Source organism: Winogradskya humida, from assembly GCF_016862215.1.
Lineage (GTDB): Bacteria > Actinomycetota > Actinomycetes > Mycobacteriales > Micromonosporaceae > Actinoplanes > Actinoplanes humidus.
In genome coordinates, this window is sequence record NZ_BOMN01000028.1 from 1 (window position 1) to 55,673 (window position 55,673).

The 55,673-nt window shown below is 69.3% G+C and carries 57 protein-coding genes (1 of these 57 running past the window's edge); 30 read left to right on the forward strand and 27 right to left on the reverse strand.

Features of this window, described 5'->3' with window-relative positions; translation table 11 throughout:
- Positions 1–510 precede the first annotated feature (510 nt).
- Positions 511–2,667 carry a RecQ family ATP-dependent DNA helicase gene (locus tag Ahu01nite_RS11730; protein WP_203836508.1) on the reverse strand — a complete coding sequence of 719 codons (2,157 nt, stop codon included), beginning with the start codon at positions 2,665–2,667 and terminating at the stop codon, positions 511–513.
- A gap of 105 nt (positions 2,668–2,772) precedes the next feature.
- On the opposite strand from Ahu01nite_RS11730, the gene Ahu01nite_RS11735 reads away from it, so the two are divergent.
- Complete coding sequence (locus Ahu01nite_RS11735; RefSeq protein ID WP_203836509.1) at positions 2,773–2,913, forward strand: hypothetical protein; 141 nt, start codon at positions 2,773–2,775, stop codon at positions 2,911–2,913.
- Positions 2,914–2,961: 48 nt separating this feature from the next.
- Here Ahu01nite_RS11735 and Ahu01nite_RS11740 read toward each other — a convergent pair whose 3' ends face one another.
- Together Ahu01nite_RS11740 and Ahu01nite_RS11745 are read right to left on the reverse strand one after the other, a co-directional pair.
- On the reverse strand, positions 2,962–4,449 hold the full coding sequence (locus Ahu01nite_RS11740; RefSeq protein ID WP_239158787.1) for an MFS transporter: 1,488 nt from the start codon (positions 4,447–4,449) through the stop codon (positions 2,962–2,964).
- 489 nt (positions 4,450–4,938) lie between these two features.
- Entirely contained in the window at positions 4,939–5,664 is a 726-nt protein-coding gene (locus Ahu01nite_RS11745; protein ID WP_203836511.1) for an SDR family NAD(P)-dependent oxidoreductase, read from the reverse strand.
- A 116-nt stretch (positions 5,665–5,780) separates the two neighbouring features.
- On the opposite strand from Ahu01nite_RS11745, the gene Ahu01nite_RS11750 reads away from it, so the two are divergent.
- Together Ahu01nite_RS11750 and Ahu01nite_RS11755 are read left to right on the forward strand one after the other, a co-directional pair.
- Positions 5,781–7,037, forward strand: coding sequence for a TrkH family potassium uptake protein (locus Ahu01nite_RS11750; protein WP_438874768.1), 1,257 nt, complete (start codon positions 5,781–5,783; stop codon positions 7,035–7,037).
- A complete protein-coding gene (locus Ahu01nite_RS11755; protein ID WP_203836512.1) occupies positions 7,030–7,707 on the forward strand; it encodes a potassium channel family protein in 678 nt (225 codons plus the stop codon). The genes Ahu01nite_RS11750 and Ahu01nite_RS11755 overlap by 8 nt, the downstream gene beginning before the upstream one ends.
- On the opposite strand, the gene Ahu01nite_RS11760 is transcribed toward Ahu01nite_RS11755, so the two are convergent.
- The 9 genes from Ahu01nite_RS11760 to Ahu01nite_RS11800 all read right to left on the reverse strand — a co-directional run bounded on the left by Ahu01nite_RS11760 (position 7,700) and on the right by Ahu01nite_RS11800 (position 17,142).
- A complete protein-coding gene (locus Ahu01nite_RS11760; protein WP_203836513.1) occupies positions 7,700–9,211 on the reverse strand; it encodes a serine/threonine-protein kinase in 1,512 nt (503 codons plus the stop codon). The genes Ahu01nite_RS11755 and Ahu01nite_RS11760 overlap by 8 nt on opposite strands.
- Before the next feature lie 59 nt (positions 9,212–9,270).
- Positions 9,271–10,761, reverse strand: coding sequence for a fused MFS/spermidine synthase (locus tag Ahu01nite_RS11765; protein WP_203836514.1), 1,491 nt, complete (start codon positions 10,759–10,761; stop codon positions 9,271–9,273).
- Between the two features lie 28 nt (positions 10,762–10,789).
- Positions 10,790–11,800: a coiled-coil domain-containing protein gene (locus Ahu01nite_RS11770; protein WP_203836515.1), complete on the reverse strand. Its 1,011-nt coding sequence runs from the start codon at positions 11,798–11,800 to the stop codon at positions 10,790–10,792.
- A 64-nt stretch (positions 11,801–11,864) separates the two neighbouring features.
- A complete protein-coding gene (locus tag Ahu01nite_RS11775) occupies positions 11,865–12,614 on the reverse strand; it encodes an SDR family NAD(P)-dependent oxidoreductase (protein WP_203836516.1) in 750 nt (249 codons plus the stop codon).
- Positions 12,615–12,619: 5 nt separating this feature from the next.
- The gene (locus Ahu01nite_RS11780) at positions 12,620–13,423 is read right to left on the reverse strand and encodes an inositol monophosphatase family protein (RefSeq protein WP_239158788.1); all 804 of its coding nucleotides are present in this window, start codon (positions 13,421–13,423) and stop codon (positions 12,620–12,622) included.
- Entirely contained in the window at positions 13,416–13,871 is a 456-nt protein-coding gene (locus Ahu01nite_RS11785; protein ID WP_203836517.1) for a response regulator, read from the reverse strand. Before Ahu01nite_RS11785 ends, Ahu01nite_RS11780 begins: the two co-directional genes overlap by 8 nt.
- Positions 13,868–15,460, reverse strand: coding sequence for a sensor histidine kinase (locus Ahu01nite_RS11790; protein WP_203836518.1), 1,593 nt, complete (start codon positions 15,458–15,460; stop codon positions 13,868–13,870). The genes Ahu01nite_RS11785 and Ahu01nite_RS11790 overlap by 4 nt, the downstream gene beginning before the upstream one ends.
- Positions 15,457–16,647 (reverse strand): PP2C family protein-serine/threonine phosphatase, encoded by a 1,191-nt coding sequence (locus Ahu01nite_RS11795; protein ID WP_203836519.1) that lies wholly within the window; start codon positions 16,645–16,647, stop codon positions 15,457–15,459. The genes Ahu01nite_RS11790 and Ahu01nite_RS11795 overlap by 4 nt, the downstream gene beginning before the upstream one ends.
- Positions 16,648–16,794: 147 nt before the next feature.
- Positions 16,795–17,142 (reverse strand): hypothetical protein, encoded by a 348-nt coding sequence (locus Ahu01nite_RS11800; protein WP_203836520.1) that lies wholly within the window; start codon positions 17,140–17,142, stop codon positions 16,795–16,797.
- Positions 17,143–17,204: 62 nt separating this feature from the next.
- Here Ahu01nite_RS11800 and Ahu01nite_RS11805 point away from each other — a divergent pair, with 62 nt between their 5' ends.
- On the forward strand, positions 17,205–19,556 hold the full coding sequence (locus Ahu01nite_RS11805; RefSeq protein WP_203836521.1) for a M28 family peptidase: 2,352 nt from the start codon (positions 17,205–17,207) through the stop codon (positions 19,554–19,556).
- On the opposite strand, the gene Ahu01nite_RS11810 is transcribed toward Ahu01nite_RS11805, so the two are convergent.
- Positions 19,553–19,837 (reverse strand): Smr/MutS family protein, encoded by a 285-nt coding sequence (locus tag Ahu01nite_RS11810; protein WP_203836522.1) that lies wholly within the window; start codon positions 19,835–19,837, stop codon positions 19,553–19,555. The two genes, Ahu01nite_RS11805 and Ahu01nite_RS11810, sit on opposite strands and share 4 nt — an antisense overlap.
- A gap of 9 nt (positions 19,838–19,846) precedes the next feature.
- Positions 19,847–20,236: a tetratricopeptide repeat protein gene (locus Ahu01nite_RS11815; protein ID WP_203836523.1), complete on the reverse strand. Its 390-nt coding sequence runs from the start codon at positions 20,234–20,236 to the stop codon at positions 19,847–19,849.
- A 140-nt stretch (positions 20,237–20,376) separates the two neighbouring features.
- Between Ahu01nite_RS11815 and Ahu01nite_RS50330 the strand changes: the two genes are divergently transcribed.
- The 4 genes from Ahu01nite_RS50330 to Ahu01nite_RS11835 are packed head-to-tail and all read left to right on the forward strand — an operon-like array spanning position 20,377 to position 24,192.
- Positions 20,377–22,542: a hypothetical protein gene (locus Ahu01nite_RS50330; protein ID WP_239158789.1), complete on the forward strand. Its 2,166-nt coding sequence runs from the start codon at positions 20,377–20,379 to the stop codon at positions 22,540–22,542.
- Positions 22,543–22,567: 25 nt separating this feature from the next.
- Entirely contained in the window at positions 22,568–23,047 is a 480-nt protein-coding gene (locus tag Ahu01nite_RS11825; protein WP_203836524.1) for a DUF3592 domain-containing protein, read from the forward strand.
- A 45-nt stretch (positions 23,048–23,092) separates the two neighbouring features.
- Positions 23,093–23,410, forward strand: a complete 318-nt coding sequence (locus Ahu01nite_RS11830; protein WP_203836525.1) for a PadR family transcriptional regulator — start codon at positions 23,093–23,095, stop codon at positions 23,408–23,410.
- The gene (locus Ahu01nite_RS11835) at positions 23,407–24,192 is read left to right on the forward strand and encodes a permease prefix domain 1-containing protein (RefSeq protein WP_203836526.1); all 786 of its coding nucleotides are present in this window, start codon (positions 23,407–23,409) and stop codon (positions 24,190–24,192) included. Before Ahu01nite_RS11830 ends, Ahu01nite_RS11835 begins: the two co-directional genes overlap by 4 nt.
- Here the strand turns inward: Ahu01nite_RS11835 and Ahu01nite_RS11840 are convergent.
- The 3 genes from Ahu01nite_RS11840 to Ahu01nite_RS11850 form a co-directional block, all read right to left on the reverse strand.
- Entirely contained in the window at positions 24,116–25,165 is a 1,050-nt protein-coding gene (locus Ahu01nite_RS11840; RefSeq protein WP_203836527.1) for a zinc-binding dehydrogenase, read from the reverse strand. The two genes, Ahu01nite_RS11835 and Ahu01nite_RS11840, sit on opposite strands and share 77 nt — an antisense overlap.
- A 117-nt stretch (positions 25,166–25,282) precedes the next feature.
- On the reverse strand, positions 25,283–25,648 hold the full coding sequence (locus Ahu01nite_RS11845) for a MerR family transcriptional regulator (RefSeq protein ID WP_307794521.1): 366 nt from the start codon (positions 25,646–25,648) through the stop codon (positions 25,283–25,285).
- A 443-nt stretch (positions 25,649–26,091) separates the two neighbouring features.
- Entirely contained in the window at positions 26,092–26,406 is a 315-nt protein-coding gene (locus Ahu01nite_RS11850) for a hypothetical protein (protein WP_203836528.1), read from the reverse strand.
- A gap of 130 nt (positions 26,407–26,536) precedes the next feature.
- Between Ahu01nite_RS11850 and Ahu01nite_RS11855 the strand changes: the two genes are divergently transcribed.
- Together Ahu01nite_RS11855 and Ahu01nite_RS11860 are read left to right on the forward strand one after the other, a co-directional pair.
- Entirely contained in the window at positions 26,537–27,274 is a 738-nt protein-coding gene (locus Ahu01nite_RS11855) for a response regulator transcription factor (protein ID WP_203836529.1), read from the forward strand.
- A gap of 1 nt (position 27,275) precedes the next feature.
- On the forward strand, positions 27,276–28,865 hold the full coding sequence (locus tag Ahu01nite_RS11860; protein ID WP_203836530.1) for a sensor histidine kinase: 1,590 nt from the start codon (positions 27,276–27,278) through the stop codon (positions 28,863–28,865).
- On the opposite strand, the gene Ahu01nite_RS11865 is transcribed toward Ahu01nite_RS11860, so the two are convergent.
- A complete protein-coding gene (locus tag Ahu01nite_RS11865; RefSeq protein ID WP_203836531.1) occupies positions 28,812–29,216 on the reverse strand; it encodes a hypothetical protein in 405 nt (134 codons plus the stop codon). The two genes, Ahu01nite_RS11860 and Ahu01nite_RS11865, sit on opposite strands and share 54 nt — an antisense overlap.
- 277 nt (positions 29,217–29,493) lie before the next feature.
- Here Ahu01nite_RS11865 and Ahu01nite_RS11870 point away from each other — a divergent pair, with 277 nt between their 5' ends.
- From Ahu01nite_RS11870 to Ahu01nite_RS11880, 3 genes are all read left to right on the forward strand, one after another.
- Positions 29,494–30,555 carry a 3-deoxy-7-phosphoheptulonate synthase gene (locus Ahu01nite_RS11870; protein WP_203836532.1) on the forward strand — a complete coding sequence of 354 codons (1,062 nt, stop codon included), beginning with the start codon at positions 29,494–29,496 and terminating at the stop codon, positions 30,553–30,555.
- A gap of 103 nt (positions 30,556–30,658) precedes the next feature.
- A complete protein-coding gene (locus Ahu01nite_RS11875) occupies positions 30,659–32,803 on the forward strand; it encodes a glycosyltransferase family 39 protein (protein ID WP_203836533.1) in 2,145 nt (714 codons plus the stop codon).
- A gap of 187 nt (positions 32,804–32,990) precedes the next feature.
- On the forward strand, positions 32,991–34,226 hold the full coding sequence (locus Ahu01nite_RS11880; RefSeq protein ID WP_203836534.1) for a bifunctional glycosyltransferase family 2/GtrA family protein: 1,236 nt from the start codon (positions 32,991–32,993) through the stop codon (positions 34,224–34,226).
- Positions 34,227–34,369: 143 nt separating this feature from the next.
- Here the strand turns inward: Ahu01nite_RS11880 and Ahu01nite_RS11885 are convergent, their stop codons facing one another.
- Complete coding sequence (locus tag Ahu01nite_RS11885; RefSeq protein ID WP_203836535.1) at positions 34,370–35,245, reverse strand: LysR family transcriptional regulator; 876 nt, start codon at positions 35,243–35,245, stop codon at positions 34,370–34,372.
- 79 nt (positions 35,246–35,324) lie between these two features.
- Here Ahu01nite_RS11885 and Ahu01nite_RS11890 point away from each other — a divergent pair, with 79 nt between their 5' ends.
- Both Ahu01nite_RS11890 and Ahu01nite_RS11895 read left to right on the forward strand, forming a co-directional pair.
- Positions 35,325–36,077: a dienelactone hydrolase family protein gene (locus Ahu01nite_RS11890; RefSeq protein ID WP_203836536.1), complete on the forward strand. Its 753-nt coding sequence runs from the start codon at positions 35,325–35,327 to the stop codon at positions 36,075–36,077.
- Positions 36,078–36,175: 98 nt separating this feature from the next.
- A complete protein-coding gene (locus Ahu01nite_RS11895) occupies positions 36,176–36,472 on the forward strand; it encodes a DUF3040 domain-containing protein (RefSeq protein ID WP_203836537.1) in 297 nt (98 codons plus the stop codon).
- Positions 36,473–36,579: 107 nt separating this feature from the next.
- Here Ahu01nite_RS11895 and Ahu01nite_RS11900 read toward each other — a convergent pair whose 3' ends face one another.
- Genes Ahu01nite_RS11900 through Ahu01nite_RS11915 form a run of 4 tightly spaced genes read right to left on the reverse strand, consistent with a single transcriptional unit; the run spans position 36,580 to position 40,574 of the window.
- Positions 36,580–37,668 carry a DNA glycosylase AlkZ-like family protein gene (locus Ahu01nite_RS11900; RefSeq protein ID WP_239158790.1) on the reverse strand — a complete coding sequence of 363 codons (1,089 nt, stop codon included), beginning with the start codon at positions 37,666–37,668 and terminating at the stop codon, positions 36,580–36,582.
- Between the two features lie 18 nt (positions 37,669–37,686).
- Positions 37,687–38,292: a GNAT family N-acetyltransferase gene (locus Ahu01nite_RS11905; protein WP_203836538.1), complete on the reverse strand. Its 606-nt coding sequence runs from the start codon at positions 38,290–38,292 to the stop codon at positions 37,687–37,689.
- Positions 38,293–38,342: 50 nt separating this feature from the next.
- Positions 38,343–39,140, reverse strand: a complete 798-nt coding sequence (locus Ahu01nite_RS11910) for an IclR family transcriptional regulator domain-containing protein (protein WP_203836539.1) — start codon at positions 39,138–39,140, stop codon at positions 38,343–38,345.
- Between the two features lie 3 nt (positions 39,141–39,143).
- On the reverse strand, positions 39,144–40,574 hold the full coding sequence (locus tag Ahu01nite_RS11915; protein WP_203836540.1) for an amidohydrolase family protein: 1,431 nt from the start codon (positions 40,572–40,574) through the stop codon (positions 39,144–39,146).
- 142 nt (positions 40,575–40,716) lie between these two features.
- On the opposite strand from Ahu01nite_RS11915, the gene Ahu01nite_RS11920 reads away from it, so the two are divergent.
- Genes Ahu01nite_RS11920 through Ahu01nite_RS11935 form a run of 4 tightly spaced genes read left to right on the forward strand, consistent with a single transcriptional unit; the run spans position 40,717 to position 43,859 of the window.
- Positions 40,717–41,871 (forward strand): CaiB/BaiF CoA transferase family protein, encoded by a 1,155-nt coding sequence (locus Ahu01nite_RS11920; RefSeq protein ID WP_239158791.1) that lies wholly within the window; start codon positions 40,717–40,719, stop codon positions 41,869–41,871.
- A complete protein-coding gene (locus Ahu01nite_RS11925) occupies positions 41,853–42,629 on the forward strand; it encodes a citryl-CoA lyase (RefSeq protein ID WP_203836541.1) in 777 nt (258 codons plus the stop codon). The genes Ahu01nite_RS11920 and Ahu01nite_RS11925 overlap by 19 nt, the downstream gene beginning before the upstream one ends.
- 10 nt (positions 42,630–42,639) lie before the next feature.
- Entirely contained in the window at positions 42,640–43,503 is an 864-nt protein-coding gene (locus Ahu01nite_RS11930; RefSeq protein ID WP_203836542.1) for a DODA-type extradiol aromatic ring-opening family dioxygenase, read from the forward strand.
- Positions 43,500–43,859, forward strand: a complete 360-nt coding sequence (locus Ahu01nite_RS11935) for a hypothetical protein (RefSeq protein WP_203836543.1) — start codon at positions 43,500–43,502, stop codon at positions 43,857–43,859. Before Ahu01nite_RS11930 ends, Ahu01nite_RS11935 begins: the two co-directional genes overlap by 4 nt.
- 23 nt (positions 43,860–43,882) lie before the next feature.
- Here Ahu01nite_RS11935 and Ahu01nite_RS11940 read toward each other — a convergent pair whose 3' ends face one another.
- Complete coding sequence (locus Ahu01nite_RS11940) at positions 43,883–44,338, reverse strand: VOC family protein (RefSeq protein ID WP_203836544.1); 456 nt, start codon at positions 44,336–44,338, stop codon at positions 43,883–43,885.
- 62 nt (positions 44,339–44,400) lie between these two features.
- On the opposite strand from Ahu01nite_RS11940, the gene Ahu01nite_RS11945 reads away from it, so the two are divergent.
- From Ahu01nite_RS11945 to Ahu01nite_RS11955, 3 genes are all read left to right on the forward strand, one after another.
- Entirely contained in the window at positions 44,401–45,450 is a 1,050-nt protein-coding gene (locus tag Ahu01nite_RS11945) for a helix-turn-helix transcriptional regulator (RefSeq protein ID WP_203836545.1), read from the forward strand.
- Between the two features lie 79 nt (positions 45,451–45,529).
- Positions 45,530–46,105 (forward strand): class I SAM-dependent methyltransferase, encoded by a 576-nt coding sequence (locus tag Ahu01nite_RS11950; RefSeq protein WP_203836546.1) that lies wholly within the window; start codon positions 45,530–45,532, stop codon positions 46,103–46,105.
- A gap of 32 nt (positions 46,106–46,137) precedes the next feature.
- Positions 46,138–46,923 carry an AAC(3) family N-acetyltransferase gene (locus Ahu01nite_RS11955; protein WP_203836547.1) on the forward strand — a complete coding sequence of 262 codons (786 nt, stop codon included), beginning with the start codon at positions 46,138–46,140 and terminating at the stop codon, positions 46,921–46,923.
- A 1-nt stretch (position 46,924) separates the two neighbouring features.
- Here the strand turns inward: Ahu01nite_RS11955 and Ahu01nite_RS11960 are convergent, their stop codons facing one another.
- Positions 46,925–47,908 (reverse strand): hypothetical protein, encoded by a 984-nt coding sequence (locus tag Ahu01nite_RS11960; RefSeq protein ID WP_203836548.1) that lies wholly within the window; start codon positions 47,906–47,908, stop codon positions 46,925–46,927.
- A gap of 331 nt (positions 47,909–48,239) precedes the next feature.
- Between Ahu01nite_RS11960 and Ahu01nite_RS11965 the strand changes: the two genes are divergently transcribed.
- The 3 genes from Ahu01nite_RS11965 to Ahu01nite_RS11975 all read left to right on the forward strand — a co-directional run bounded on the left by Ahu01nite_RS11965 (position 48,240) and on the right by Ahu01nite_RS11975 (position 49,568).
- Complete coding sequence (locus Ahu01nite_RS11965; protein ID WP_203836549.1) at positions 48,240–48,932, forward strand: AbfB domain-containing protein; 693 nt, start codon at positions 48,240–48,242, stop codon at positions 48,930–48,932.
- A 62-nt stretch (positions 48,933–48,994) separates the two neighbouring features.
- On the forward strand, positions 48,995–49,354 hold the full coding sequence (locus Ahu01nite_RS11970) for a hypothetical protein (RefSeq protein ID WP_203836550.1): 360 nt from the start codon (positions 48,995–48,997) through the stop codon (positions 49,352–49,354).
- A gap of 61 nt (positions 49,355–49,415) precedes the next feature.
- Positions 49,416–49,568, forward strand: coding sequence for a hypothetical protein (locus Ahu01nite_RS11975; protein ID WP_203836551.1), 153 nt, complete (start codon positions 49,416–49,418; stop codon positions 49,566–49,568).
- Between the two features lie 67 nt (positions 49,569–49,635).
- On the opposite strand, the gene Ahu01nite_RS11980 is transcribed toward Ahu01nite_RS11975, so the two are convergent.
- Positions 49,636–50,205: a hypothetical protein gene (locus tag Ahu01nite_RS11980; RefSeq protein WP_203836552.1), complete on the reverse strand. Its 570-nt coding sequence runs from the start codon at positions 50,203–50,205 to the stop codon at positions 49,636–49,638.
- 45 nt (positions 50,206–50,250) lie between these two features.
- Positions 50,251–51,276, reverse strand: a complete 1,026-nt coding sequence (locus tag Ahu01nite_RS11985) for a LacI family DNA-binding transcriptional regulator (protein WP_203836553.1) — start codon at positions 51,274–51,276, stop codon at positions 50,251–50,253.
- Positions 51,277–51,454: 178 nt separating this feature from the next.
- Between Ahu01nite_RS11985 and Ahu01nite_RS11990 the strand changes: the two genes are divergently transcribed.
- The 5 genes in view from Ahu01nite_RS11990 to Ahu01nite_RS12010 are tightly spaced (at most 33 nt apart) and all read left to right on the forward strand, a layout consistent with a single transcriptional unit that may run on beyond the window.
- Entirely contained in the window at positions 51,455–52,714 is a 1,260-nt protein-coding gene (locus Ahu01nite_RS11990) for an ABC transporter substrate-binding protein (protein WP_203836554.1), read from the forward strand.
- A gap of 5 nt (positions 52,715–52,719) precedes the next feature.
- On the forward strand, positions 52,720–53,598 hold the full coding sequence (locus Ahu01nite_RS11995) for a carbohydrate ABC transporter permease (RefSeq protein WP_203836555.1): 879 nt from the start codon (positions 52,720–52,722) through the stop codon (positions 53,596–53,598).
- Positions 53,595–54,410, forward strand: a complete 816-nt coding sequence (locus tag Ahu01nite_RS12000; RefSeq protein WP_203836556.1) for a carbohydrate ABC transporter permease — start codon at positions 53,595–53,597, stop codon at positions 54,408–54,410. Before Ahu01nite_RS11995 ends, Ahu01nite_RS12000 begins: the two co-directional genes overlap by 4 nt.
- 33 nt (positions 54,411–54,443) lie before the next feature.
- A complete protein-coding gene (locus Ahu01nite_RS12005; protein ID WP_203836557.1) occupies positions 54,444–55,619 on the forward strand; it encodes a glycoside hydrolase 5 family protein in 1,176 nt (391 codons plus the stop codon).
- An 11-nt stretch (positions 55,620–55,630) separates the two neighbouring features.
- Positions 55,631–55,673: the start of an alpha-mannosidase gene (locus Ahu01nite_RS12010; RefSeq protein WP_203836558.1), read on the forward strand. Its footprint extends 2,981 nt past the window's final position; 43 of the gene's 3,024 nt are visible here — the first part of the coding sequence; the start codon lies at positions 55,631–55,633; the stop codon falls past the right edge of the window.

The window sequence follows — 55,673 nt, forward strand, 5'->3', positions numbered from 1 at the left end:
GCCGGGCCGGCGCGGGGCGGGGCGGGGCGGGGCAGGGCGAGCAGGGCGGGCCGGGGCAGGGCGGGCCGGGGCAGGGCGGGCCGGGGCGTGGCACACCGGTGCCGTAGTAATCGCCCGGAGCCGAAGCAGCACGCACCGGTGCCGTAACCGCCGCCCCGGAGCCGACCGGTTCAGGCCGACGCCGTTCTTGGTGCGCCGAGCGCCCCGGCCCCGCCGCCGCTTTCTGCGCGAAACCGCGCCAATCAACGCGCGCCGCGCCCGGGCCCGCACCGACAGGATCGCCCGGTCCTGACCCCGCAGCTCGTCCAGCAACGCACCCTGCACCTCGAGCCTCATCACCGAGAACAGCTGCGGGTATCGCTGCCGCCGGGAACCCGACCCGCCGGATCGCCGGGAAACTGCAGCTCGGCACGGGGCGCCCATGACCCCGTTCGCGGACCTCAGCGTGGCCGACCCGACCCTCGTCCACACCAGCAACACCGACTGGACCGCGGACGAAGGCGTGCAGGATCAGCCGGATACGGCCAGGGCGAGCGGCAGCACCCCCTGGGCGCCGGCTCGGCGGAGGGCTCGGCCGGCTATGGCCATGGTCCAGCCGGAGTCGACCAGGTCGTCCACGAGCAGGACTGGACCGTCCAGGTCGGTGAGGGCTTCGATGATGGTGGGGGGAATGGTGAAGGCGTTGTGGAGGGCCAGGACCCGTTGGGCGCTGTTGCCGCGGGGTTCGTTGTCGCCGATGTGGGTGGAGGTCAGGGTGCCCAGCATCGGGAGTCTGCCCACCGTGGCGATCCGGGCGGCGATGCTTTCGACGAGCTCGGGGCGGCGGTTGGAGCCGACCGCTACCACTGCTGCGGGGCGTTGCTCCCAGGCGTTGTCGCCGTGGGCCCAGGATTTGAGGACCTCGACGACCGCGCCGGCCAGCTCGTCCGAGAGGGGGCCGTCGGGGGAATCCGGGGCCACCAGGGGGCGCAGGCGGGAGCCCCAGCCCTGGTCGGAGAGGCGGCCGACAGCTCGGCCCGGGCGGATCTGGTCAGCGGGACCGATTTTGCCTTTGAGGTCGACGCCGACTGTTGACATGCCGCTGGGCCAAAGCTTTTTCGGAGCGATGTCGATGCCGGGGTGACCGAGGAAGACGTTGGCCGCAGCGAGCGACTCCGAGGAGACCTCAGCGTCGAAAATGGGCTCCGTGCAGGTGTCGCAGCGGCCGCAGGGTTTCGCTTCCGGGTCATCGAGGCAGCGGCGGAGGAACTCCATGCGGCAGGTCGACGTCTGCGCGTAATCGATCATGGTCTGCTGCTCGGCGCTGCGGGCCTCGGCGACGCGGCGCAGGCGGGCCGTGTCGTAGGTCCAGGGCTCGCCTGTCGAGAGCCAGCCGCCACGGGTTCGATGCACCGCCCCGTCCACGTCGAGGACCTTGAGCATCAGCTCGAGGCGGGCGCGGCGCAGGTCAACGATGGGCTCAAGCGCCGGGGTCGACAGGGGACGGTCCGGCGACAGGGCGTTCAGCACCGCACGCACCTGCTCCTCGGGCGGGAATGCGAGCGACGCGAAATAGCGCCAGATCGCGGCATCCTCAGCACCGGGCAGAAGCACGACCTCGGCGTGCTCAACCGCGCGGCCGGCCCGGCCCACCTGCTGGTAATAGGCGATGGGTGAAGGCGGCGCACCGAGGTGCACCACGAACCCCAGGTCTGGTTTGTCGAACCCCATACCCAGCGCCGATGTCGCGACCAGCGCTTTGATCTTGTTGTCCATCAGGTCATGCTCAGCGGCACGGCGGTCGGCGTCCTCCACCTGGCCCGTGTAGGAGGCGACCGGGAAGCCGCGGGACCTCAGGAACTCCGCCGTCTCGGTCGCGGCGGCCACCGTCAGCGTGTAGACGATGCCGGAGCCGGGGAGCCGGTCAAGATGATCCGCCAGCCAGGCCAGCCGATGCGAGGGGTCAGGCAGCTCGAGCACCGCGAGACGCAGCGAGTCTCGGTCGAGCGTGCCACGCAGCACCAGAGCGTCGCCGAGCTGATCTGCCACGTCGGCGGTCACCCGGGCGTTGGCGGTCGCGGTCGTGGCAAGCACCGGGGTACGCCCGGGGAGCCCAGCAAGGAACGTCCGCAGCCGCCGGTAGTCGGGGCGGAAGTCGTGCCCCCAGTCGGAGACGCAGTGCGCCTCGTCAACCACGAGCAGCCCGGTGCCCGCGGCCAGCCCGGGCAGCACGTTGTCGCGGAAGTCCGGATTGTTGAGCCGCTCGGGGCTGATCAACAGGACGTCGACCGTGCCGTTGCGGATCTCCTCGGTGATCTCGCTCCACTCGTCGAGGTTGGCAGAGTTGATCGTGCGCGCTCGGATGCCGGCACGCGCGGCCGCCTCGACCTGGTTACGCATGAGCGCCAGAAGCGGCGACACGATGACCGTCGGCCCGGCCGGGGGATCACCTGGCTCCGCGGCCATGCCATCGCGGAGCAGAGCCGTCGCGACGAAGTAAACGGCCGATTTGCCCCAGCCCGTGCGCTGCACACACAGCACCCGCCGACGGTCGATGACGAGCGCCTCGATCGCCCGCCACTGATCCTCACGCAGCACCGCGTGCTCACCGGCCAACCGGCGCAGAACTTCCTCGGCACACTCCCGGACCGCCGCCCGCTCGGCGTCGCTGACTGCCTCTCGTGTCATCTCCACGACCGCATGTCTACCAGCCCCGTCTGACAGGAAAAGAGTTATCCACAGTTGGGCTCGGGCCTTTCGGCGAGTTATCCACAGGCGGCAAGGTTGGCCTTGATGGGTCTTGTCGTCGGTGGCAGCGTGGACGCCATGAGGAAGTCGAACGCAAAGAAACTGCAGATCAAGCCCAACACCACGTTCTGGCTCACCGACCCGGCCCACCTGCCGCAACTCACCCCGGGTGACGACACCAGCTGACAGCCTGGCGGCGCCACCGGCCGCGAGCGGGGTGCTGCCGGCCGTCGGTCAACACTGTGATTCGGCATCAACCGACCAGGGGAGGGACGCCTCACCGGGGGCGGCGCCGTCGGAGAAACCAGTAGGGGCAGCACAGGCGGAGAGACCAGTGGTCTCACCACCGCCGGAGCGAACGGTGGGGGCAGCACCGCCAGAGCGATCGGCCGGGGCAGCAGCGTCGGAGCGAACGGTGGGAGTAGCACCGTCGACGAGAACGGCCGGGACGGCACCACCCGGGAGACAGGCCGGGGCAGCACCGTCGGGGAGACCGGCCGGGACGGCAGCGTCGGGGAGACCGGCCGGGACGGCAGCGGCGTGGAGGCGGGTCAGGAAGAGCGGCGTCAGCAGGATCAGGGCGCCGGCGGCACCGATGGCGGGGCGCAGGCCGATGTGGGTGGCGAGAACGCCCCACAACGCGGTCAGGGCGGCGATGGTCGCCTTGCTCGTGACGGACCAGGCCGAGAGGGTGCGGGCGACGTGGCTCATCGCGGTTTGCTCGAGGCGGTGGGCAGCGAAGACGGGGTTGAAGATCCCCATACAGGTGATGAGGCCGAACTCGATGAGCATGACGTAGAAGAGGCCGGCGAATCCGGCGGGGACGAAGGCCAGGAGGGGCGGCCAGCAGATTCGCAGTGTGCCGATGACCCGCATCACCCTGTGCGCGCCGAAGCGGGCGGTCAGGGGCCGGGACAGGTGGGAGCCGAGCAGACCGCCGAGGCAGGGCACACCGAAGGCCAGGCCGTATTGCCAGGGGGCCAGGCCGAGATCGCGGAGCAGGAGTACGGCGAGCAGCGGGGCGGTGGCCATGATGAGGCCGTTGACGAGGGTGGTGTTGAGGAAAAGCGGGCACAGGTGGGGGTGGGTGAGGATGTGACGCCAGCCCTCGAAGGTGGCTCCGGGACCCCGGCGGGCCGCTGGGCGCGGTGTAAGGGCCGGTTCGGGTTTGGCGATCGCGCGGATTGCGAAGGCTGAGAGTACGTAGCTGGTGGCGTCTGCGACGACGGTGGTCAGCGGGCCGAAGAGGCCGATCGCGGCACCGCCGGTGGGTGGGCCGAGAGCTGTGGCCGTCCAGGCCGTGGACTCGAAGCGGCCGCTTGCCCGGAGGAGGTCTTCGGGTCGGACCAGCGCCTTCAGACAGGCACCTGCGGCTGCGGTGAAAGTGATGTCCGCGGCTGCTACGACGATCGAGACGAGGACGAGATGGGTGAAGGTCAGCGCACCGAGGGCGTAGGCGGCGGGGAGTGACAGCAGGACCGCGGCTCGGAGTAGGTCCATGGTCACCATGACCGGGCGTTTGCGGCGGAATTCCATCCAGGGGCCGAGCGGTACTGCGATCAGGGCGCCTACGGCCAGACCGGCGGCGGAGAGGAGGGAGACCTGGGAGACGTCACTGTTCAGGACGAGGATGGCGATCAGCGGGAAGGCGTCCAGAGCCAGCCAGGTGCCAGCGGTGCTCGCGGCGAACGCTGTCCACAGCCAGCCGAAATCACGGCCCACATCCGCCCCCGAGGTTGCCGGGCCGCCAGCAAGGACGTGCGGCCGTTGATGCATCCAACCGCTGCGGGGATGTTCGGATCAAACAACGCCGGCGCCGGGGTGGTACAACCCCGGGTTGTACATCGCTGCCGGGGCCGGCCGCCAGTGACCGCACCGCCGAGAGACCGCGGCCGACTACCGCACGGCCCGGAGACAGCGGGCTGTACCGCCGAGAGACCGCATCCGACGACCGCACCGCCCGGAGACAGCGGGCCGCACCGCCGAGAGACCGTCCGACAACAGCACCGCCCGGAGACAGCGGGCCGCACCGCTCGGAAGCAGCGGCCGACAACAGCACCGCCCGGAAGCAGCGGGCCGCACCACCGAGAGACCGCAGCTAAAGACCCCTCCGCCCGAAGGTCAGCGGCCAGAGACCCAGCCGCACCCAGAGGTCAGCGGCCAAGAGCCTGCAGCCCCGGGGCAGCGGCCGTAGATCCTGCCGCCCGGAGGTCAGCGGCCGAGGACTGTGCCGCCGTTGACGTTGATGATTTGGCCGGTGACGAAGGTGCCGCCGGGGCCGGCGAGCCAGCGGACGGCTTCGGCGATGTCGGTGGGTTGGCCTGCTTTTTTGAGGAGGCTGGCGTTGACCCGGGATTCGTAGCCGGCTTCGGTCATGCGGCCGTTGAAGAATTCGCTGTCGGTGATGAAGCCGGGGGCGATGACGTTGGCGGTGATGCCTTCGGGGCCGAGTTGGGTGGCCAGGTCGAAGGCCCAGCCGTGGAGGGCTGCTTTGGCTGCGGAGTAGGGGCCTCCGCCGCCGCGTTGGGCGGCGATCGAGCTGACCAGGATGATGCGGGCTCCGGGGCGGCGGAGTTTGGGGCGTAGGGACTCGGTGAGGAGGACGGCGCTGGTGACGTTGGAGTCGAAGACCGCTCGCCAGCGGTTGGCGAGGTCGGTGAGGGTGGCGTCGTCGCCGGAGATGTAGGCGCCGGCGTTGTTGAAGAGGACGTCGACTTCGCGGTCGCCTACGGCGGCGGTGACTGCGGGGACCTGGGATGGGTCCGTGCAGTCGGCTGTGACGGCGGTGGCCTGGGGGCCGATCCATTTGACGGCGTCGGCAAGGACTGTGGGGCGGCGGCCGACGATGATGACGTCGTAGCCTTCACCTGCCAGCATGCCTGCCGTTGCCCGGCCGATTCCTGTTCCGCCCCCGCTGATCACTGCAAGCCTCGCCATGGCGCAAACTCTAAAGGACGAAGGGGGTAGGGGTGCGCGGTCGTTCGCCTTGGCAGTATCCGGCGCGGATCGTGCCGCTTGCGTTCCTCGGGGCGATTGCTGTCGGGACCGGGCTGATGATGTTGCCTGCGGCTCGGGCTGAGCCTGGTCATGCGCCGTTTGTGACCGCGTTGTTCACCGCTACGAGTGCTGTTTGTGTGACCGGGCTGTCGGTGGTTGACACGCCGACGTACTGGTCCGGGTTCGGGCTGGTGCTGCTGACGGTGCTGTCGCAGATCGGCGGGTTCGGGATTGTGGCGCTGGCGACGCTGCTGAGTCTGCTCGTGTCGCGGCGGCTGGGGTTGCGGAGCCGGTTGCTGGCGCAGGCGGAGAGCACGGGTCTGCTCGGCGGGAACATCGGGCGGGTGCTGATCCGGATCGCGTTGGTGATGTTCGTTTCCGAGGCGGCGATCAGCGTTGTTCTGACGTTGCGGTTCTGGCTGGCGTACGACTATCCGTTCGGGCGTGCCGTCTGGGAGGCGGTTTTTCACGCGGTGCAGGCGTTCAACAATGCGGGGTTCGCTCTGTACCCGGACAGTCTGGTGCGGTTCGTGGGCGACTGGTGGATCTGCGTACCGCTGGCGTTGGGGGTGCTCGGGGGTTCGATCGGTTTTCCCGTGCTCTTCGAGCTGGCGCGCGAGTGGCGTAAGCCCGGTGGCTGGTCGACGCATACCCGGCTGACCGTGTGGGGGACGCTGCTGCTCAGCGTGTTCGGGTTTCTGGTCTTCCTGTCGTTCGAGTGGAGCAATCCTGGCACCCTCGGGTCGCTGGGCACCTCGAGCAAGGTGCTGGCCGCGTTCACGCAGGATGTGATGACCCGGTCGGGTGGGTTCAACAGCATCAACCTCGGCGAGATGAACACCGAGACGATCGCTGTCACGAACGGGTTGATGTTCATCGGCGGGGGCAGCGCCAGCACCGCCGGTGGCATCAAGATGACGACGTTCCTGCTGCTCGCGTTTGTGATCTGGGCGGAGATCCGCGGGGAGCCCGATGTGGTCATCAAGAAGCGCCGCATCGCGGAGGAGACGCAGCGGCAGGCGCTGACGGTGGCGCTGCTGGGGGTCGCGCTCGTGGCGTCCGGGACACTGGCGTTGATCGCGTTCACGGACAATGTGCCGTTCGACCGGGCGTTGTTCGAGGTGACCTCGGCGTTCGCGACGGTGGGGCTGAGCACCGGGATCACCCCGTCCCTGCCGCCTTCGGCCCAGGTCGTGCTTGTGATTCTGATGTACGTCGGCCGGGTGGGCACGATCGCGGTCGGGACCGCCATCGCGTTGAACACCCGGCGCCGGTTGTACCGCTACCCGGAGGAGAGGCCCCTAGTTGGCTGACAAGACGGAGAACCAGACACCTGACAACGTGGTGGTCGTGGGGCTGGGCCGCTTCGGCGGGTCGGTTGCGGAGTCGCTGGTGAACCTCGGGCATGAGGTGCTCGGCATCGACTCGGATCCGCGGATCGTGCAGGACTGGTCCGATCGGCTCACGCATGTCGTCGAGGCCGATGCCACGGACACGGACGCGTTGCGTCAGCTCGGTGTGCAGGAGTTCTCGCGGGCGGTGGTCGGGATCGGCACCAACTTGGAGACCAGTGTGCTGACCGTGCTGACCCTGAGCGAGGTCGGGGTGGGCGAGATCTGGGCGAAGGCGACCAGCGTGAAGCACGGCCAGATTCTTTCCCGGGTGGGGGCACGACATGTCGTCTATCCCGAGACGGAGATGGGCGCGCGGGTCGCGCACCTGATCACCGGGCGGATGCTGGACTACATCGAGTTCGATGACGGCTTCGCGATCGCCAAGGTGCGGGCGCCGCAGGAGGCGCTCGGCAGGTCACTGACCGAGATCGGCCTGCGCAGCAAGTGGGGGGTGACGGTGGTCGGGATCAAGATGCCGGGGCAGGAATTCACGTACGCCCGCCCGGAGACCGTCGTCCCCGATGGCTGCCTGCTGATCGTGGCCGGCGACACGTCCAAAGTGGAGAAGTTCGCCGGGGTAACTAAATAGCGACCGCGAAGCCGCTTCTGCCCCGGGCGGGCGGGGCCGAGTGCGCAGGCGCGGACTTCTTCCGCGGCTTCTTCTCTGATGAAGTCGGTGAAGTCGGTGAAGTCGGCGAAGTCGGTGAAGTCGGCGAAGCAGGGAGAGCCGGGGCCACGACGGCGCCGAGGAGCTCCACCTGGCACTGGTGGCCGTTGAGGGTGAAGGTCAGCGGCAACGGGTTCGTGGTGCGGTAACTGCCGTTGATGGTCACGGTCGCAGAGCCGGTCGGAATCAGTTTCCGGGTGCTCTTCGGCCGGATGACAACCCGGCGCCCCTTCTGCGCGATCCGTTTGGTGGCACCGGTGAGCCGCTGCCCGCCGGTGAATGCGAACACCAGCCGCCAGCCGGTGAGCACGTGCTCCCCCGTGTTGATCACGGTGACCTGCGCGCCGAAGTCCGTACCGGTGTCGCGCTGGACGCGATAGCGCACCTTGCACCCCGCGCCGCCGTGTGGAACACCCGTGCCGGCGGCTGCTGCCTGAGCGGTACCGACATCTTCGTTCTCCTGGCTCGAGGTCCAGGCCAGGCCGAGCGAGGCGAGCAGGACGACCGTCACCACCGCCGCGTGCATCCGGTGGCGGGCGGCGATGACAGCCGCGCAGAGCCGGGCGCCGAGACCGGGCCGGGCAGGCGGGCGGGGCCGGGAAGGCAACGGCTTGGCACGCGCACCGGCGACGGCGGCGAGGGCCGCGGCGAGGGCGTCCGCGGTGGGCCGCCCGGCGGGTTCCTTACTGAGGCATTGCAGGCACAGAGAAGCAACGATCAAAGGCATGCCGGGCAGCGACGGTACGGGCTCCGGGTCCGCATAAAGATGAGCGCGCAACGCCTCGGCGGTGGTCCCCGCCGGCCACGGCAGCCGCCCGGTGAGGCAGCGGTAGAGGAGCAGCCCGAGCGCGTACACGTCGGCCGGGGGTGCGACCTGGCCGCCGCCGAGCCGTTCCGGCGCGAGATAGGCCGGGGTGCCCAGCAGGCTTCCGTCGGGGGCGGCGTCGCGTTGCCCGGCCGCCGCGGAGATGCCGAAGTCGACAACCTTCGCGCCGGAGCCGGTGAGCATGACGTTGGCGGGGGTGACGTCGCGGTGGACGATGCCCCGGTGGTGTGCGGCGGCCAACGCCGACGCGACCTCGGCCACGATCGTCACCGCCGCGCGCCACGGGAGCGCCCCCTCCCGGCGCAGGCGGGCGGAGACGGGTTCGCCGTCGTTGAGTTCCATGACGACGTACGGGACGGCGAGTTTCTCGTCGAAGCCGAAGTCGAAGACGCTGGTGATGTTCGGGTGGCAGAGCCGGGCCGCGGCGAGGGCCTCCTGGCGCAGCCGGGAACGGAACCGCCGATCGGCGGCGAGCTCCCGGGACAGCACCTTGACCGCGACCGGGCGCCCGAGAATCTCGTCGTGGCCGCGCCAGACGACGGACATGCCGCCCGTGCCCAGCCGCTCGAGAAGACGGTACCGGCCGCCGATCACGCCCATGTGCCGATTGTTGCCCGCGGGACGCCCCGGTCAGGGGAGGTCCGAGAAACTCACCGAAATCAGCCCGCGAGCAGTTGATCAACCGGTGCGTAGTCGTCGGTCAGCACCCGGGCGTCGTCGATGAACGCGTCGAGCGCGGTTCCGGACACCAGTTCGACAGGTTCGTCGACCAGGTCGAGATGGTTGCGGATCTCGTCGAGCGGCAGCGGTGCCCCGGCCGCCACGATCACGAAGTTGGCGCCCGTCTCCCCGGCGAGGGCAGCCTTGGGCGCGATCAGGGCCACGTGCGGGAAGACGGCGGCGACGGTGGCCAGCTCGGCGCGGATGAAGCGGTCCGGTGGGTAGTCGATGACGTTCTGCGCGTACAGGCCGGTGGGGCGCAGGACGCGGGAGATGTCGGCGGCCATCTCGCGGGTCGCCAGGTGCCACGGGACGACGAGGTGGCCGAACGCGTCGCCGACGATCACGTCGTAGGAGTCGGTCGGCTGGGCGGCCAGCCCGGTGCGTGCGTCGCCGACGCGTACCCGAAGGTCGGGTCCGGTTTTGAGCCCGAGTTCGCGTTTGTCCAGGTCGACCAGGGCACCGTCAAGCTCCACCACCAGTTGCTTGCTGCCCGGGCGGGTCGCGGCGACGTATTCCGGCACGGTGAAACCACCGCCACCCAGGTGCAGGGCGTCGAGGGGTGCGGCGGCGCTCTTCTGCACGTCGATGAGGGCGCCGAGCCACTGGACGTACGCGAACTCGAGGTGCTCCGGGTCGCTCAGGTCGACGTACGAGTGCCGAGCCGAATTGAGCAGCAGCGTCCGCCCACCCGCGACGTTCTTGTCGGTCTCGACCCGCGCACAGTGATAAGCGGTTTCGATGTCGCACGGCGTGGGCGCCGTGGCTCCCAGCCCCGCCCCGACGAGCCCGACGGTCACCAGCACAGCTCGGGTACGCGGCTTGCCCGGCAACGACGCCCGCAACCACCAGCCGAGCGCGAACCCCCCGGCGGCGAGCAACCCGGCCAGAGTCAGCACGATCCAGCTGCTCGGCATCGCGGCGACGAAGATGAACCCGGTGCCCAGCGTGGCGGTGATGCCACCGAGCGTACCGATGCTGGAGAGCCGCCCGACCACCGAACCGGTCCGGCTCAGATCGCTGAGCTGGAGTTTCACCACCATCGGGCTGATCGTGGAGAGCAGCAGCATGGGCACGAACGTCGCCATGCCGGCGAGCAGCAGGACCGCCGGGGCGGCACCGCCACGCAGGATCTCGCCGCCCCACCGGACCAGCGGCAGGGTGAGCGCCGTCGCGATCGCGGCGAGCAGCAGCGCCGGGGCGAGCAGGGCCCGCGGGTCGAGTTTGTCGGCGAGCCGGCCGCCGAGCCAGGTGCCGTAGGCGATGGCCCCGAGCGACACGCCGATGACCGAGCTGCTCACCTGCAGGGTAACGCCGACGTACGGGCCGACCAGGCGCAGGGCGACGATCTCGAGAACGAGACCGGCGCCGCTGGCGAGGAAGACGAGGGCGGTGGCCAGGCCGGACGGGAGGGCCCGCGGGTTTTCCATCGGCGGATGGTACCGGCGGAGGCTGAAATTACAGGATCGACAGGTGGACGTGGTTCGTATGGACCACCGACGGGCCACCGGACGCACTGTAGGAGCGCCAGCCCGTGCTGGGCATCCAGATCTGGCGGTACCAGATCACGTACATCACGCCGAGCCGGTCGGCGTTCTTCACGAAGTACGCCGCCAGGTTGTTGCCGTACGTCTTGTCGCCCCCGGTCGCGGCGACGTTCTCGAAGCCGCCCGCCGCCGCCGAGAAGTCGCAGGCACGGCCCTTGGGGTGTTCGCCGGAGGCCCGCTCGCTGAAGCAGGACGTGTAGCGCTTGAAGCCGGCGGCCTGCGCCTGCTGGTACGCGTTCAGCAGCCGCGGGGTGATGCACCCGGACGTGGTGGGGTCGTTGACGGTGCAGCCTTCCTTGGGCCACGAGCCGTCGGAGTTGCGTGGCGCGGCCTTGGCGGACGGTGAGTCGGCGTTGACGAAGCCGCCGGCGGCCGCACCCCCGCCGACCGCGGCGAGCGCCGCCTCGGCCTGCTGCTTCTTCTTGGCCATCACCGTGACCTGCTTCTGCTGCTCCTTGATTTCGAGGCCGATCGCGGTGGTCGCCTTCTCCGCCGTGGTGACCGCGTTGTGGTATTCGCTCAGCGCGCTCGCGTCGACCTGCGCCATCTGGTCGAGGCGCATGACCCGTTCCATGAAGGTGTCGGGCGAGCTCGCGTTGAGCAGCAGGGTCATCGTGTTGAGCCGGCCCTGGCGGTAGGAGCGGTTGGCGATCTCGCCGACCCGGCCCTCGAGCGTGGCCTCCTTGGCGGTGGCCTGCTTGAGCACGTCTTTGAGCTGGGTCTGCCGCTTCTTGCTGGCCTCGAGCTTCTGCTTCGCCTCGACGTGGCCCTTCGCCGCCGACTCCAGCGCGGCGCGCAGAGCCTTGCTACCGCCCTCATCGTTCGGCGCGGCGTGCGCGGGCGGTGCCGCCACGAGCAGCACGAGGGCAGCCGCGAGCACGGCCGGGCACAGTTTGAGCAGGCGCAGGAGTGTCGCCGCCACGATCTACCTCCAAGGTCTCAAGCGGCGTGACTCTACCCCGCCGGAGGCCCCCGGGTCAGGTCGCTCAGGTCGCGTTATATCCACCATCGACGAAGAGTGTCTGGCCGGTAACAGCCGCGGCAGCAGAACTCGCTAGATAGACGGCAGAACCGGCGAAATCCTCCGGCAGCCCGTTTCGTCCGATCATCGCCCGGCGTTCGTGCGCCGCAACCTTTGCCGGATCCGCGAAGACTGGCTCGGTCAGCGGCGTGTGCACCACCCCGGGGGCGATCGCGTTCACGGTCACACCGCGCCCGGACCACGCCTCGGCCTGCGAGCGGGTCAGGCCCACGAGGCCCGCTTTCGCGGCGCCATAAGCACCACTGTTTCCGTACGCCCGGAACGCCTGCTGCGACACGACATTGATGATCCGCCCCCACCCACGGGCCGCCATCGCGGGACCGAGCCGCTGCCCGAGCAGGAAGGGAGCGGTGAGGTTCGCGGCCAGCGTGACGTCCCAGTCGTCATCGGTGAGCTCGTCCAGGGGCGGCCGCAGATTGACCGCCGCCGAGTTGACGAGGATGTCCACATCGGAGCGCTCGGCGACCCTGGCAACGTCGGCACGGTCGGCAAGGTCAGCCGAAAGAGTCTCGACCTCGATGCCGGACATGTCACCGGCGGCAGCGGCGAGCCGGGAAGGCGTGCGCGCCACGAGGATCACCCGCGCACCGGCCCGGCCCAGCGCGGTGGCCATCGCGAGACCGATGCCGGAACTACCGCCGGTCACCATTGCAGTGCGACCGGCAAGACCGAACAGGTCATCAAGGTACGACATGGGCCTTATGAAAGCAGAGTGCCGCGAACCGTGTTCCAGATTTCCTCGTTGGGCGCGACGAGCAGCCCCCGCGTGCTGTCGGTCGGCAGGTAGGGCGAACCGTCCAGGTGCAGAACCGTGCCACCGGCCTCGCGGACGATCAGCGAACCCGGCACGTGGTCCCAGGGCAGGATCCGCCAGAAGACCGCGAACTGCTGCTCGTCGGTGACCACGGCGGGGTACTCGTACCCGGCGCAGTGGTGGCCGCCGGTGACCTTCGCGAACTTCGGGGCGTTGAGATCCACGACGGCGTGCTCGGCCGGCAGGTAGTTGCGGGAGACCGTGCCGCTCAGGGCCGCGGCGGCGGGCGAGTCGGTGCGGGTCTTGAGGCGTACGCCGTCCCGAAAGGCCCCGGCCCCCGCCTCCGCGATCGTCATCCGGTCGCTGGGCACGTCGAGGATCCACGCGGCGGCCGGTTCACCCTCGCGCAGCAGCGCCACCATGACCGCGAACGGGCTCTTACCGGCCGCGAAGTTGTTCGTCCCGTCGACCGGGTCCACGATCCAGACCGCGCCCTGCTCGCCCACCCGCTCGAGCACCGACTTGTCGGCAGCGACCGCTTCCTCGCCGACCACGATCGAGCCGGGCAGCAGGGCGGTCAGCCCCGCGGTGAGGGCGCGCTCCGACTCCTGGTCGGCGATGGTCACCAGGTCGCCGGGGGCCTTCTGGTGGATCTCGGACTTTGCCAGGTGCTGCCAGCGGGGCAGGACGATGGTCGCCGCGACCTCGCGGACCAGGTCGGTGACCTTGTCCAGCACGTCGTCACGCACGCGGCGGCAGCTTCACGACGCTGACGAAGAACTCGTCGATCTGCCGGATGACCGAGATGAAGCGCTCGAAGTCCACCGGCTTGGTGACGTAGGCGTTCGCGTGCAGCTGGTAGCTGCGCAGGATGTCCTCGTCCGCCGCGGAGGTGGTGAGCACCACGACGGGGATGCGGCAGAGGTCGTCGTCCTTCTTGACCTCCTCGAGCACCTCCCGGCCGTCGCGGCGGGGCAGGTTGAGGTCGAGCAGGATCAGGTCGGGGCGCGTGGCGTTGGCGTACTGACCTTCGCGGCGCAGGTAGGCGAGCGCCTCGGCGCCGTCGGAGACGACCGTGAGCCGGTTGCGGACCTTGTGCTCCTCGAACGCTTCCTGCGTCATGAGCACGTCACCCGGGTCGTCCTCGACGAGCAGCACCTCGATCGGCGTGCCGTCCTGTCGTACCGCTCCGGTCATAGTGCGCCCTCTTTCACTTTCTCTTGCACCGGCACGCCCGCCAGCACCGGCAGCGTGAACCAGATCGACGTGCCCTCGGCGACCTCGAGGTCGAGCCAGATCCGCCCGCCATGGTATTCGACGATCTTCTTGACGATGGCGAGACCGATTCCGGTGCCCTCATACGCGTCCCGCGCATGCAGCCGCTGGAAGATCACGAAGACCTTGTCGGCGAACTCCGCCTCGATCCCGATCCCGTTGTCGCGGACGTTGATCCGCCATTCCTCGCCGTCCCGCTCGCCGGTCACGGTGATCTTCGGCGGCACGTCGGGGCGCTTGAATTTCAGCGAGTTGCCGAGCAGGTTGACGAAGAGCGTCGTGAGCAGCGGCTCCTCGCCCTCGACCGTGGGCAGGTCGGCCCAGCTGATCTCGGCATCCTCGCCGGCGCGGATCTCCAGCTGCGATTTGACCTCGGCCAGCACCTTGTCGAGGTCGACGTCGGTGAAGCCGGAGGTGAGCCGGCCGATCCGGGAGAACGCCAGCAGGTCGTTGATCAGGCGCTGCATGCGCTGCGCGCCGTCGACCGCGAAGGCGATGTACTGGTCGGCGCGCTCGTCGAGCTGGCCGGAGTAGCGACGCTGCAGCAGCTGGGTGAAGCTCGCCACCTTGCGCAGCGGCTCCTGCAGGTCGTGCGATGCCACGTAGGCGAACTGCTCGAGGTCACGGTTGGAGCGGGTCAGCTCCTCCGTCTGCAGTTTGAGCTGCTCGTTGATCCATTCGACCTGCTGGCGCGCCTCGCGCACCTCGGTGAGCTCGGCGGCGATCTGCTTGCGCATGCCGTCCACGTCGTCGGCCAGGCCACGCAGCTCCGGCGAGCCATGAGCGTCGATGTGCTTGTCGTAGTCGCCCTCGGCGACCTCGCGCACCTGCGTGGCGAGCTTCGTGACCGGACGGCTGACCAGGCGGTCGAGCGTGAGCATCAGGGCGGCGCCGGCCAGCACGATGATGCCCGCGGCGGCGATCTGCAGTGCCACCATCTGCTGGCTGGTGCTCTTGGCCGCGGCAGCGGACTGCGAGCGGATCACCGAGATGTCGTCCTGCATCGTGTTGATGGCGCCACGCAGCGCGTCGAACTCGGTCGTGGTGGACGCGTCGATGAGTTCCTGACCGGCGTCCGGCCCCTGGGTGCGCACGGCGTTGAGAATCGGGTCGGCGACGTCGGTGTGCCAGGCCTGCGCCCGGCGCTGCACCTCGGCCAGGTCGGCTCGGACCGTGTCCTCGAGCGGGCCGGAGCGCAGGAGCCCGTCGATTTGGGCGATCTGCTGCTTCTCGGAGACGATCCCCGCGTTGTACGGCTTCAGATTCGAGGTCTTGCCACTGATCGCAAACCCACGGATGCCGGTCTCCTGGTCGACCATCGCCGTGTTGAGCCGTTCACCGGCGGCGCGCATCGGGCTGGCCCGGTTGACCACGTCGTCGAGCTGGCGGTTGCTGCTCGCGGCGGTGAACGCGGCGACCACACCGAGAGCGCCCAGGACGAGGGCGACGCCGATGCAGAGCGCAAGGATCCGCCGGCGCAGCGTCCAGGTGCTGATCTTGAGGAGGGTCACCGCCCACCACCGCTGGAGATCAGCAGCATGGCCACGTCGTCGGCGAGCGGGCCGCCGTTGCCCTGCTCCGCCCGGCCGACCAGCCAGGCGGGCAGCGCGGCGAGCGGCACGTCCTTGGCGGCCGGCTCGGCGAGCAGGCCGCAGAGCCCTTCGACGTCGAGCCGCTCGTTGCCGACGCCGGTGTGTCCCTCGATAAGTCCGTCGGTATACATCAGCAGGGACCAGTCATCGCCGGTGAACTCCACGTCGGTCGCGGGGGTGGGGGTCGGCCGGACGCCGAGCACGATGCCCGTGCGGGCGGTCACCGGGACGGCCTTGCCACCCGACAACAGCACCGGCGGCGGGTGACCGGCGAGGCGTACGGTCGCCCGGCTGCCGTGCAGGTCGATGGAGACCATGGCAACCGTGGCGAACACCTCTCTTGCCCGGCGCTCGGTCATCAGAACCATTTCCAGCGCGCCGAGAACCCGATCCTCCTCGACACCGGCGAGCACGAGGGCACGCCAGGCGACCCGGAGCTCGACACCCAGGGCGGCCTCGTCGACGCTGTGGCCGCAGACGTCACCGACGATCACGTGCAGTTTGTCGTCGCCGATCTGGACAACGTCGAAGAAGTCGCCGCCCAGCAGACCCATGGCCCGGCCGGAGCGGTAGAAGGTGTGCACGGCCACGGCATCGGTGCGCATCAGCGGCTGGGGCAGCAGACCACGCTCGAGGCGGGCCGACTCCGCCTGACGCAGCTCGATCTCGCGCAGGCGCTGGGTGTTCTCGTCGGCCCGCTTGCGCTCGACGGAGTAGCGCAGTGCCCGGGCCAGCAGGACGCCGTCGACCTGACCCTTGACCAGGTAGTCCTGGGCTCCCTCGGCGACCGCGACGACGCCGAGATGCTCGTCGGAGCGCCCGGTGAGCACCACGACGGCCGCGTTGTCGGCCACGGCGAGGAGCTTGCGCAGGCCGTCTATGCCCTCGGCGTCGGGCAGGCCGAGGTCGAGCAGCACGCAGTGGATGCCGGCGATCAGCGCCTGGGCGTCACGCAGGGTGGTCGCCACCTGCAGGTCGAAGGCGGCACCGGCCTCCTCGAGCAGCTCGCGGACCAGGAAGGCGTCGCCCTCGTCGTCCTCGACGAGGAGCACGCGCAGCCGTTCGGGCGCTTTCACCGCGGGGCGTGGCGGGGCAAGGTCGGTCACGACGTCACCCCGTCCCGCCACGGACCGGGGGTGGCACGCGGGCCGGTGGCGGCGCTGCTGAGACGGTTGATGGTGGGGCTCCTTCGGGAATGACCCGCTGATCGTCCACTACGCGCCCGGGCTGCACAACACCCGCCGTGGCGCACATCACGCAGGCGATCCATGCGCCGACTCCTCCGCAACCCGTCGCGCGTGTTGCGCGATCACCTCACCAAGAATGCCGTGCAACCGTCCGCAGTCGTTACAGCGCAGATTGTCGTCAAGCCGACGGCCTCCGCATTCGGCACACGTTCCCCGATCGGAGGGGTCGCGGTACGCCTCCAGCGCCCGGCACATCGCCCGGATCACATGATCACTGAGGGGGAAGACCGCCTCACCACCGGCAACGCGCACCCCCAGCAAGGCGGCCGGCACGGCTCCTGGCTCGGGATCGTAGGGTGCTACGCGCTCCACGAACTCGGCGACAACGGCGATGGGATCGAGCGGCTGGTTCACGGGTCCAAATTTAGGCCACCGAGCCCTATGATCGCCCGACCACCCGCGTCGAGAGGTCGGCAGTGAAAAAGCTCGCGGCAGTCGCAGTGCTCGCGGTGATCGGCACGTTCGCCCTTCTCGGGGTACGCCCACCGGCCGCCCGCCCGGCCGATGCCCCGGCCACCGAGTTCAGCGCCGCGCGGGCCTTCACCCACGTCCAGGCGATCGCCACCGGGCCGCACGTCACGGGCAGCGTGGCGAACGACGCGGTCCGCGAGCACATCGTCACCACCCTGCGCGGTCTCGGCCTCGATGCCCAGGTGCAGGACACGGTGTCCATCCAGGGCAGTCAGTTGTCCGCGAGCGCGGGCGGCGTCGGGCTGGCCCGGGTGCGCAACGTGGTCGCGCTCTGGCCCGGCACGGCGTCGACCGGCCGGCTCTTCGTGGTCGCGCACTACGACTCGGCGCAGACCGGCCCCGGCGGCAACGACGACGCGGCCGGCACCTCAGCGATCCTGGAGGCGGCCCGCGCGCTGACCGCCGGCCCGCGGCTGCGCAACGACGTGGTCTTCGTGCTCACCGACGCCGAGGAGGGCTGTCTCTGCGGCGCCAAGGCGTTCGTCGACCAGCACCCGCTCGCCCAGCAGGGTGGCGTGGTGCTCAACCTCGAGGCACGCGGCAGCAGCGGCCCGTCGATCATGTTCGAGACCGCGAAGGACAACGCGGGCCTGGTCGGCGCGTACGCGAAGGTGCCGTACCCGGTCGGCACGTCGTTCGCCGTCGAGATCTACCGGATGCTCCCGAACGACACCGACTTCACGGCGTTCCGCGAGAGGGGCTTCACGGGGCTCAACAGCGCGTACATCGACGGGGCAGCGGTTTATCACTCGCCGATGGACACACCGTCCGCCATGGACAAGGACAGCCTGCAGCATCACGGCGACAACCTGCTGGCGCTGACCCGCGACCTCGGGAACGCGGATCTTCCGGCGCTGCGCTCGGACGAGGACGCCACCTACTTCCCGGTGCCCTGGGGCCTGGTGGACTACCCCGGTTCGTGGACCTGGCCGCTGGCCGTGCTCGCGCTGGTGGCCGTCCTCGTGCTGGCGTGGCTCGCCCGCCGCCGTGGTCTCGCCTCGGCGCCCCGGCAGCTCGCCGCCTTCGGGTCGGCCCTGGTTCCGCTGCTCACGGCCCCGCTGCTGGCGCAGCTCCTCTGGATTTCGATCAAGATCATCCGCCCTGGGTACGCCGAACTGCCGATCGACCCGTACCGCCCGTGGTGGTACCGCCTTGCCGTCGTCGCGGTCGTCGCCGCCGTGGTCTTCGCCTGGTACGCCCTGCTGCGCCGCCGCCTAGGCCCGCTCGCCATGACCGTCGGCGCCCTCACCTGGCTGGCCCTGCTCGGCCTGGCGCTCGCGGCCTTCGCCCCCGGCGGCTCCTACCTGACCGTGCTCCCGGTTCTCGCGGGCGCGCTCACCGGCATCGCCTCGGTGCTGCTCAACGGTCGTCTCGCGGTGCTCTGGACAGCGCTGGGCGCGGCCGTCGCGGTCGTGATCCTGCTGCCCACCGCGGTGCTGTTCTTTCCGGCGATGGGCATGAACCTCGCCGCCGCGGGCGCGTTCATCGTCGTCCTGCTCGCCCTGGCCATCGTTCCGGTCATCGACCTCCTGCACCCGGCAGTCGTCCAGCGGCGTAACGCTGAGACCGTGGAGCCTGAGGTCGTCCGCACGCGTGGTGTCGTGGCCCTGCGCGCCCGCCGCCGTGGCGCGCTGCCCACCCTGGTCGCGCTGCTCGCGGTGATCGGGTGCGTGGCGACCGGCCTGGCCGTGGACCGTTTCGACCCGGCACACCCCGAGCCCACCCACCTGATGTACGCCCTCGACGCGGACACCGGCCAGGCCCGCTGGCTCAGCGCGTCGACCACCACGAGCGACTGGACGGCGCAGTACGTCAAGGGCGACCCGGCCCCGGTCACGGACACACTTCCGGCGTTCGGTGACGAGGAACTGCTCACCGGGCCGGCTCAGGCTGTTCCGCTGGCAGCCCCGCTACTGACCACGCTCAGTGACACAACGGCGGGCGGTGTGCGTACGGTCAAACTGCATGTGACCCCGCAGCGGCCGGACCGCCTGATCACCCTGCACGCCGCCAAGGACGCGGCAGTGACGGCCGCGACCGTCGGCGGCCAGAACGTGCCCACCGACCAGGTCGCGGGCGGGCCGTGGGGCTTCGGTTTCGTCTTCCACGCGCCGCCGGCCGCCGGCATCGACGTCACCCTGACCGTGCGCGGCACCGCCGAGCTCAAGCTGCGGGTGATGGACGCCAGCGACGGCCTCAGCGGCCTCCCAGGCTTTCATACCCGCCCGGCTGACGTGGGCATCGTCGGCTCGCACAGCTCCGAGATGCTCGCCGTGGCGAGGACCTACACGATCTAACGGCCTCGGCCGCGGCGACCGGTGGGGGCGTCGTGCCGGAAGTGCACGAACAGCCGCCCCCAGTTGTCGCCGTCCTTCTCGACCCGGTGGTAGAGCTGCTTGATGTCCTTCTGATCGAGGAACCGCAGCACCTTCTTCTTCAGGGCGCCGCTCCCCTTGCCGGGGATGATCTCGATCATCGCGGCCTTCTTCTGGATCGCCTCGTCGATGACGCCACGCAGGGCCTTGTCGATCTCGGTGCCCTTGTTGAAGATGTCGTGGAGATCCAGTTTGAGCTTCACCAGCCCAGATTACTCGGCGGCGTACTCCGTGCGGCCGCCGTTCTTGCCGACCCATGCCTCCGCCCGGCGCACCGCCTCGTCGTAGTCGTTGTGCCGGTGCATCGCCGCCGCCAGACGCAGGTGCGGTAACGCCTCGCTGAACCGGCCGGCCCGTTCCAGGGTGCGGCCGAGCACGTGGTGGGCGTAATGGTCGGACGGGTCCCGCTCGATCAGCGTGCGGAGTTGCTCCTCGGCGCGGTTCAGCTGGGCCGAGTTGAAGTAGGCCCGGGCCAGCAGAAGACGGACCGCCGCGTTGCCCGGCTCCGCCTCGACTATCGGCTCGAGCATCCGGGACGCCCCGAGGGGGTCACCGGACTCGAAGGTGAAATTTGCCCTGCGGTACTCCTCGAGAAGATCCACCAATGCGCTCCCCACGCTCGCTGGCGCCGCCGACTTGACCAACGCTGGCACAACTCCGTTCGAACGGCGAGTGTTCCGCGGCCTCAAGCTTCCCGACAAAACGCCGCATTCTGCAACCCTCGGGGCACACAATCTTGACGGTGGGGGACTATCCGCTGCATCTGGTTCAGGCCCCGATACGTCACCGGGGCAGCCCCGTCAAGGCCGCGCTCATCGGGGTCGTGACGCTGGCGATGTGTCTCCTCCTGGCCGGGGCGACACCACGGCCGCAGGCGCGCTCGGCGGCGTTCGCGATCCCCGGCATGACCGCGATCGGTTCGCCCCCGGCCGGGCCGTCGTGGGCGCCGGCCGCGACCACCGACCACGGGCTGCTCAGCATCGCGACCGCGGAGAAACAGCGGTTCGCGCTGCACACCGCGGGTGGTGACGTGACGTTCCTGCCCGGCATCAACCTGGGCAGCACCACCCCCGGTCACCAGCCCGGCGAGCTGTCGATCACCGCCGATCAGTACCGGACCTGGTTCGCGGCGATGGGCTGGCTGGGCCTGCGCGTCCTGCGGATCTACACGATCCACCCGCCCGCTTTCTACCGGGAACTGGCTCGCTACAACCTCGCCAACCCGGCGAGCCCGCTCTACCTGATGCAGGGCATCTACCTGCCCGACGAGTCCTACGTCCAGAAACAGAACGTCTACGACCCCGCTGTCACGAAGGCGTTCCAGGCGGAGATCAGGGATGCGAGTCTCGCGGTCCGGGGACGGCTGAGCCGGGAGCCGCTACGCGGCAGGGCGAGCGGGGTCTGGGACACCGATGTGACTCCCTGGCTCGCTTCGTGGATCATCGGCGTCGAGTTCGATCCGTACGCGGGCAGCGCGTCGGACACCCGCAACGCGGGCGCCCCAGCCGTGCGCGGCAAGTACTTCCGCAGCACCGCGCAGGCCTCCCCCACCGAGCGCTGGCTCGCCGCCCGGATGAACGAACTGGCGGGATACGAGGCGGCGGAGGGGGTCAGCGAGCCGATCGCGTTCGTGAACTGGCCGACGACGGATCCGCTGCGCCACCCCGACGAGCCGCTCGCGCAGGAGGACCTGTTCAACCTCGACGCCAACCACGTGCGCCCGACTGCGGACTGGCCGGCGGGGACGTTCGCGAGCTATCACGCGTACCCCTATTATCCCGATTTTCAAAGGCACGAACCCGCACTGCAACGCTATGTGTACGAGGGACGCACCGACCCGTACGCCGGGTACCTCGCGGCCCTCCGCGATCACCACAGGGACATGCCGACGCTGGTGACGGAGTTCGGCGTACCCTCCTCGATCGGCTCCGCCCACAACAGCCCGCTCGGCCGCACCCAGGGTGACCACAGCGAGCGGGAAGCCATGCGGATCGACGCCGAGCTGCTGCGCCTGATCAAAGATCAGGGCCTGGGCGGGGGTTTCCTGTTCGGCTGGGCGGACGAGTGGTTCAAGTTCACGTGGAACACCATCGAGCACCAGGACGCCGAACGCCGCCAGCTCTGGCACGACCCGCTGACCAACGAGCAGAACTTCGGCCTGATCGCGATGGACGCCGCGGGCTCCCCGGACGCTGCGCCGGAGTATCTGCTCGACGACGAGCACGCGTGGCCGGCCCAGCGGGTGATCGCACGGGTCGACGAGTCGTACGTCAATCTGCGGGTCGCCCTCGGCACTCCCCTGCCCAGCGCCGTAACCCTGGGATTCGACGTGCTGCCGGGGATCACCGGCCCACCCGCCCCGGGCACCGGCGACCGTGAATCCGACGCGGCGTTCGAACTCGACCTCGTCGCTCGCACCGGTCAGGCGTACCTGCGCCGCGAACTCGACCCGATGCCGCTGGACTACGCCGTCCCGCAATCCCAGCGTGGCCCGGCACCGCAGGGCTGGCGCCGCTTCGAACTGGTCGTCAACCGCGACCTGACCGTCCCCAGCACCGGCGAGAACCTCCCGGCCGAGCTGCAGAACGCGGGCGACCTGCGCTACGGCACACCGGCGGACGACAGCCGAGCCCTCTGGTACCGCGACGGCGACTCCCTGGTCGTGCGGGTGCCGTGGGCGATGCTCGGCTTCGCGGACCCGTCCAAGCACCGGGTCGGCGTACCCACCTCGGGAAAGCTGAAGCTGGTGGCGAGCCCCGGGGTCGGCGTCACAGTCTCGGCCACTGGCACGGACCAGCCGACCGGCCACGTCACCTGGACCAACTGGAACCGCGTCTATTACCAGGAACGCCTGAAACAGGGAGCCGACCAGTTCCGCGACGCCGCCCTGGAGACGACAACCGAATGAGCGAGCCTCAGCTACCTTGCTGATCATGAACGACGACTTCGACTGGCTATCGATCTTCGGCATCGTGATGCTGGTCGTCCTCCCCGTCCTCGCGGGCGCAGCGATGATCTTCTTCGGCATCCGCAGCTGGCTCCGCGCCCGCCGCCTGGCCGAGATCGGCACCCACGTCACCGCCACGGTCGTCGACAACCAGGAACACTCGAACAGCGACGGCCAGATCACCTACTACCCGGTGGTGACCTTCCGCACGACCGACGGCCGCGACATCAAGACGGCCCTGGATTCCAGCCCCAGCAACACCTCACACCTCACCGACAAACCGATCACCGTCATCTACGACCCCGCCGACCCCGACCACGCCACCACACCCGGCAGCCGTGCCGGCGGCGCCATCGTCATGGTCATCTTCGGCCTGCTCTTCATCGGCTTCGGGCTGCTCGCCTTCAACACGATCCATGCGACATCCGGCGCGGACTCCTTCGTCCCGGACGGCGACTGGAGCTGAACCAGTCGTTGACACCTAGGATTGCTATGCCTAGGGTTTCTGGGTATGGAGATACGCGGTCATCTCGACCTGCTTTTGCTGTCGGTGCTGGACAACGCCGGCCCGGTGCACGGTTACGCCGTGATCACCGCGCTGCGCGACAGCTCGGAGGGCGCCTTCGACCTGCCGGAGGGCACGGTCTATCCGGCGCTGCAACGCCTGGAGCGCGCGGGTCTGGTGGCCAGCCGCTGGGACGAGACGGCCGCGCGCCGGCGCCGGGTCTACGAGCTGACCGATGACGGCCGTCGCGCCCGGGCGGCCAAGAAGCAGGAGTGGCGTGGCTTTGTCGTCGGCGTCCAGGCCGTGATCGGGGGCCTCGCATGACCGCCACCGGGCCCGTCGAGCGGTATCTCGACGAGATGTTCGACCTGCTGAGCGGCACCGGCGCGGACGGGCGGCGACTGTTGATCGAGGCCGAGGAGCACCTCGCCGAGGCCGTCGCCGAGGGGCGGGCCCGCGGCCTGGACGACGAGGCCGCGGAGCGTCAGGCTGTCGACCGCTTCGGCGCGGCGAACACCATCGCCCGTCGCGTGCCGGGCAGCAGCGGGACCGTGCGGCTGTCGCTGCGGCGGCTGACGATCGGGGTCTGGGCACTCACCGGCACGGCATTGGCCTGGTACGGGCTGAGTGGCGCGCTGACCTGGCTGCTGAGCTGGCCGTGGACCCGGCTGCTGATCGCGACGGACCGGTTCGGCGGCCACCCGATGTGTTCGCCGCCGTGGATTCCGCCGGGCGAGGTCGACTGCGTGCGGCTGTATCAGCAGAACGACTTCCCCACCAGCTACCTTCCCCACCTGTTCATCGGGGGCATCGGAGTGGTGCTCGTCATCGCACTACTGATCCTGCGGCGATCCACCGCGCTCGGGGCTCCACTCTGGACGCCGAAACGCAGCGTCGTCGGCCTGGTGTTCGCGGTCCCGTTCGGCCTGGCCGGCGTGGCCCTCGTGCTGGAGGGGATCCAGGGCATAACGCTCGACGTTCAGTACTACACGCTGGGGGACCTCGTCGGCGGCCTGCTCGCGATCGCCGTCAGCGCGGTCGCACTACGACGGGCGTTTCGGCCCGGGGCGCCCCGCCTCGCTGCCCGCCGGCCTGTGACCGCGTAGCGAGGACCGTTTTGCCGATCGCGGTGCGCTGCTCCAGCGCCGTGTGCGCTTTCGCGGCGTCGGCGAGAGGCACGTGTGTCAGCAGTGGAATGGCAGCGTGGGAGACGCAGGCATCCAAGGCTCGTTGCAGCAGGCGACTCCGGTCCGGCGCGGTGACCGCGGGAAGTTCGAGAAGGTTGGTGATGCCGATGCCGCGGCGTTGGGCGTCGTCGGCATCGAACTCGGCGAACGTGCCCGCGCTGGTGCCATAGCTGATGATCCGGCCCCGGTCGGCGAGGAGTGCGAATCCCTGACGTCCGAGGGCTGCCCCGGCACCGTCGAACACCATCGTCGGGCCGTCAGGGAAGACCGTCTCGACCTGCGCGGTCCACTCCGCGGTGCCGTAGTCGACGACGTGGTTGATGCCGAGTTCGCGGAGCGCAGCGGTCTTCTCGGCACTTCTCGCGGCAGCAACCACCGGAACGCCTCGGTTCTGGAGCAGCTGTACCAGCAGCATCCCGGCCGCACCGGCGGCGGCGAGCACCAGTGCACGGTCATCGGCGGCGGGCGATGCGACATCGAGCAGTTGCTGGCTCGTGGGACCGTCGTTCAGCAGCGAGGTCGCCACATCCACCCCGATTCCGGGCGGCACCTCGGTGAGGACGTTCGCCGCGAGGACCGCTTGCCCCGCGTAGCCGCCGGTGGGCCCTTTCCCCGTCCCGGTGCCGCCGACGACCGATCGTCCGATCCAGCGCTCGTCGACGCCGGCGCCGACCGCACGCACGGTCCCGCCCACGCCGCCGCCGGGGATGTAGGGCACGTCGATATCGAAGAACTCCCGGAACTGACCGGCGCGGATCAGCCGGTCCAGCGTCCCGACATCGGAGAACGCGACATCCACGAGGACTTCGCCGCGTCCCGGCACCAGGTCGGCCTGATCCTCCAGCCGAAGGACATCGACCCCGCCGAACCGCCGCACCACGATTGCTCGCACCACAACTCCCTCACGTCGACGTGACCGAACCGTCCAGGTCACGCCGTCGACGCTAAAATCTCCCGTCGACGTGAGGTCCAGTGTGACGCCCGCCACGCACCGCCCTGCCTCATGCGCTCAACCGCTGGCGCGCGCGTCCCGAACATCGCGAATCACCAGGTCAAGGCGGTCCTGTGTGGCCGCCAGCTCCTGAACCTCACGAGCGAGGCGGTCACGTTCGGACAGCAGAGCGGCCAGCCGTTCATGGCCGGTGTCGTCGGGTCCGCTTTCCACACCGAGCGGGCAGACAGCGGAAATCATGCGGCTCGACAGGCCCGTGGCGAACATCCGCTGAATCATCCGCACGCGTTCCACCGCCGAATCGGGGTAGAGCCGGTGGCCACTGGCGGCGCGGGAAGCGCTCAGCAGATGCTGCTCCTCGTAGTAGCGGAGCGCGCGGACCGTCACCCCGGTCCGCGCGGCAAGATCGCCGATGCGCAGCATTCCGAGCCCCCGTTCTACCTGGCCGTACCCACACGTGAAGCCTGTGCCGTTGCGCGCCAGCCTTTGAACGCAGCGTAGAACTGGCTCGCCGCGATCCAGGTGAGGGGGAAGGACACCACGTCCCAGAAGCCGTCAACGTAGGTGTTGATCGCTACTCCGGCGACCGCGCAGGTGAGACCCAGAACGATCCGGCGGACGGTGGGGGTGGGCGTAGGCGAGTTTGATCTCGTGCCAGACCGGGCCGCGGCCGGGTTGTTCCGCTGCCAGGGCCTCCCACGGGATGGTCATGGTGCCGGCGGACTTCGCGGCTTCGATCCCGCTCGGGCGCAGGATCAGGCCGTGGCCGCCTGTGCACCGCATGACGGTAGGGCCCTCAACCTGGATGCAGTATCAGCCCAAACGGTCAGAAATTGCGGCCGTCGGCCGGCCCGTTGTCCCGGCGGTCAGGCATTGCGGCCGGCGGCGGGGACGTCGGCCAGGATGTCGCTGCTCACAATCGTGTCGGCGGCGCTGACCGTGGCGAAGGCCTGGTCGCCGATGCCCAGCCGGGTGACCAGGTTCGGGCCGGGGCCGAAGACCGCCGCCACAGCGAACACGGCGGCCACCGCGATGCCGGCCGTCCGGAGCTTGCGCTTCGGGGTGCTGCCGCCTTCGTAATAGCGGGGGGACATCTGAACCGGGGCGGTCGGGTCCGGCTTGGTCGGGGCCTCCTGCCAGGCCATGGGGTACGCGGTCCGGCTGATCATCATCTCCGTCATGGCAGCAACTGTGCGCAGCCTGCCCATCACTGCGCTGTGCGAAATCCGTGTCCTTCCTGTGCGCCGAACACACAGGTGCTACACAGGAAGTGGAAAGGCGGCGCAAAGCGTGGCCCGCAACAGTAGGGGCATGACGATGGCGAACGCAGACACCAGCAGCGAGCTCCGGCGGCCCGATGGGGGTCCCGTGCGGGTCCTCGTGGTCGACGACGAGCCCACGCTCGCGGAGCTGCTCTCGATGGCGTTGCGCTACGAGGGCTGGGAGGTGCGCAGCGCCGGAGACGGCCAGACCGCCGTCCGGACCGCGCGCGACTTCCGCCCCGACGCCGTCGTTCTCGACATGATGCTGCCCGACATCGACGGCCTCGAGGTGCTGCGCCGGCTGCGCGGGGAGTCCCCCGACGTGCCGGTGCTGTTCCTGACCGCGAAGGACTCGGTCGAGGACCGGATCACCGGGCTCACCGCCGGTGGTGACGACTACGTGACCAAGCCGTTCAGCCTGGAGGAGGTCGTCGCCCGGCTGCGGGGGCTTATGCGGCGGATGGGTCGCTCGCCGATGCGTACGGATTCCCAGCTCATCGTCGGTGACCTGAGCCTCGACGAGGACAGCCATGAGGTGCGCCGCGGCAGCGACCTGGTGACCCTGACCGCCACGGAGTTCGAGCTGCTGCGCTACCTGATGCGCAACCCGCGCCGGGTGCTGAGCAAGAGCCAGATCCTCGACCGGGTGTGGAACTACGACTTCGGGGGCCAGGCGAACGTCGTCGAGCTCTACATCTCGTACCTGCGGAAGAAGATCGACGCCGGCCGCCAGCCGATGATCCACACCATGCGCGGCGCGGGTTACGTCCTGAAGCCGGCCGACTGACATGGCGATCGCCGCACACCCCGCCCGCTGGCGCTCCCCAGCGGGCTGGTCGCTGCGCACCCGCTTGATCGCGGTCATGATCGCGCTGCTGACCGTGCTGGGCCTGGTCGTGGGCGGCACCGCCGAGATCTACCTGCACCGGACCCTCTACGCGCAGCTGGACGTGAAGCTGACCGAGACCGCCGACCGGGCGCAGGGTTTTTCCGGAGGCGGCAACGGCAACCCCAGTCCCTACGGCGGGCTTCCCAGGCAGGGCGGCGGCGGTGGTGACGAGCTCCGCAGCGGCCCCCCACCAGGTGCCGAGACCGGCTCGATTCTGCTGAACCTGGACTCGAACGGCATCAAGACCCTCGGCGGTGTTGTCGCGCTCGGCCAGAACGACGACGGCGACATCGTGAACCTCTACGCGTCTCTCCCGGCCGCAACCATCGCCCAGCTGTCCGCCGTCAATCCGAACAACACCGCGACCGACATCGACCTCGGCGGCGATCTTGGCGAGTATCGCGTCGTTTCCCGACTGAATTCCAAGGGCGGGAGGGTCATCGTTGCGCTGTCCCTCGGGAACACCAACTCGACGTTGATCACGATTGCGCTGGTCACGGGTGGGGCGGTGCTGATCACGCTGATCGCGGCGGGGTGGGCCGGGGCGGTGATCATCCGGCGCAATCTCAAACCGCTCAACCGGGTGGCGGCGACCGCGACCCGCGTCTCGGAACTCAAGCTCGACCGTGGCGAGGTCGAGCTGGCCCAGCGCGTGCCGTATGCGGACACCGACCCGCGTACCGAGGTGGGTGCGGTAGGCGCGGCCCTGAACCGGATGCTTGATCATGTGGGGAACGCGCTGGAAGCGCGGCATGCCAGCGAGATGCAGGTACGCCAATTCGTGGCGGACGCCAGCCACGAGTTGCGCACCCCCCTGGCAGCCATCCGCGGGTACGCCGAACTGAGCCGCCGCAGCCGCCAGCCCGTCCCCGACGAGATCGGCCACGTGCTGCGCCGCGTCGAGTCGGAGGCGCAGCGGATGACCGCGCTGGTCGAGGATCTGCTGCTGCTGGCTCGCCTGGACGCCGGCCGGCCGCTCGCGCACGAACCGGTCGACCTGACCATGCTGGTGGTGGACGCGGTGAGTGACGCGCACGCCGCCGGTCCGCGCCACGACTGGCAACTGGACCTGCCCGACGAGCCGGTGAGCGTGATCGGTGACGGGCAACGGTTGCATCAGGTGCTGGCGAATCTGCTGGCCAATGCGCGTACGCACACGCCCGAAGGCACCAGCGTGGTCGTCGGGGTCGGCGCTGAGGCGGACGCGGCCGTGATGCGGGTGACCGACTACGGCCCGGGCATCCCGGCCGAGCTGCAGCCGCACATCTTCGAGCGGTTCGCCCGCGGGGACAGCTCCCGCTCGCGGGCCGCCGGCAGCACCGGTCTCGGCCTGTCGATCGTGCACGCCGTGGTGACCGCCCACCGGGGCACGGTCGCGGTGCGCAGCATGCCGGGGCGCACGGAGTTCACCGTCCGGCTGCCGCTGACCGATTTCCTACCAGCCCAGCCGCAGTCCGTCCATCAGTACGTCCCGCAGGTCGTCCAGTAGAGCGGTGGCCGCCGCGCCGTCCGAGACGTGCAGCTGCAGCGGGATGGACGCACTGTCCCGGCCGACGAGCACGTCGAGGGCGCAGAGGGCACGACCGGCCAGCTCGCTGGTGACCTTGGGGCAGGCCGCCGCGCGCAGCCGGTCGTCGAGCCAGGGTCGGCCCTGGGCACCCGGCAGCCCCGCGGCGATCGCCGCGATCGCGGCCAGCGCCTGGGTCGCGGGTATCTCACCGAGCAGGACCTGCGGCGTCTCCCAGACCTTCAGCACCACCAGCGAAACGGCCTGACGGCGCTCCGCCGGGGGCAGGTCGGCGAGACCGTCGAGGAGGTACGGCGCGCTCGTCTCTTTCATACATCTCATGTCAGCACACGCAACTTGCATGTGCCCATACCCCGGGTGACGGACACAGTCCCCCGATTCATGGGCTAGCATGGCCGCGTGTCCCGTTGGTATTCGTGGTTTATGAGGCCGGCTCCGCCGGTGTCTCTGCCATGACTTCATGACCTGAGACACCCCGTAGGGCCGGCCGAGGCAGCGACATTCGTCGCTGCCTTTTCGTTTGTTACGAGCCGGCCCACGGCCCAGGGGAAGCCGGCCCCTGGGGAGCCGGCGGAGAGGACCCATCGCCATGACGATCCCCGAGGTACAGCGCGTCAGCGACCACCGCATCGAGTCGGTCGTGCCCCTGATGAGCCCCGCCCTGCTGCACCACGAGTTGCCGCTCACCCATGAGCTCTCGGCGAGCGTCTTAGAGAGCCGGCGCCAGGTCGAGGACGTGCTGAACGGCCGCGATCCGCGTCTGATGGTCGTTGTCGGGCCCTGCTCGGTGCACGACCCGGTCGCTGCCGCCGAGTACGCCGACCGGCTGCGCGACCAGGCCGAACGGCTCTCCGACGACCTGCTGATCGTGATGCGGGTGTACTTCGAGAAGCCGCGCTCCACCGTCGGCTGGAAGGGCCTGATCAACGACCCGGAGCTGGACGGTACGGGTGACGTGAGCAAGGGGCTGCGCGTAGCCCGGGCGCTGCTGCTGCAGGTGCTCGAGCGGGGGCTGCCGGTCGCCGTCGAATTCCTCGACCCGATCACGCCGCAGTACATCGCGGACACCGTGGCGTGGGGTGCGATCGGTGCCCGTACGGTGGAATCGCAGGTCCACCGGCAGCTCGCCTCGGGTCTCTCCATGCCGATCGGCATGAAGAACCGCCCCGACGGCAGCATCGGCACCGCGATCGACGCGATCAACGCCGCGGCCGCGAAGCACGTCTTCCCCGGCATCGACGTCTCGGGAACGCCCGCGATCATGCACACCACCGGAAACCCGGACGCCCACCTGGTGCTGCGTGGCGGCAAGGGGCCGAACTACAGCGCCGAGGACGTCAACGCCTCGCTGACGCTGCTGCGCGAGGCCGGGCTCCCGGAACGGGTCGTGGTCGACTGCTCGCACGGCAACAGCAACAAGGACCACCTGCGCCAGCCGATCGTGGCGGACGACATCGCGGGCCAGCTCGAGGCCGGCCAGCACGGCATCCGCGGCGTCATGCTGGAGAGCTTCCTGGTGCCGGGCCGGCAGGACCTGGGCGGCGACCTCACGTACGGCCAGAGTGTCACCGACGCGTGCATGGGCTGGGACCCCACGGTGGAGGTGCTGGAGCGGCTCGCAGCCGCCTCGGCGAAGCGCCGCGCGGGCTGACCCACACTCACAGGGGCCGCACAGTAAGGGCATAAGGGGCCGACAGGCAGGCGGAAGAAGGTACGGAAGTCAGCATGCTTCCGCCTGCCGTAAGGAACCTTTGATGACCTCGACGTTGCCCGTACCGGAGACGGCCCCGGTCGTGGAGCCCTCGTCGCCCGCACCTCCACCGGTTCAGATCCGGTCCCGCTGGTCCACGGTCCTGCGCGGCCCCGCCACGGACGCGAGCTGGGTGCGGCCATCGCTCATCGGCCTGCTCGTGGTCACCGCGGTGCTCTACATCTGGGACCTCGGTGCCTCGGGCTGGAGCAACGCGTTCTACTCCGCGGCGGTCCAGGCCGGCTCCAAGAGCTGGGAGGCGTTCTTCTTCGGCTCGTCCGACGCGGCGAACTCGATCACCGTGGACAAGACCCCGGCGTCGCTGTGGATCATGGAGATCTCGGTACGCATCTTCGGGCTGAGCTCGTGGAGCATCCTCGTCCCCGAGGCGCTGATGGGCGTCGCCTCGGTCGGGCTGCTCTTCGCGACCGTCAAGCGCTGGTTCGGCCCCGCGGCCGGCCTGATCGCGGGCGCTGTGCTGGCGCTGACCCCGATCGCGGTGCTGATGTTCCGCTTCAACAACCCGGACGCCATGCTCGTGCTGTTGATGATCGCGGGGGCGTACGCCACGCTGCGGGCCGTCGAGAACGGCTCGACCAAGTGGCTGATGTTCGCGGGCGCCCTCGTCGGTCTGGGCTTCCTGACCAAGATGCTGCAGGCATTGCTGGTGGTCCCCGCGTACGGCCTCGCGTACCTGATCGCCGGTCCGCCGAAGCTCGGCAAGCGTCTCCTGCAACTGCTGCTCGCCGTCGTCGCCCTCGTCGTCTCGGCCGGCTGGTACATCGCGATCGTCGAGCTGGTCCCCGCCTCGATGCGGCCCTACATCGGCGGCTCGCAGAACAACAGCCTGCTCGAACTGACCCTCGGCTACAACGGCCTGGGCCGGCTCAACGGTGAGGAGACCGGCAGCGTCGGCGGTGGCGGAGGTGGCACCGGCGGTGGCATGTGGGGCGAAACCGGGATCACCCGGATGTTCGACACGTCGCAGGGCGGTCAGATCTCCTGGCTGCTGCCCGCCGCGCTGATCGTGCTGGTCGGCGGGCTCGTGCTGACCGCCCGCGCCGTACGCACCGACAAGCTGCGCGCAGCCCTGGTCCTCTGGGGCACGTGGCTGGTCGGCACCGGCCTGGTCTTCAGCTTCATGCAGGGCATCTTCCACGCGTACTACACCGTGGCACTCGCTCCGGCGGTCGGCGCGGTCGTCGGGATGGGCTCGGTCCTGCTGTGGCGCGCCCGGCGCAACCCGTTCGCCGCGGGCACTCTCGCGGTGGCGATCGGCGTGACCGCGTGGTGGTCGTTCCACATGCTCGGCTGGAGCCCGGACTTCGTGCCGTGGCTGCGCTGGGTCGTGCTGATCCTCGGGCTCGTGGCGGCGGTCGGCGTGCTGGCCTCGCTGCGGCTGCCGGCGAACATCGCGCTGTTCGCCGCCGGGGGTGCGCTGATCGCGCTGCTGGCCGGGCCGGCGGCGTACGCGGTGCAGACGGCTTCGGAGCCGCACACCGGTTCCATCCCGACGGCCGGGCCCTCGGTGCAGAGCGGCGGTGGGTTCGGCGGTGGTGGTGGCGGTCGTGGCGGGCCCGGTGGTGGTGGCGGCAACCGGGGTGGCGGCGGCTTCCCGGGCGGCGGCGGCCAGGGCGGCTTCCCCGGCGGCACCCAGCAGGGCGGCGGCACCCAAGGCGGCACTGGCACCCAGCAAGGCGGGACCGGCACGCAGCAAGGCTTCCCCGGCGGTAACGGTGGTGGCGGGATGCGTGGGGGTGGCGGCATGGGCGGGCTGCTCGACGCGGCGACCGTCAGCGATGCGATGAAGACGCTGCTCGAGACGAATGCTGACCAGTTCACCTGGGTCGCGGCGGCCGTGGGTTCGCAGAACGCGTCCGGCTACCAGCTGGCCACCGAGAAGCCCGTCATGGCGGTCGGCGGCTTCAACGGCAGTGACCCGTCACCGACGCTGGCGCAGTTCAAGCAGTACGTGGCCGACGGAAAGATCCACTACTTCATCGGCGGCAGTGGCGGCGGCTTCGGCGGCGGCAACAGCAGCGGCGGCAGCAACGACAGCTCGCAGATCTCCACGTGGGTGTCGGAGAACTACCAGTCGCAGACCGTCGACAACGTGACGATCTACGACCTCACCGCACCGGTCTCGTAAGCACCGGACAGGCATCGAAGGCGGCTCCCGATCCGGGGGCCGCCTTCGGCGTACGAGGCGTATGAACAGCGAGGAAACCGTGAGACGCGCTCACGTCGGGGCCACCAGGCTGGTTGAGGTGAGCACTCACAGGCCCGCCACAGGCGCGACACATTGCGGGCAAAGGCCCGGCGGCGAACTTAGGGGCATGAGCCTCTCCACGCTGCCTGTGCACGAGTCGGGTCCGGTCGGGGTCGTCGCCCCCGTGCTCGACGTGGTGGTCCCGGTCTACAACGAGGAAATCGACCTCGAGCCCTGCGTACGCCGGCTGCACGCCTACCTGGCGACCGAGTTCCCGTACCGGTTCCGGATCACCATCGCGGACAACGCGAGCACCGACTCGACGGCGGACGTGGCACGGCGGCTCACCGACAGCCTGCGTGAGGTCAGCTGGGTGCACCTGCCTCAGAAGGGCCGGGGGCGCGCGCTGAACTACGTGTGGACGCACTCGGACGCGGCTGTCCTCGCGTACATGGATGTGGATCTCTCGACCGACCTTGGCGCTCTCCTGCCGCTCGTCGCCCCGCTCATCTCGGGCCACTCGGACCTCGCGATCGGCTCGCGCCTGGCCCGCGGCTCCCGGGTGGTCCGCGGCGCGAAGCGCGAGTTCATCTCCCGCAGCTACAACCTCATCCTGCGCAGCACCCTCAGCGCCCGCTTCTCCGACGCCCAGTGCGGCTTCAAGGCCATCCGCGCCGACGTCGCCGAGCGCCTGCTACCCATGGTCGAGGACACCGGCTGGTTCTTCGACACCGAGATGCTGGTCCTCGCCGAGCGCGCCGGCCTGCGCATCCACGAGGTCCCGGTCGACTGGGTGGACGACCCGGACAGCCGCGTCGACATCGTCGCGACAGCCATGGCCGATCTGCGCGGCATCGCCCGGCTGACCCGCGCCCTGGGCACCGGCCGGCTCCCCCTCGCCGCCCTGCGCGAACAGCTCGGCCGCAACCCGCTCCCGGTCGCCGGTGTCCCCGCCGGGCTGACCGGCCAGATCCTGCGCTTCGCCGCGGTCGGCGTCGCGAGCACCCTGGCCTACCTGGCGCTCTACGCCATCCTCCGGGACGGCATGGGCGCCCAGTGGGCCAACCTGATCGCCCTGCTGGTCACCGCGATCGCCAACACGGCCGTCAACCGCCGCGTCACCTTCCGGGTCCGCGGCAGCGACGGCGCCTGGCGCCACCAGGCCCAGGGCCTCGTCGTCTTCGGCATCGGCCTGGGCCTGACCTCGGGCTCACTCGCCCTGCTACACCTGATGACCAGCCCACCCACCTACGTGGAACTCGGCGTCCTCGTCATCGCCAACCTCATCGCCACCGGCGTCCGCTTCCTCCTCATGCGCATCTGGGTCTTCCGCGCCACCCGAGGAGCCCACGCCTCAGCCTGAACGCCGCAGCCCTGGCCGGCGGCGGGCCGGGACGCCGCAGGCCGGGGTCGGGACGCCGCAGGAAGTTGCGGTGCTGCGAGTCTCGGCGCAACTTCGTGCCCGGGGCGCGACGTTGCCGCCCTCGCCACCTCAGGGCAAACAAATCAGCGGCTCGGAACGTTAGGGCGCATCTGATGGATCACGTGCTGGCGGAACGCGGCCGCGGCCGGGCTGAGCCGGCGGCCGCGGCGGCTCAGCAGGCCGATGCCGGGATGCTCGGGTGCCTGGTCGAGCGGAACGACCCGCACGGGCGGCCCGGGTGAGCGGGCCGTGGAGCCCGCCATTACGGCGACGCCCAGACCGGCGCTGACCAGGGCCCGGATCTCGCCCGGCCCGGACGCCTCGAACGGCACGGCCGGCTCGAACCCCGCGGCGGTGGCAGCCTCGTGCAGGATCGCCCGCAGCCCGCTCCCCGGCGGAAGGCAGACGAACGGCTCGTCACGCAGCCCGCCGGCCGGGTGCCCGAGCGGTGTCACCAGGACGACGTCCTCGGCGGCGAGCATCCGCACGGTGTAGCGATCGGCCAGATCGGCGTGCACCGGCCCCAGCACGAGGTCGACCTCGCCCCGGTCCAGGCCACCGAGCAGCTCCGCCACGAGGCCGGTCCGCAGCGACAGGGCGATTCCCGGGTGGCGCCGGTGGAACGTCGCGAGCGCGCCCCCCAGGTCCACGGTCCCGAGCACTTCGGTTGCCCCTACGGCGAGCCGGCCGCGGAGCACGGCGCCGACCTGCGCCACGTCGTCGCGGACGCCGTCCAGCTCGCCGAGGATCCGTTTCGCCCTGGCCAGGAGCAGCTCTCCCGCCGCGGTCAGCGCGATGCGCCGGGTCGTGCGCGTCAGCAGGGTCACGCCGAGCTCGGTCTCCAGCAGGCGGATCTGCGCGGAGACGGCCGGTTGAGCGATGTGCAGGTCCGCGGCGGCGCGGGTGAAACTCCCGTGGCGCACCACCGCCTCGAAGTACACCAGCTGCCGAAGCTCCATCGATTCAGAATGTCGCGCGATAAGTCCCAGCACAACTACGTCTTGGACTTATGACCGCCCGCCCAGCAGCGTGGAGAGCATGCGGATCACCGAGACAATTCAGATTCCAGTGCAGGGATCAACCCCGATGCCGGCGTACGTCGCCCGCCCGGCCGCCCCGGGTTCTGCACCCGCCGTGCTCGTCGGTATGGAGCTGTTCGGCGTCAGCGCTCACGTGCGGGATGTCTGCGAGCAGCTCGCCGATCTGGGCTACTACGCCGTCGCCCCGGACTTCTATCACCGCGAGCCGTCCACCGGGGAGCTGCCCGCCGATGCCGAGGGGCGGGCCCGGGGCTTCGACATGCTCGGCCGGCTGACCCGCGAGCAGGCCCTCGCCGACGTGGGTGCGACGCTGACCCAGCTCCGGAACGCCGGGCACCACGTTGCCGGGATGGTCGGGCTCAGCGTCGGCGGGCATCTCGCGTACCTGTCGGCCACCGCTTTTCATCTGCCCGCTGTTGCTGTCTTCTACGGCGGCTGGCTGCCCACTACGGACATTCCGCTCAGTCGGCCACAGCCCACGCTGGACCGCACTTCCGCAATCACCTCAAGGGTGCTGATGCTGCTCGGCGCGGACGACCCGCTGATCCCTGCCGAGCAGCGAAAGCAGATCGCGGAAGCGCTGAGCGTCGCGGGGGTCGCCCACGAGCTCGTAGAGTATTCCGGTGCAGGTCACGGGTTCTTTTGCCGGCAGCGGGACAGCTACGAGCCAGTGGCGGCGGCCGATGCGTGGGGTCGGGTCTGCAGGATGCTGCATGAATCGGGCGTGAACACAACCCTGCACGCAGTATGAATTCCGTGACCTGCGGGTAACAATGGAGGCATCGACCGGGGCGTTCGGGTTAGCTCCGGTAGTCGGCTCTTTCTGTCCGGGCCCCGCCGGAGGTGCACATGCTCAACAAGGAAGACAACCGCCGCCTCGCGCAGCTGGAACGCCAGCTGCGACGCGATGACCCCGACTTCTGCGCCAGAATGGCCGGCGGACACCTCTCCCGGCGCCGCGTTCCGGTCTCACTGATCCTCGCCGCGACGGTGGTCTGGGCCGCGGCCCTGATCCTCGCGGTTGTCGGCTGGTGGGCCGCCGCGATCGTCTCCGGCGTCTGGGCACTGGTCATCATGGTCGCGATCGGTTACCGCCTGCGCGGCCCGAAGCTCGTCCTCCCGGACACCCTGCCCCCCAACTGGTGACTCCTCGCGCCCTACCCGGCCCCGACCGGCGACTAAGCCCGGACCGGCGGCTCGGCCCGACCGGCGGCCCGGCCCCGACCTGGTGATTCAGGCGTAGGCCTGGTGATTCAGGCGTAGGCCACGGTCGCCTCGGGCACCTCGCGGGCCCGGGCGACCGCGGCCGACTCCGCCTCGACCGCCTTGCGCGCCGAGGCGGTCAGCGAACCGAACGGCGTCACGGTCAGAGCGACCCGTTTGCGCCCGGCCATCTTGGCGCGCCACACCCCGGCGATCTCGCCGTCGACCAGCAGCACGCCCGGGTTTCCCAGTGCGCGCCAGACCTCCTTCTGCTGCTCCCGCGCGGGCACCAGCAGGTCACGGTCGCGGGCCTGGAGCAGCGCGTCCATCGGCGGGATGAAACGGACGCCCTTGACCGGGGCCGGCGCCGAGTCGAACGAACGAGCGGCCACCCAGGCCTTACGACCCTCCACGCGCACCTCGTCGAGCCCTTCGGCCGGCCACACCTTCTTGATCTCGGTGGTCGTCGAGCCGAGGTATTTCGCGACCTCGGCCGGGCCCGCCGGGCCGAGCAGGGTCAGGTAGGTCGTGATCAGAGCGTCGATGCCCTCGTTGGCCGTCGGCCGGGGTGGGGCCTTCGGGATCGGGCCGAGCATCGCGTCCTTGCCGCGGGACTCCACCCGCACTCCCCCGGCCAGGCCCGAGTGCTGCCAGACGTTGCCCGCGATGTGCCGGGCAGCGCAGCTGCGGCAGTCGTAGGTCAGCTCGCGCGGCACCCGCTTGCTGACCTCGGTGCTCGCCTCGCCGCGCGGCATCGAGGAGGTCACCACGTCCCGGCAGGCCGCGGCGGTGGCCTCGAACGCCTTGATGCCCAGCTTGACGCCCTGCACGATCTGGGCGCTGTTGATCCGTGCCGAGGCGTCCGCGTCACTGACCGGCCAGAGCGCCTTGACCAGCGCGGGCAGGTCGCGGCGGCGATGCAGGTGCGGGGCACCCCGGGCTGCCCAGACGGTGATCAGCCGGTCGTCGTCCAGGTCGGCGGACGTGCGGGCGGCGAGCGCGACCTGGGTCGAGCCGGGGGTGTATTCCTGCACGCCGAGGTCGAGCACCGGCAGATCGGCGGGCCGCTGCGAACCGCGCTCCGCGAGCCCCAGCGCGGCCACGCGGTAGGCCATGACCTGCGTACGCGTGACGTCCATGGCACCCTCCGGAAGTTGTCACCCGCGCCGACCGTACCTCCGGGCTGCGACATTTCTCAGGCGCTCCATGCGCGTGCTCCCACTTGCGGCGACAAGTTCCCACGTGTCGAGGCTGCTCGGGCCGTACGGGCCTTCCTGCAGGATCGGCGGCTCGCCCGTCAGGCTGTATCCGCAGCGCCGGGCGACAGCGGTGCTCGCGGTGTTCCCCGGGTCGATGCGCAGGACCAGGCGGCTGAGCTTGAGCGTGCTCCGGGCGTACGTGGAAAGCAGTGAGAGTGAGCTCGCGGCGAGGCCGCGCCGGCGATGGGCCGCGCCCACGAGATAGCCGAGTTCCGCCTCGCGCAGGCCGCCGTCGACGCCGAAGAGCAGGACCTCGCCGAGCGGCTTGCCGCCGTCCACGGTGATGGCGAGCTGGATGCGGCGGCCGCTGGTGCGTCCCTGTTTCGCCCGTTTCAGGTACGCGACCCCGGCCTCGACGTCGAACGGTGACGGCATCGGGGTCCACCGCGCGATGGCGGGTTCGTCGAGCAGATCCACCAGCTCGTCCAGGTCGTCGTCCCGCCACTCGCGCAGCATGACGCCGTCCCCGCTCAGGGCGATCGGGTAAGGCAACCGGGTCGTCATGCGCCGATCCTGCCCGTAGTCACCCGGTTTCGGCCAGTGAAAGAAACTGGTCAGGCGCGGACGACCATGGGCGCTGTATCGCGCAATGACCAGTCACTGCTTATGTCCGCGGCCGCATGCAGCAGCGGCGGGAGATACACGCCTGTCAACTTCTCGACAGAAGTTTCGGCCGCGTGGACCGTCACGTTGAGGGCCGCGACGACTTTTCCGTCGCCGCCCCGCACCCCGGTCGCGATCGAGCGGATGCCGAGCGCGAGGTCCTGATCGGCGAGCGCCCAGCCCTGAGCCCGCACCTCGCGCAGGGCGCCGTCGAGCTCCGCGCGGCCGGGGATCACCCGGGCCGCGATGCCCGAGCGGGTCGGCTGGGCGAGCACGGCGTCGAGCTCGGCGGGGGTGAGCGCGGCGAGCAGGACCTTGCCCATCGAGGTCGCGGCGGCCGGGAAGCGGGTGCCGATGGTGACCGAGAGCGTGACGATCTTCGGCACCGCGACCCTGGCCACGTAGACGATGTCGGAGCCGTCGAGCTGGGCCATCGACGTGGACTCGCCGGTCTGCGCGACCAGGCGTTCCATGTGCGGGCGGGCGACCTCCCACATGTCCAGGCTGTGGACATATGCCATGCCGAGCTCGAGCACACGCGGGGTGAGCGCGAACCCGCGGTCCTCGGCGCGCACGTAACCGAGCTCGGTGAGCGTCAGCAGGATCCGGCGGACCGTGGGCCGGGCCAGCCCGGTGTCGGCGGCGATCTCGCTCAGCGTCGACACCCGGCGGCCCGGCCGGAAGCTGCGCAGCACGTCGAGCCCCCGGGCAAGGGCCTCGATGAAGTCAGGTCCGGCGGCACGTGTCACGGATCAATGCTTCCACTGGGCCGAGCCGGCGTCATAGTCGGTGTACGTGTACGGGTTGTCGGTCACCTTGGTCTCCGGCACATCGGGGTTCATGCCCTTGAGCCACGCCTCCTCGCCCATCGTCGAGCGCAGGTGCTCGATGGTCGACTCGACGGCGGTCCGCGCCGCGGCCAGATCGACGCCGACAAGCTTGTGGTCGCGCTTGACGATCCGCCCGTTGACCAGGACCGCTTCCACATCGCCGCGCTGCGCCTGGAACGCCACATGACCGTACGGGTTGAGCAGCGGGAACATCACCGGTGAGCTCTCGTTGCGCAGCAGCACGATGTCGGCCTTCTTGCCCGGCTCGAGGCTGCCGAGGCGGTCGTCGAGCCCGAGCGCCTTGCTGCCGCCCCGGGTCGCCCAGTCGACGACGTGCTCGGCACGCAGGTGCACGTGGGTGACGGTCTCGGTCTTCGAGTGCGCCTCGAGGTGCTCGCGGGACCGGTCGGCGCCGAGCGTGGTGCGCATGGCGGAGAACAGGTCGCCGCTCCACCAGACGCTGGTGTCCATCGACAGCGACACCGGGATGCCGTGATCGCGCAACGCCCAGGTCGACGGGTAACCCTGGCCGGCGCTCTGCTCACTCTCGGTGGAGACGGAGACCGAGCCACCGGTCGCGGCGATCCGCTGGTACGAGTCCGGCTTCAGCGTCGCCGCGTGCACGTACACGGTCTGCGGAGTCATGAAACCGTTCTCGTACATCAGCCGGATGCCGTCGTCGTTGGTCGCGCCCCACACCCCGGCATGGGTGGTGACCGGCACGCCCAGCTCCCGCGCGACCTCGAACGCCGCCCGCTCGGGGAACGCCGGATCGCCCGTGACGTCGAACGCCATCTGGAACCCGAGCATGTCGTCGCCCGGGGTGATCCGCCGGTTGACGAAGTCCCGGAAGGCCGGGTCGGCGGACCATTCCCAAGGACCCTGCTGAATATTTCCGTACGCGAGAACGAACCGCCCCGGCACCGCCTGCAACGCGTCGACGGCGGCATCCGCGTGCTGTGGCGTCTGCAGGCCGTGTGACCAGTCCACCGTGGTGGTGACGCCGGCGTCGATGGCTTCGATCGCGGCGAGCAGGTTGCCGGCGTACACGTCCTCGGGCCGGAACAGCTTGCCGGATTCGAGGTAGTACCAGACGAAGTACTGGGTCAGGGTCCAGTCGGCGCCGTAGCCACGCATCGCGGTCTGCCACATGTGCCGGTGCGTGTCGATCATGCCGGGCATCAGGATGCCGCCGGACGCGTCGATCACGGTCGCGCCGTCGGGCACGGTCAGCCCGGTGCCGATCTCAGCGATCCTGTCACCGATCACGAGCACATCGGAGCCGGTGAGAACGGTATGCCGATCATCCATGGTCAGGACGGTGGCGTTGGTGAACAGCACTATCTCGCTCATGGCGGCTCCTCTTCGAGGCGGCGGACAGCCGTCCGTACAGCGGTCAGTGTTTTTCCAATGCGTCGTGAATGTCAAGAAAATGTTTCCGTTGACAGCACATCGCCAGTCGGTCGAGACTTGCTTGGCGCGGACGGATGTCCGCATGGCGGACAGCAACCCCGGAAGGCGGCTCATGGGCGCACTGGACGGACTGCTCGTCGCGGACTTCTCGCGGATCCTGGCGGGCCCCTACGCGACGATGCTGCTCGCCGATCTCGGCGCCACGGTCGTCAAGGTCGAGAGCCCCGGCGGCGACGACACCCGCACCTGGATGCCCCCGACCCGCGACGACGTGTCGACCTACTACCTAGGCATCAACCGCAACAAGCGTTCCATCGCGCTCGACCTCAAGGACCCGGCCGACGTCGAGGTCGCCCAGCGCCTCGCGCACCGCGCCGACGTGATGATCGAGAACTTCCGGCCCGGCGGGCTCGCTCGCTTCGGCCTCGACTACGACTCGGTGCACGCTGCGAACGAGAAGATCGTCTACGCGTCGATCAGCGGCTTCGGCACCGGAGCGGGCGCCGGCTATCCCGGGTACGACCTCATGGTGCAGGCGATCTCCGGGCTGATGAGCCTGACGGGTGACCCCGACGGGTCGCCGTACCGCGCCGGCATCTCGGTCTTCGACGTGATGGCGGGGCTGCACGCGAACATCGGCATCCTGGCGGCCCTGCACCACCGCGGCGTCACCGGCACCGGGCAGCACGTCGAGGTCAACCTGCTCTCGTCCGCGCTGTCCGGGCTGGTCAACCACTCCAGCGGGTACGTCGCCGGTGGCACGGTGCCGTTCCGGATGGGAAACGCGCATCCGAGCCTGTTCCCGTACGAGCCGCTGCCCACCTCCGACGGCGAGCTGATCGTCATCGCGGGCAACGACGGCCAGTTCCGCAAGCTTTGCCAGGTGCTGGAGCTGCCCGAGCTGCCGGACGACCCGCGCTTCGGCCGCAACCAGGAGCGCACCCGCAACCGCGACGAGCTGCGCCCGATTCTTGTCGAACGGCTCAGCAAGCGCACCAAGGACGAGTGGTTCCGCGAGCTGCTCGCCGCCGGTGTGCCGTGCGCACCCATCAACACGATCGACGGCGGGTTCGGGCTCGCCGAGGAGCTGGGCCTCGACCCGGTGGTGACGACCGGCGGCGTCCCCGGCGTCCGCAACCCGATCACGTTCTCGGACACCCCGGCCGGCTACACCCTGCCGCCGCCCGGACTGAACGAACACGGTGAGGAGATCCGCGCGTGGCTGATGACGGACTGAGGTTCCCGACGTCGCTCGGAACGTCCGACGAGACGCAGATCCGGCTGCTGGGCCAGGATCTCGCCGCGGACCTGATGGGCAAGGTGGGCTTTGGCGAGCTCGCGTACTGGCTGGTCGCGGGGCGCCACCCGACTGCCGGCGAGACCCGGGTCTTCGAGGCGGTGCTGGTCGCGCTCGCCGATCACGGGTTCACGCCGACGGCGATCGCGGCGCGGTTGACGTACCTGAGTGCTCCGGATTCTCTGCAGGGCGCTCTCGCCGCCGGCCTGCTCGGTGGCGGCAGCCGCTTCCTGGGCGTGACCGAGGACTGTGGACGTTTTCTGCACGCGGCTCTCTCCTCGGAAACCGGTGAGATCGACTTCGACGAACTCGCGCTGCGAGTTCTGAAGAACGCCACGGGCCGCATCCCCGGGCTCGGGCATCCCGTGCACAAGAAGCTGGACCCCCGCACCCCGGTGCTGTTCCAGATCGCCGAGGAGGAGGGGCTGAAGGGCCCCCACCTGCGGTTGTTCGAGGCGATCGGGCGCGTACACCCCCAGGTGCTCGGCAAGACGCTGCCGTTGAACGGCGCGGGAGTGTGCGGCGCGGCCCTGGCCGACCTCGGTCTGCCGATCGACATCCTGCGCGGCTTCGCGCTGCTGGCCCGCACGGCCGGCCTGCTCGGACACCTGGCCGAGGAACGGCGCAGGCCCCTCGGCATGGACATCTACATGACGGTCGACCGCAACGCCGTCTACCTCAGCCCCGACGAGCTTTGAGAGGAGCGCCATGGCTTCCGTCGTCGCCGTGATCGCTTCCACCCATCACCCCTTCTACTACCGCGCCAGCACCGCGACCGGTGAGGACCGCCCGCCGTTCGCCGACGAGTGGGTCTCCAAGATCACCGCTTTCCGGGAGACGCTGACCCGGGCGCGGCCGGACGTGCTCGTCATGGTCGGCTCGGACCACTTCCACCAGCTGTGGCTCGACAACATGCCGCAGTTCCTCGTCGGCAAGGCGCCGTTCTACGACGCCAACTGGTACAACGAGGAGCGCGAGTTCGGCCTGCCGAAGATGCTGCTCAAGGGCCAGGAGGACCTCTCCGCGCACATCCTGCGGGCCGGCCTGGACGAGGGTTTCGACCTGGCGTTCAGCAACGAGCTGCGGATCGACCACAGCGTCACCTGCCCGATCATCACGCTGCGCCCCGAGGCGGACCTGCCGATCGTCCCGATCTACACCAACATCTTCGCGCCGCCGCTGCCCCAGCCGAAACGCTTCGTGCAGCTCGGCAAGGCGATCCGCGAGATCGTCGAATCCTGGCCCAGCCACCTGCGCGTCGCGATCATCGGCACCGGCCACCTCTCGCTGGAGCTCGGCGGCCCCCGCCAGTTCGGCCCGCACGGCCCGGACCCCGAATTCGACCGCAAGGCCGTCGAATGGATCGCCACCGGTGACCTCGAACGCTGCCTCGCCGAGGTCACCCTGGACAGCCTGCACTCGCCGGGCAACGCCACCCACGGCTTCATGGACTTCATGCTGATGATGGGCGTGGCAGGCGCCGGCGCGAAGGCCGACTATGTGGACAGCCTCGACCTGTTCCACACCATGGAGGCCTACTTCACCTGGTACCCGAGTGGAGCCCCCGCATGAGCAAATACCTCGTCGACAAATTCCTCTACACCGTCGACCGCGACCCCGACCTGGTCGAACGCTACCGAACCGCACCCCGCGAAACGGTCGAGTGGTGGGAGCAGTCCCGCGCCAACGAGGTCCTCAACTGCCACTCCGGCGAGGCCTCCACGTGGCTGCGCTTCACCGACTCCGAACGTTCCGCGCTGATCGACCACGACCACGTGGCGCTCTTCGAATTGGGCGCCCACCCGTTCCTCACGCTGACGCTGTTCATCGCGATGTTCGAGCGGGATCACGGGCCGCTGGAATACCAGAAGGCCTACGGCGCCCGGCTCGCGCATTTCTCCATGCCGTACCCGGACATCGCCACCTAGCTGACTGAGCCGCAGCGTTGGGATCACGCCTCGGAATGCAGCATCCTGGGTGTGCGGTTTTGCTGAAGCTGCTGTCCCTGCGGTGTCACCGGCGTGTAGAGGTTGATCAGCGCCCCATCCGGGTCGCGGATCAGAACCGACAGGTTGCCCCACGGCATCATCGTGGGAGGTTGAACCACGTCGAGTTCATTCCCGAACTCGGTGACGAGCCGCTGATATACGGCTTCGGTGTCGTCGACGAGGAACTCCACGATGGCGCTGTTGTTGGCACCTCCCCGAGGAGTGTTCGCGGTGATGAACGCCACGCGCTCGGGGCTGCTGACCGCAAAGGTCGCGGATGGTGTCACCAGCTCGACGAAGTCGTCGGTCAGGTATTGCGGTGTGGCGCCGGTGAGGACTTGATAGAACCGGACGAGGCGGGGAAGGTCCTCGGTGATGACTCGTACGGAGGCGAGCTGAACGGTATTCGGTGAAGTCATGCGACGACGGTAAATGGGATAGGGGTCAGTTCCCGCCCGGTATTGCGGGCAATATTGTGGGCATGGCGAGACCGACCGCACGAGTGCTGGCTCTGCTCGAATTGCTGCAGGCTGGTGGGACCCGTACGGTCGCTGAGCTCGCCGAGCGTCTTGGGGTGGATGACCGTACCGTTCGCCGTTATGTCGAGCATCTGCGCGAGCTGGACATTCCGGTGGACGCGGTTCGGGGCCGATACGGCGGCTACCGTCTCGCCCGGCATTACCGCATGCCGCCGCTGATGCTGACCGATGAAGAGGCCCTCGCCGTCGTCTGGGCGCTGCTGTTCGACCGGCGTTCCCACGCCGGCCCGGCATCATCGCTCACGGTGGACAACGCGATGGCCAAGGTGCGCAGGGTATTGCCTGACGCGCTCGCGCGGCGCATCGACGCGGTATTGGAGACGGTGGATTTCACCGGCGTACCGAGCGCCGGCGGCCGGGACGGCGAGCGCGTGAACCCACGCGGCCACCGGGATGCGCGGACGCTGCTCGATCTGGCCGAGGCTGCGCGAGACCGGCGGCTCGTGGCATTCGATTATCAGCCTCATCAGGGTCGCTCAGGGCAGCGGCAGGTGCAGCCGCACGGGGTGGTGGCGCACCGCGGTCTGCTCTACCTGACCGGCTTCGACGTCGACCGCCGCGCGCTGCGCACGTTTCGCCTGGACCGGATGGCCGGTCTGCAGGTGCGGTCGGACACTTTCGCCGCGCGGGGTGACATGGACCCGGTCGCGCAGGTGGTCGGACCGCTGACTGCGGCACCGTGGCGGCACGAGGTGTCGGTGCTCATCAACGCGGATCCGGCTTACGTGCAGACGCGGATACCGGACACGCTGGCGTCGGTGACGCCGGTCTCCGATGCCACAGGAGGCGACGGCTGGCTGAGGGTGTTCCTGCGTGCCGAACGCCTCGAATGGGTCGCCGCCACCCTGGCCGCCCTGGACCGGCCCTTTGTCATCGAGCAGCCCCCGGCGCTGCACGACGTGGTTCACGAACTCGGACGCCGCCTCATCGAGGACTCCGCCCGTCGAACGATCACAGGTGAAGGGCCGCGCCCGTCGAGGTCATCGCAATAGCCTCGCACGCACCACGATCCGGTCGCCGATCATCGGCCGCCGCGGCGCTTCACCCTGCTGGAGTACTAGCGTGAATGTCGTGCCGCATGACGACGACCACTGGACGAAGTACAACGGGACGCAGACCGGGCGGCCGGTGCGTCCTCTGCTCCGGGATGCCATGTCGATGGCGGGGCCGGGCGGTGGGCGTACCGCGATAGATCTGGGTTGCGGGGCCGGCATCGAGTCAAAGGCCCTGCTCGACGCGGGGTGGACCGTCCACGCGATCGATGGCGTTCCACTGATGGATTCCCATGAGCGGCTGACCGTGGACGTCCGGCACTTCGCGGAGCTGGATTCGCTGCCGGCGGCGGACCTCATCTACGCCGGATATTCGTTGCCCTATCAGCCGCCGGATTCGTTTCGCCGGGTGTGGACACTGATGCTGGAATCCCTACGACCGGGCGGCGTGCTCGCGGTGAATCTGTTCGGGGAGAACGATTCCTGGGCCGGTGACGAGAGCGAGACGTTCTTCAGCGCCGACGCCGCACGGGCGTTGTTCGACGGCTTCGATGTGCGGTATTGGGCCGAGGAAGACGAGGATGGGCCCGCGTTCGGCGGGTCCAAACACTGGCATGTCTTCGACGTGATCGCGGTGGCGCCGTTTTCTCCGTAGCGGTGGTTGCGGGGCGGGGACAGAATGTCCCGGTGACCCAGTCGCTGCCGCACACCGCCGAGTCCCTGGCCGAGGATCTGCGTGAGCTCGGCGTGCGGGCCGGTGATGTCCTGCTGCTGCACTCCTCGGCGCGGAGCATCGGTTATGTCGCCGGTGGGCCGCAGTCGATCGTGCAGGCGCTGCTCGACGTGCTCGGTCCGGGCGGGACGCTGGTGGTGCCGACGCACACGCCGGACAACAGCGACCCGGCCGGCTGGAGCAGGCCGCCGGTGCCCGGTTCCTGGCAGCCGGTGATCCGCGATCATCACCCGGGCTTCGATCCTGCGCGTACGCCGAGCCGATGGATGGGTGTGCTGCCCGAGACGGTGCGCACCTGGCCGGAGTCGCTGCGCAGCACGCACCCGCACGTCTCCTTCGCCGCGCTGGGCCCGCACGCGGCCGAGATCACCAGCGGTCACGATCTCGCGGACGGGTTCGGTGAGGCTTCCCCGCTTGGCGCTGTCTACCGGGCGGACGGCAAGGTGCTGCTGCTGGGCTGCGGCTTCGATCGCAACACCTCACTGCATCTCGCCGAGGCTCGCCAGGATCAACCCCCACAGATCAAGTTCGGTGCGTCCGTACGCGGTGACGACGGCAACGGCCACTGGATCACCTGGACCGGCACGGACACCGACACGTCCGACTTCACGACCCTCGGCGCGGCCTACGAAGCGACGGGGGCGCCGTCAACCGGTTCGATCGGCAACGCCCCCGCCGTACTCATGTCCCAGCGTGGCCTTGTCGACTTCGCCACCGACTGGATGCGTGCCAACCGGTAGTTCACGGACGGGCCAGCTCCATGGTGCCGATGCCCGCGACGGCGTCGACGTCGATCCGGTCGGAGCTCTTCTGCCAGCCCGGGCTCAGGAACGCCGCTTCCTTCGCGACACCGTCGTCGGTCCTGCCCTCGAAGGTGACCTGACCCGCGCCGCGGCGGGTGCGCAGGCGGACGGGGACGTCGCGCTCCGCGCGTACCTCAAAGGTATTGACGCCGCCGGACATGCGGATCGGCAGCGTGCCGTCGGGTTTGGGCAGGGTGAGGTCGATGCGGGTGGCGCCGCCGATCAGATCGACCCCCTCGATGACCGCGCCGGCCAGGTCGAACGTGCCCTGTTTGACGCCGCCGGTCATCGTCACCTGCCACCGGACGTCCTGGTTGAGCAGCACCTCCACCTGCTCCTGGCCGCGCTGGCCGCTGCGGTCGAGGAAGAGCCGTACCGCGCCGTCCTTGTTCGTGGTCCGGGGCAGCGCCGGGCCGTTTTCCGGGGTGGTGACCTGGTAGAGGTCGTCGCCCAGGTCAGCGGTGCGCACCTCGAGCTCGTTGGTCTCGGTGACGAGCTCGAAGCTGGCCTTGTCGCGGCCGTCGAGGGGTCCCGAGATCTTGAACGGCTTGAGGGCTGTCGGCGGGGCCTTTGATGGGGCCTTTGATGGGGCGGCTTCCGTTATCGGCTCGGTTTGCTGGTTATCGGCTATCACCGCTACGGCCGTGCCCGCAGCGCCGAGAAGGACAATCGCCAGAGTTATCCCCAGGGCGGCCCGCTTACCTGTGGACATCCGGGCGGATTCGGTCATCGGCTTCAGGGGGCGTGGGTTGTCCCGGCGGCGGGTAAGGGGATTGTCCGGGGTCAGGGCCGGCTCTTCTTCGACATAATGGTCCGCTGCCGGGCCCATCCGATGCGGGGCATCGGGCCAATAGTCGGAGATGGTGGGGATGGCCGGCGTGGGCGCCGGGCGTCGATACATGGCGTCGGGATCGTGGTCCACTGCGGACTCCCTGGCTGGCGGGCCACCGTTGACCGGTGCGCGCTCGCCCCGGACCCCGGCGGATGGGTCGTCAACCCTGAGTACGGAGCCGGAAGCTTTCCGGATCGATTGCCCCTTGCCAACGCCGGGATTTGCCTCGAATATATCTATCGCCCGCGATACTTAAATAAGCGCGGTTTGTTACCTAAACGGAGGGGCGAGGGTGTCCTCGGAGGATCGCGACAATTGGGTTCCCCCCACTCAGCACTTCCCGCCGATGCCCCCACCGAACGACCTGCCGACAATGATGCTGCCACGAGTCCCCCGGCGGCAGTATCAGAGCCGGGCACGCGTGGCAATCATCGGCGCCGGCCTTCTGGTCCTCTTCGCCGCGGGCGGCATCGCGCTCGCCCCGGACAACGACCCACCCCAGGCGCACTTCGTCACCATGGCGCCGATCCCGCTCGACCCCTCACCCACCACGGCCGAGGTGACGGATCCCGCTCCCACCTATCAGCCACCCAGGCGGGGAACACAACCCGCGCCACCGGCCACGGAAAAGGTGAGCAGCAAGACTCCGACCTCCCCCGCCCCCACCACCACTTCGGCGCCCGCAACCGTCGGCCCGAAGCTGGTGGTTGACACGACGATCGGCCTCGCCCCGGCCGACACCCCCGGCTCCCGGCTCAGGCACTGGGACTTCCAGGCCCGGATCAGCACGCTGACCTCGGCAAGCCCCGCCCAGGACCGCGCAGACTCGCGGTACATCGTCCGCAAGGGCGCGGCCGACGCCCGCTGCTTCTCCTTCGAGTCCGACAACTATCGCGGGCGCTTCCTGCGGCACCGCGACTACAAGCTCTACCTCGACCAGGTCGACGGCTCCGAGCTTTTCGCCGCGGACGCGACATTCTGCCCCGTCGATCGGCAAAACGACACATTCACGCTGCGTTCCAAGAACTACCCGGACCGCTCCATCGCCCGCCGCGGTGAGCTGCTGTATCTCACAAGAGCCGCCACCACCTTCACCGTCCAACCACCACTGTGAGTAATGGCCACCGGTGATCATGCCGCGCAGCTCGCCCGTGCGTTGCGATACCCTGACGCATTGTGAAGCTCAAGCTGAACAGGCGCCAGATCATCATCGGCGCGGCCGTCCTCCTCGTCCTGGTCTTCGCGCTGTTCGCCAGCAGAGCGAACAAAACCGACCCCCAGGGCGGCGTCCTCGACGACCCCGCCCGCACAGCGTGCACGAACTTCGCCGACGGCTACCCGGACGCCAAATCCAAAACCGCGCGCCTGGCTCTGGCCGACAAGGTTATGGAATCCACCGGCCAGACCGAGAACGACCTCATCGCCGACCGCGCCGCGGAGCTGGGCCGAGCAGCCAACGACGCCAACGCCGAGTGGAAGACCCGCGCTGACGCCCTCCGGGACGCTTGCACGGAAGCCGGCTGGAAAGCGGCCTGAGCAAAGCCGTACCGTTTTCGGTATTGTTCTGCCGTCACGCTCACGGGCGAAAGAGGCGTGAGTGACGTACCGCCAGGACCTCTGGGAGATCGCCGCGGAGAACCACGGCATCGTCGGCGCAGACGCCTTCCTCGAAAGCGACACCGTGCTGGGCATGTTCGATCTGGCACTGGTCAATCCGCCCAGGACGAAGCCGAGATCGCCGACGCCGTAGCGAAGCGCAACCATCGTCTCGCCGAAACTGAGCCGCCCTCCCGTTTCGGCTGAGTTCCGCCGACGCGTCAGAGCAGGTTGCCGTTGCAGGCCAGGCGGGCCTGGTCGTTCCATTGGGTGGCGTCGAGGGTGGCGGTGGTGGTGTGTTGCTGGTTGTCGTCGGTGCGGACGGCCAGGTGGACGGTGAGTTTTCTCAGGGGGAGGCCGGCGGCGCAGACGATGCGGATGTCGGCGTCGGCCTGGAGGGTTTCGCCGTGTTTGATCCAGCGTTGCTTTTCTACGCCTCGGATGGTCAGGCCGGGGCGGTCGACGCGGAGGTTGTGGACGTCGACCGGGAGGGGGCCGGCGTTGACGAGGGTGACTCGGCGGGTGAGGGCGGCGTCGGTGACGCGGTTGTTGACGACGATGGCGCCGACGCCGGCTTCGTAGGTTTGGGGGCCCGTGTCGGCGAGGACGAGGACCGAGATTTCGGCGTTGCGGGTTCGTTCGTGTTGCCACTCGTCCCAGGTGTGGGTGGCGGCTGCGCCCAGGAGGGTGCCGAGGGTGAGGACGGTGGCCGCGGCGAGCAGGGTGCGGGGGCGGTGGGTCGCGGGGGGCGGGCGGAGCTCGGCGGTGCGGTCCAGATCTATGTCACCCATGGCATCTAGAACGTACGGCACCCGGGCGTGGTGATGGGTGGCGAGTCAGCGCTGGGTGGCGGCTCTTGCCGTGCTGCCTCGTACGACCAGTTTCGGGGTTTCGCTCTGGACGCTCTGGCGTGCTGACGGGTCGGCTATGGCTTTCAGCAGGACCTCCGCGACCTGGGCGCCGAGGGCGTACGTGTCGCGGGACAGGCAGGTGAGTTGTGGGTGGACGATGCGGGTCAGCACGGAGTCGTCGAACGAGACTATGGAGAGCTCGTGCGGGACCCGCACGCCCAGCTCCAGGGCCACGCCCAGGCCTGCCGCGGCCATCAGGTCGCTGTCGTAGATGATCGCGCTGGGTGGGTCGCGGCGGGACAGCAGGGTGCGGGTGGCCGCCGCGCCCTGGGCGTCACTGAAGTCGGTGGGGACCGAGACGCCGGCGTCGAGGCCGCGGGAGATCGCGTGGTCGCGCAGGGCCGCCATGCGCTGGGCGGTGTGCCGGTAGACGGGCGGGCCGGCGACGTGGGCGATGTGGCGGTGACCGAGGGCGGCCAGGTAGTCGACGATCGTGATCATGGCTTCGCTGTCGTCGGCCCAGACGCTCGGGAGGGCGCCGTCGAGGCGGGGGCCGAGGGTGACGGCGGGGATGTTCAGCTCGTCGATCACGGTCAGGCGCGGGTCGTCGACCTGGAGGTCGACCAGGACCAGGCCGTCGACGCGGTGCTCGGAGGACCAGTCGCGGTAGAGGGCGATCTCGGCGGTGGTGTCGCGGACGAGCTGCATCTGCACGGCGAACGAGCGCGCGGACAGCGTCTCCTGCATGCCGTAGAGGACCTGCGTGTAGAACTGCTCGGAGCCCAGCGTGTGGGGGTCGCGGGCGAGGACGAGGCCGACCGCTCCGGCCTGGGAGCCGCCGAGGGCGCGAGCGGCACGGTGTGGCCGCCAGTTCATCTCGCGGGCGACCTCGACGATGCGGGCGCGGGTCTGCTCGCTGACGCCGGGGCGGCCGTTGAGCGCGAACGACACCGCGCCGGGGGACACGCCGACCCGCTTGGCGATGTCCGCGATTGTCGGACGGTTTCCCACGGCACTTCCCAGGAGCTATAGCGGTTTAGAGGGCGACCTTAACGCCGTACACCACTGATGTCTATCCATTGACTATATCGCTTTAGTTGCTCACGATGGCCCAACACCGACGTTTGGACAGCGCCCGCTCCCGGGGCCGCCGCTGGACGCCGACTCAAGGCAACCAGGAGCTGTAACCATGCGAATCAGAAGAGCGTCCGTCGCCGCGCTGGCGGTGCTGACCCTGGGTCTCACCGCTTGCGGTGGCGAGGACAGCAGCGAGGACAGCGGGAAGATCGAGGGCAAGGTGACCCTGCAGACCTGGGCCCTGACCCCGAAGTTCACCGACTATCTCAACGAGGTCATCGCCGGTTTCAAGGCGAAGTACCCCGGCACCGACGTGCAGCTGCTCGACCAGCCCGGCGACGGATACTCCGACAAGGTGCTCTCCCAGGCGGCCTCCAACTCGCTGCCCGACGTCGTGAACCTCCCGCCCGACTTCGCCCTGCCGCTCGCCCAGCAGGACCTGCTCGTCGACGTCAGCAAGGGCGGCGCCGACCTCAGCGCCACCTACGTGCAGGGCTCGATCGACGCGTACAAGTTCAAGGGCACCGACGGTGTGTACGGCTACCCGTGGTACCTCAACACCGACCTCGACTACTGGAACAAGGACAAGTTCGCCAAGTGCGGGCTGGACGCGACCAAGCCGCCGGCCACCACGCAGGAGCTGTTCGCCCAGGCCAAGGTCATGCACGATGCCTGCCCCGACGAGTTCCTGATGAGCCGCAAGCCGACCATCGTGGACTTCACGCTGGCCGGCATCCCGATCCTGAGCGAGGACGGCAAGAAGTTCGTCTTCAACACCGATCAGGCCGCCGCGCTCGTCGACCAGTACCGGGACGCGTTCAAGGCGGGTTACATGCCGCCGACCATGCTGAACAGCGACTACCTCGGCAACTCGAAGCTGTTCACCGAGGCCAAGGTCGCCTGGTCGACCGGCGGCGCGACCAGCCTCAACGACTTCCAGACGGACAACCCCTCGCTCAAGGGCAAGATCGCGGTCAGCAATGCGCTCGACACCCCGCCGCTGTTCGTGCAGGGTCTCAGCGTCTCCAAGAAGAGCAAGAACCTCGCCACGGCACGAGCGCTCGCCGAGTGGGTCACCAACGCCGACAATCAGAACAAGTTCGGCCACATCGTCAACGTCTTCCCGTCGACCACGGCGTCGGCCTCGGACGCGTACTTCTCGAAGGATGACGGCACCGAGATCGGCAAGGCGCGGGTGCTCGCGTTCGAGGAGCTCAAGACGGCGAAGAACCTGCAGCCGTACGAGGTCAACTCCGCCATGCAGACGATCCTCGACCAGCAGATCGCGCTCGCGGTCAAGGGTGACACGACGAGCAAGCAGGCGCTGGACGACGCCGTCACCAAGCTGAACCAGATGCTGGCGCGTCAGTAGAAACCGTGAAAGCACACCGCTGGTTCACCCCGTGGGTGCTGGTGCTGCCCGCCCTGCTCTGGCTGGGCGGGTTCAGCCTCTGGCCCTCGATCAACACGCTGCGGCTGTCGTTCACCGACGCCAAGCCGCTCGGTGGTGGCGCCGACTTCGTCGGGTTGCGCAACTACACCGACCTGCTCAACGACAGCCAGGTCTGGGACGCGTTGCTCAACAGCGTCGTCTACATGGCGATCTGCCTGCCGCTGCTCACCGCGCTGCCGTTGCTCATCGCGATCCTGGTGGAGAAGCCACTGCGCGGGATCGCGTTCTTCCGGACCGCGTTCTACACACCCGTCATCGCCTCGGCCGTCGTGGTCGGTCTCATCTGGACCTGGCTGCTCGACGACCGCGGCTTCATCAACAACGTCTCCCAGCGGCTGCACGTGATCCAGGAACCGCTGCCGTTCCTCACCGATCGCTGGCTGGTCATCATCAGCGCGGTCAGCCTCACGGTCTGGAAGGGGCTCGGCTACTACATGATCGTCTACCTGGCCGCGCTCGGGAACGTGCGCCAGGACCTGCACGAGGCGGCGATGATGGACGGCGCCGGCCCGATCCGGCGGTTCTGGAGCGTCACCGTTCCGGCCGTACGCAGCACGATCTTCCTGGTCTCGATCCTGGTCTGCGTCGCCGCGCTGCGGGTCTTCTCCGAGCTCTACATCCTGACCGGCGGCAAGGGCGGTCCCGGCGGGCAGGACTCGTCGCTGGTCATGCTGATCCAGCAGTACGCCCGTGGCTTCTACGGCGACCTCGGCTACGCGTCCGCGCTCAGCGTCCTGCTGTTCGTGGTCACGCTCATCCCGATGGTCGTGCTGGCCCGGATCAACAGCAGGGCGGACCGATGAAAATCAAGATTCTGCGGTACGCCCTCCTGCTGTTCGTCCTGCTCATCACCGTAGGACCGTTCCTGTGGGAGCTGTCCACGTCGTTGAAGAGCGGCTCGGAGGACATCTACACCTCGACCCCGAACCTGCTCCCCCAGCACCCGACGCTCGACAACTACAGCCGGGTGGCCGACGCGATCCCGGTGTTCCGCTACATCGGCAATTCGCTGATCGTGGCGGCGCTGGTGGTCGGGGGCAACATCGTGTTCTCGACGCTGGCCGGTTTCGCGATCGCGCGGCTGAAGTTCCGCGGGCGGGGCGTCGTGCTCGCGCTGTTCCTGGCGACCCTCGTGCTGCCCGGTGAGGTCACGATCATTTCGCAGTTCGTCACCGTACGCGACCTGGGGCTGGCCGACAGCCTGATCGGCGTGGCGCTCCCGATGATGATCGCCGCGCTGAACGTGCTGCTGCTCTACAACGCGTTCCGGGCGTTGCCGGAGGACATCGACCAGGCCGCGATCGTGGACGGCGCGAACGTGTGGCAACGGCTGACCCGGGTCTCGCTGCCGGCGGTCCGGGGCACCATCGCGGTCGTCGCGATCTTCTCGTTCATCGCCGCGTGGGACGACTTCCTCTGGCCGCTGATCGTGCTGACCTCGCCGGACAAGTTCACGCTGACCGTCGGGCTGCAGTACCTCTCGGGCACGTTCGCCAAGGATCAGCGGCTCGTCGCGGCGGGCACGATGATCGCCTTCCTGCCGATCGCGCTGTTCTTCGCGCTGCTGCAGCGCTACTTCTTCAAGGGAGTCGAAGAAGGCGGAGTAAAAGGCTGAGATCGGTCCGCCTTTATGAGTAGAAAGCACACTATGAGATTTGGCGTCAACTACACCCCGTCCACGGGCTGGTTCCACAGCTGGCTCGACTTCGAGCCCGACGACGTGCGGAGGGACTTCGCCGCGATCGCGTCCCTCGGCGTGGACCATGTCCGCGTGCTCCCGCTGTGGCCGCTGATCCAGCCCAACCGGGGCCTGATCCGGCCGCGGGGGCTGCGTGACGTGGCGACGGTCGTCGACATCGCCGCCGAGTTCGGGCTCGACGTCAACGTCGACGCGTTGCAGGGCCACCTCTCCAGCTTCGACTTCGTACCGTCGTGGCTGGAGAGCTGGCACCGCCGCAACATGTTCACCGACCCGGAGGTCGTGGACTCGACCGCGGACTACGTGAAGGCGCTGGCGGAGGCCGTCGCCGACCGGCCCAACCTGCTCGGCTTCACGCTCGGCAACGAGGTCAACCAGTTCGCCGCTGCCCCGCACCCGACGCCGCACCCGATCACGCCGGCCGAGGGCGACGCGTGGCTGAGCCGGCTGATCGAGGCGGCACGGGAAGGCCTGGGGACCAGCAACGCGCTGGTCACCCATGCCATGTACGACGCCGCCTGGTACGACGACACCCAGCCGTTCGGCCCGCGGCACGCCGTCGACCACGGTGACGCCACGATCGTGCACTCGTGGGTCTTCAACGGCACGGCCCAGGCGTACGGCGGCCTCGGCGCGGGCTCGGTCCGGCACGCCGAATACCTGACCCGGCTCGCCGCCGCCTGGCACACCGATCCCGCCCGCCCGGTGTGGTTGCAGGAGGTCGGCGCCCCCACCAATGTGATGGACGTGCAGGACACCCCCGGCTTCCTCGAGCAGACCCTGCGGCACGTCGCGAAGGTCGAGGGCCTCTACGGCATCACGTGGTGGTGCTCGCACGACGTGTCCCGCAGCCTGCTCGACTTCCCGGCCCTGGAGTACGACCTCGGCCTGTTCACCGCCGACGGCGCGATCAAGCCGACCGGTGAGCGCTTCAAGGCCATGATCGCGGAGCTGGCCAAGGCGGCCCCCGAGCCCGTTACCGAGACGCTCGTGCTGGACGACACCGTGCCGGGCTACCGCGCGGCGACGTCCCCCAGCGGTGATTTCAGCCGCGCGTGGCTGGCCGCGACCCCCGCGGACGGCCCCGGACCCAAGATCGCGCTCGCCTCCCAAGCAGTCAACTAGAAAGGCCCCCCGTGCACGACGACATCCCGTTGACCGTAGGACGCGCGACCCGTG

Coding starts and splice junctions, on each gene's coding strand:
- Ahu01nite_RS11730 (WP_203836508.1), bottom strand. CDS start 2,667: ATGACACGAGAGGCAGTCAGCGACGCCGAGCGGGCGGCGGTCCGGGAG.
- Ahu01nite_RS11735 (WP_203836509.1), top strand. CDS start 2,773: ATGGGTCTTGTCGTCGGTGGCAGCGTGGACGCCATGAGGAAGTCGAAC.
- Ahu01nite_RS11745 (WP_203836511.1), bottom strand. CDS start 5,664: ATGGCGAGGCTTGCAGTGATCAGCGGGGGCGGAACAGGAATCGGCCGG.
- Ahu01nite_RS11750 (WP_438874768.1), top strand. CDS start 5,781: ATGATGTTGCCTGCGGCTCGGGCTGAGCCTGGTCATGCGCCGTTTGTG.
- Ahu01nite_RS11760 (WP_203836513.1), bottom strand. CDS start 9,211: ATGGGCGTGATCGGCGGCCGGTACCGTCTTCTCGAGCGGCTGGGCACG.
- Ahu01nite_RS11765 (WP_203836514.1), bottom strand. CDS start 10,761: ATGGAAAACCCGCGGGCCCTCCCGTCCGGCCTGGCCACCGCCCTCGTC.
- Ahu01nite_RS11775 (WP_203836516.1), bottom strand. CDS start 12,614: ATGTCGTACCTTGATGACCTGTTCGGTCTTGCCGGTCGCACTGCAATG.
- Ahu01nite_RS11785 (WP_203836517.1), bottom strand. CDS start 13,871: ATGACCGGAGCGGTACGACAGGACGGCACGCCGATCGAGGTGCTGCTC.
- Ahu01nite_RS11825 (WP_203836524.1), top strand. CDS start 22,568: ATGAACGACGACTTCGACTGGCTATCGATCTTCGGCATCGTGATGCTG.
- Ahu01nite_RS11830 (WP_203836525.1), top strand. CDS start 23,093: ATGGAGATACGCGGTCATCTCGACCTGCTTTTGCTGTCGGTGCTGGAC.
- Ahu01nite_RS11835 (WP_203836526.1), top strand. CDS start 23,407: ATGACCGCCACCGGGCCCGTCGAGCGGTATCTCGACGAGATGTTCGAC.
- Ahu01nite_RS11845 (WP_307794521.1), bottom strand. CDS start 25,648: ATGCTGCGCATCGGCGATCTTGCCGCGCGGACCGGGGTGACGGTCCGC.
- Ahu01nite_RS11850 (WP_203836528.1), bottom strand. CDS start 26,406: ATGACGGAGATGATGATCAGCCGGACCGCGTACCCCATGGCCTGGCAG.
- Ahu01nite_RS11855 (WP_203836529.1), top strand. CDS start 26,537: ATGACGATGGCGAACGCAGACACCAGCAGCGAGCTCCGGCGGCCCGAT.
- Ahu01nite_RS11860 (WP_203836530.1), top strand. CDS start 27,276: ATGGCGATCGCCGCACACCCCGCCCGCTGGCGCTCCCCAGCGGGCTGG.
- Ahu01nite_RS11865 (WP_203836531.1), bottom strand. CDS start 29,216: ATGAAAGAGACGAGCGCGCCGTACCTCCTCGACGGTCTCGCCGACCTG.
- Ahu01nite_RS11870 (WP_203836532.1), top strand. CDS start 29,494: ATGACGATCCCCGAGGTACAGCGCGTCAGCGACCACCGCATCGAGTCG.
- Ahu01nite_RS11875 (WP_203836533.1), top strand. CDS start 30,659: ATGACCTCGACGTTGCCCGTACCGGAGACGGCCCCGGTCGTGGAGCCC.
- Ahu01nite_RS11880 (WP_203836534.1), top strand. CDS start 32,991: ATGAGCCTCTCCACGCTGCCTGTGCACGAGTCGGGTCCGGTCGGGGTC.
- Ahu01nite_RS11885 (WP_203836535.1), bottom strand. CDS start 35,245: ATGGAGCTTCGGCAGCTGGTGTACTTCGAGGCGGTGGTGCGCCACGGG.
- Ahu01nite_RS11890 (WP_203836536.1), top strand. CDS start 35,325: ATGCGGATCACCGAGACAATTCAGATTCCAGTGCAGGGATCAACCCCG.
- Ahu01nite_RS11895 (WP_203836537.1), top strand. CDS start 36,176: ATGCTCAACAAGGAAGACAACCGCCGCCTCGCGCAGCTGGAACGCCAG.
- Ahu01nite_RS11900 (WP_239158790.1), bottom strand. CDS start 37,668: ATGGACGTCACGCGTACGCAGGTCATGGCCTACCGCGTGGCCGCGCTG.
- Ahu01nite_RS11905 (WP_203836538.1), bottom strand. CDS start 38,292: ATGACGACCCGGTTGCCTTACCCGATCGCCCTGAGCGGGGACGGCGTC.
- Ahu01nite_RS11915 (WP_203836540.1), bottom strand. CDS start 40,574: ATGAGCGAGATAGTGCTGTTCACCAACGCCACCGTCCTGACCATGGAT.
- Ahu01nite_RS11920 (WP_239158791.1), top strand. CDS start 40,717: ATGGCGGACAGCAACCCCGGAAGGCGGCTCATGGGCGCACTGGACGGA.
- Ahu01nite_RS11930 (WP_203836542.1), top strand. CDS start 42,640: ATGGCTTCCGTCGTCGCCGTGATCGCTTCCACCCATCACCCCTTCTAC.
- Ahu01nite_RS11935 (WP_203836543.1), top strand. CDS start 43,500: ATGAGCAAATACCTCGTCGACAAATTCCTCTACACCGTCGACCGCGAC.
- Ahu01nite_RS11940 (WP_203836544.1), bottom strand. CDS start 44,338: ATGACTTCACCGAATACCGTTCAGCTCGCCTCCGTACGAGTCATCACC.
- Ahu01nite_RS11945 (WP_203836545.1), top strand. CDS start 44,401: ATGGCGAGACCGACCGCACGAGTGCTGGCTCTGCTCGAATTGCTGCAG.
- Ahu01nite_RS11980 (WP_203836552.1), bottom strand. CDS start 50,205: ATGGGTGACATAGATCTGGACCGCACCGCCGAGCTCCGCCCGCCCCCC.
- Ahu01nite_RS11990 (WP_203836554.1), top strand. CDS start 51,455: ATGCGAATCAGAAGAGCGTCCGTCGCCGCGCTGGCGGTGCTGACCCTG.
- Ahu01nite_RS12000 (WP_203836556.1), top strand. CDS start 53,595: ATGAAAATCAAGATTCTGCGGTACGCCCTCCTGCTGTTCGTCCTGCTC.
- Ahu01nite_RS12005 (WP_203836557.1), top strand. CDS start 54,444: ATGAGATTTGGCGTCAACTACACCCCGTCCACGGGCTGGTTCCACAGC.